Below are 42225 nucleotides of genomic sequence, written 5' to 3'. Positions count from 1 at the left end.
CCATGCAACTGGAACACACTTTTCGCCAGATCGATACCCATGAATGCAATCGCCATCTTCTCCTCCCATGTTGGCCGCATCTCGCGACCAGCGTTGCCGTTGGTGGGAGAGACGTCCATCCCATTAAGTGGCGCGCCAAGTATGGCGTCATGGACGCGTCGATGGTGAGCCAGATGAAGGCGCTGGAGGACGAGAACCGGCGCCTCAAGCGTATGTTCGCGGATCTCGGCATGCAGGCTGATCTGCTGAAGGAGGCTCTGGGAAAAAAATGACTGGGCCAGCTCAGCGCCGGGAGTTGGCAGAGAAAGCGGTGGCGACAAGAGGGGTCAGCATCGCGCTGGCCTGCCGGGCGTTCGGCGTCAGCGAGACCTGTTGCCGCTACAGTCCGAAGCGTGACGAAGAGAACGAGATGATCGCCGACCTGCTGGTCGGGCTGACCAGGGCGCACAAGACCTAGGGGTTCGGATTGTGTTTCCTGCACCTGCGGAACGTGAAGGGGCATGTCTGGAACCACAAACGCGTGCGCCGGATCTATTGCGAGTTGGAGTTGAACCTGCGGATCAAGCCGCGACGTCGGCTGAAACGCGAAAAGCCCGATGAACTCGCCGTGCCGGATGCGCCCAACATGGTCTGGTCGATGGAATTCGCGTGCCGCGGACTTTCGGTTCATGGCCGACCGCCTGGCCGACGGGAGGCAGTTCCGGCTGTTGAACGTTTTGGACGACTTCAACCGCGAGGGCCTGGGTATCGAGACAGACTTCTCGCTGCCCGCCGAGCGTGTTGTTCGAGCCTTGAACCAGATCATCGCGTGGCGTGGCAAACCTCTGGCAATTCGGGTCGACAACGGCCCCGAATACGTCAGCTCCACCCTGATGACCTGGGCTAAGAAGCAGGGCGTCGCCCTGACCTGCATCCAGCCCGGAAAGCCTCAGCAGAACGCCTATGTCGAGCGCTACAACCGGACGGTCCGGCACGAATGGCTGGACCTCTACATCTTTGACACCATCGAGGAGGTGCAGCAGATCGCAACCGAATGGCTATGGGCCTACAATAACGAGCGCCCCAGCATGGGCATCGGCGGGATCACTCCTGCCATGAAGCTGAAAAGGGCCGCGTGAATTCTACGAAACCACCCCGCTAAAATGGGGAGGATTACCACACCACCCAGTTACTACCTTGGATTCACGAGATGAATCCCCCATGCGATTTGTGCAACAGAGCCCGCGGCACGCGTCTTCCAAACGGCTTGCTGCGAAATAAAAAAGGAGTATACTACCTAATATTCCCGACGCCGAGATGCCGGGAATCTGGCTGGAGCGGGAGGATACAGATGGCGGATATGAGCGTGGACTTCTGTGGCGTGAAGTTCAAAAACCCGGTGGTCATCGCGTCGCTGGAGACAACGAACAGCCCGGATCTCATGCGCCAGTGCTTCGATGGGGGCGCCTCCGGTGCGATCATCAAGACGCTGACCGACATCGAGGATATGGCGCGCCTGACGCAAAACTCGAAATACTGCGTGATGAACTCCAAGGGCGATATCATCCGGGGCAAGCCGGCCCGGGATTTCGTCTTCTACAGCCGGTCGGGCTATTCCAGCACCTATTACAAGGACTGGATCCCGGACCTTAAGGAAACACAGAAATACGCGGCCGAGCGCGGCGCCCATCTGATCGGCAGCGCGGGCGCCAAGGACATCAACGGCTGGAAGGACATCTGCCGCACGATCGAGGATTGCGGGCTGCCGATGGTGGAGTTGAACTTCGGCTGCCCGCACCCGGCGATGATGCCGGGCGTGCATGGGGGCTCGATGATCGGGCAGGAGCCAGAGGTGGCCTATGAGGTCACGCGGCAGGTCTGCGAGTCGGTTGATATCCCGGTCATCGTCAAGCTGACGCCGGACCAGTCGAAGCCGCTTGCCATCGCCAAGGCGGTGCGCGAAGCGGGCGCGGCCGGCGTCACCGCCATCAACCGCCATACGGGCTTTGTCGTCGATATCGACACCGGCCAGCCGCGCATCGGCGGCCCGGCCGGGATCGGCGGGACCTGGGTCAAGCCCTTGTCGCTTCGCTGGGTGCACCGCATCCACGAGGAACTCGGCATGCCGATTTCCGGATCGAACGGGATTTTCGACCATCGCGATGTGATCGAATTCATCATGGCCGGATCGACCATCGTGCAGGTCGGCTCGATCCTCATGGTCAAGGGCATCAAGTGGCTGCCCAAGATCATCGAAGGCGTCGAAAGCTTCATGGATGAGCACGGTTACGCGACGGTCGATGAAATGGTCGGCCTCGCGTCGAAGAGATCGGTCAAGGATTATTCGGAGCAGTTCTCGAAGAACCGGATTCATGCGGTGGTCAACGAGGACACCTGCAAGAACCCGACCTGCAACATCTGCGTCCAGGTCTGTTTCTACGAGGCGCTTTCGCAAAACCCCGAAGGCAAGATCGACGTGCATACCGATAACTGCATCGGCTGTGAACTCTGCCTCGACGCCTGTCCGTTCGACTCCATCGAGATGCGGGAGACGACCCCCACACAGCTCGACGCCGGGTTCTTCAACATCCCGGCGGAGGTCTTCGAGCAGGACAAGTTCAAGACCCGGCGCAACAACATGGACACGATCCGCGCCAACAGCCCGAAGTTCAACAAGGAACCCGCCGAGTAAGGAGACGGACATGGCCATAAACAAGGAACACCGCGAATTCTACCAGCTCGATATGGACAGCGGCTGGGAGACCCCGAAGGGTTACCCGTCGGGGATCAAGCAGAAGATCCTGTCGGGACATCTCGACATGGAAAACCGGCAGGGCGGCTGGACCCGGCTTTTGAAGTTCGAGCCAGGCACCTACACCACGGTGCCCTTCGAACATGACTACTGGGAAGAGGTCTTTGTGATCGAAGGCGACATGTGGGTCGGGAATGAGGGCCCGAGCGGGGGGGAGCGTTTCGGTCCTTTCACCTATTGCGTGCGCCCGCCCCATGTCGCGCATGGCCCGTTCCGGACCGAGGAAGGCTGCCTCCTTCTAGAGCAGCACTACTACGATCCGCAGTAATCCGAACCGTCGTCCAGGCCGCCCCGATCGGGGCGGTCTGCGCTTGTGGTGCAGCGAGACATGATCCAGAATCTGACCGACCTATCGCGTAAACTCGACAAGGGCGTCCTGAGAAGCGCCGACCTCGTGCAGGAGGCGCTGTCCCGCATCGCGGCCCCCGGGGGACAGGGCGACGTCGTGTTCCTCCGTACCTATGCCGGGGCGGCGATGGCGCAGGCCGAGTGGATCGACGCGGCCCGCGCCAAGGGGTTATCGCTGCCGCGCTATGCCGGGGTGCCGCTGGCGATCAAGGATCTTTTCGATGTCAGGGGTGAGGTGACGCGCGCCGGGTCGCGCGTTCTGGACGAACAGCCACCCGCAGAAGCCGATGCCACCATCGTCCAACGGCTCCGCGCCGCTGGCTTCGTCATCGTCGGCAAGAACAACATGACCGAGTTCGCCTACTCGGGGCTTGGCATCAACGCGCATTTCGGCACCCCCCGCAATCCGCATGATACGTCGGAACACCGGATACCGGGCGGCTCTTCATCCGGTGCGGCCGTCGCGGTTGCCGAGGAAATGGTTCCCGCCGCCATCGGAACCGATACCGGGGGATCGTGCCGGATACCGGCCGCCTTCTGCGGCGTCGTCGGGTTCAAGCCGACCTCGACCCGCGTACCCAAGGATGGCACGGTGCCGCTTTCGACATCGCTTGACTGCATCGGTCCCTTCGCGACTTCCGTTTCAAGCTGCGCGGTTCTGGATTGCGTGCTGTCGGGGGGCGCGGGCGAGGATGTGGCATCCTTTCCCGAAGGAGGGCTGCGCCTCGCCGTGCTTGAGGGCTATGTGACCGAGCACATGGACGACCAAGTGGGCGCCGCGTTTCAGAAGATGCTGTCACGCCTGTCGGCCCGTGGCGTGCGCCTGATGCCGCTGACGGTCGGGGAGCTCGCGGAGCTGCCAAAGATCAACAGCAAGGGCGGCCTGGTCGGGGCCGAGGCCTATTCCTGGCATAAGCCCTTTCTTGAGACACGCGCGGATTTTTACGACCCTTGGGTGCGGGAGCGGTTCGGCGCCGGTCAATCTCAGACCGCGGATGACTATATCCGCACGCTTGAGGCGCGCGCGCGCATGCGTTCCCTGTTCGCCGAAAGGACGGAGGCGTTCGATGCCGTGATCCTGCCGGCGGTGCAGATCGTCGCGCCGACGCTTGATAGTCTCAAGGACCCGGCGAAATCCGCCGCGACAAATCTTCTTTGCCTCAGGAACACGGCGGTCGGCAATTTCCTCGACCTGCCCGCCATCACCATCCCGTGCCAGGAGAGCGGCGCGCTGCCGGTCGGCGCGATGCTCATGGGCCGGACGGGGGGCGATCGGCATCTTTTGTCCATCGCGCGTGGACTGGAAGGCACCATCCGGGGCCAATAACCGAAAGGGCAATTCATGTCTGCGAAAGTCGAATTCGACGCCACATTCACCTCCCGCTCGGGCCAGACCCGTGACAGGGTCGTCATCGAAAAGGTCATCGTCGGGGGCTGGACGGGCCGCGACAAGGCCGCGCTTCAGCATCATATCGACGAACTTGCGAAGATCGGCGTCAAGCCGCCTGCGAAGACGCCCTTGTTCTATCGTGTTGGCGTGTCCCGGCTTTCTGTTGCCGATGCGATCGAGGTGATCGGGGATGGGTCGAGCGGCGAGGTCGAGTATGTGCTTGTGAACCACAAGGGCCGGATCTGGGTCGGTGCCGGGTCGGACCATACCGACCGAGTGGTCGAACACATGGGGATTACCGTCGCCAAGCAGCTTTGCGACAAGCCGATCGCCACCGAATTCTGGCCTCTGGACGAGGTTGAGGGGCACTGGGACAAGATCCTGATCCGTTCGACCATCCACGAAGACGGCAAGGATGTGGTCTATCAGGATGGCGGTGTGGCCGGGCTTCTGTCTCCGGCGGAGCTTCTTGGCCATCTGAGGGCCGACGGCGGCGAGCTGGGCGAGCGGACATTGATGTTCGGCGGCACTTGCGGCGCCATCGGGGGTGTCAGGTTCAGCCCGCGCTTCTCGCTCGAACTCACGGACCCGGTCCTGAACCGCCGGATTTCGCATAGCTACGACGTCGTGCCGGTGCCGATCCTCGGATAGGGTTTGCACGCTCTAAATTTAAGGAGTATACTTCTTAAAAATGAGAGGTGAATCATGACCTATGTCGTCACCGAGAACTGCATCAACTGCAAGTTCCAGGACTGCGTGACGGTTTGCCCCGTGGACTGCTTCTACGAGGGTGAGAACTTTCTGGTCATCCACCCGGAAGAATGCATCGACTGCGGCGTCTGCGAACCCGAGTGCCCGGCCGATGCGATCCGGGCGGATACCGAAACCGGGCTGGAGGCATGGCTCGCTGTCAATGCAAAATACGCGGAGATCTGGCCGAACATCACCGAGATCGGGACGGTTCCGCCCGACGCCGAGGACTGGAACGGAAAGCCCGGCAAGGCGGGGCTTCTGATCACCGGCGAGGCCCCGGCAGAGCCCCATGCCCAAAAGCCCATCTATGACGCAGGCGACACGGCGCGCGAACCCGTGGGCGAATGCTACGAGATCGATGGCGCGGCCGTTCCCTTCCCCGAGGCGGAGGCAGGGGCAAGTACCGTCACGCTGGAGCCAATCGACAGCGAAGAACCTGCCGGCTTCGAGGTTGACGGTCTGCGTGTGAAGACCTGACCGCTGGACGCACGCCCGCGCCACAAATTCCAGAACAGGAGACTATCCATGAACGTCGCTTCCACGCCGGGCATCGCCCCCGTCCAGCCTATCGCTGACGCCCAGACCGTCCTGAGTGTCCGCCATTGGGATGACCGCCTGTTCTCCTTCCGAGTCACCCGGCCTGCAAGTTTCCGCTTCCGCTCCGGCGAGTTCGTGATGATCGGCCTTCCGGGTGAGAACGGAAAACCGATCCTGCGGGCCTATTCCATCGCATCGCCCTTCTGGGACGAAGAGCTCGAATTCTATTCGATCAAGGTGCAGGACGGGCCGCTGACATCGCGTCTTCAGAGGATCGGGGTCGGAGATCAGGTGATCGTCAAGACCAAGCCGACCGGCACGCTGGTCCTTGATGCGCTGTTGCCGGGCAAGCGGCTCTGGATGATCTCGACCGGAACGGGTGTCGCGCCCTTCGCGAGCCTGATGCGAGAGCCCGAGACCTACGAGAAGTTCGAAAGCGTGATCCTGACCCAGACCTGCCGTCTGAACAGCGAGCTTGCCTATGGCGAGGACCTCGAACGGCGCCTGGCCGAGGACCCGCTGGTCGGCGAGGAGGCGGCGGTCAAGTTCCGGCGCTATGCGACAACCACCCGCGAGCCCTCCGCGAAGATGGGGCGGATCACCGACCTGATGGAGAGCGGGAAGCTGTTCGAGGATCTGGGCGTCCCGCCGCTCGATCCCGCCTGCGACCGGGTGATGATCTGCGGGTCGATGGCTTTGAACCTCGACATGAAGCGCATTCTCGAAGCACGGGGCTTCAACGAGGGGGCGAACAGCAAGCCCGGCGAATATGTGGTCGAACGCGCCTTCGTCGACTAGGGTCGGTGGGGGCGATCCTGATCAGCGCGAGAAACGCGCCTTGAGGACCGCCCAAAGCATCGCGAAGAGGCTGAGCCGTCTGGCGGGTCCGGCTTCGCCGCCCGCGAGAACCGCGTCGCAATTCGCCGCGAACTGCGCCAGGATGTAATCGACGAACCCTGCGACCAGTTCGGGTCGGTTGAACTGTGCCAGCATCCCGTCGATCTCGAAGCGAAGCTCCACCTCCGCCTGGCTCGTCTGAGGGTTCGGTCCTTGGGAAATCGCGTAGCGCAGTTCACCTCGGACCTTCGACTTGCCAAGCTTGTCGTCGCCCTGGCCGCGGATCGTGCCGGCGCGCTTGTCGTCGTCGTTGTCGTAGGTGCCTTGCCCGCCGAACCGCGCCCCGATCGGGCCGAAGCGGATCTCGACCGCGCCGGTGAACGCCTCGGGGCTCAGGCTCTCGATCGATGCACCGGGTATGCAGGGCGCGACCCGCGCCGGGTCCCTGAAAAGTTCCCAGACCCCGTCGGGGCCGTGGCTCAGGGTGAAGCGGCGCTTGACCACGGTCCAGCCCCCATCGGAGGAGACCGACCCGGTCGGCGCCGCCGGGCGCCCCTCGGCGAGATTTGCCTCAACGGGTTCGAACGGCGTGAAAGGCTCGGCGGATCGCGACGGGGCAGGGCGGGCGGCTGTGAAGCCGCCGGCGCCCTTCGCCGCGATCACCTCGCCGATCGCCCCAACGATGCCGACATAGCCGGTGCAGCGGCAGAGGTTTCCGCTTAGTTCATGGCGGATCGTCGCTTCGTCTGCCACATCGAAGCGCGCAACGATATCGCGCGCGGTGGCAAGCATTCCGGGCGTGCAGAACCCGCATTGCAGCGCGTGATGACGTGAAAATGCCGCTCGCAGATGATCCATCACCGGATCGCCGACATGGCCCTCGATCGTGTCGATCACGGCGCCGTCGCACGCGTGGGCAAAGGTGATGCAGGATCGCACAGGCTTGCCGTTCATCATCACCGTGCAGGCGCCGCAGACGCCCTGTTCGCAGCCGATATGGGTGCCCGTCAGGTCAAGGTGGTCGCGCAGGACCTCGGCAAGCTGGGTGCGGGGCGGAACGGTGAGGCTGCAAACCTCGCCATTAACGGTCAGGGTCAGGGTATCAGACATCCGAAAGTGCCCCCGAAACGGCGCGTCTGTGGGCGACGGCGAGCTGGTGGATCTTGACCTCGGACAGATCGAGGCCGCTGTCACGAAGAACCGTCTTCACGGTGGCGAGTGGCGCAGCGCCCCCCGTTGTGGCGATGTGGCGGGCCAGGTCCCGGCAGGCCAGTGGCGCGCCGCCGGTCGAACCGAACACGACGCGGCAGGTGCGCGTTTCCGGGTCAGCGACAAAGGCCGCGATCGCATCGGCGAACTCCCCGACCTTGCGGCAGATCTTGTAGTAGCCCCAACGTGCCCTTGGCGAATAGCGCGGAATGCGCACCGTCGTCAGGAACTCGCCCGCTTCCATCGCGGTGCGATAGGCGCCGAGCATAAAGCCGGACATGGGAATTTCTCTCACCCCACTCGAGCCGCTGCGCACGACCAGGAGCGCCCCAAGGGCGGTCATGGCCGTCACCCAGTCGGCGGCGGGATCGGCATGGCAGAGGCTGCCGCCGATCGTGCCCCGGTTGCGCACCGCGCGGTAGGCGATGCCGGAGGCGACATGGCGCAGCATCCCCGGTATCGGATCAGGCACCTCACCGTCTTCGATGCGGGCATGGGTGACGGCCGCGCCGATCTCGACATGGGTGGCGGTCTGGCGGATCTCCGTCAATTCCGGCAGGCCCGTGATGTCCACCAGCCGTTCAGGCCGCGCAAGCCGCAGGTTCAGCATCGGGCCTAGGGACTGGCCGCCGCTGATGATCTTGGTGTCATGCGAGGCCGCGTGCAGCGTCTGCTGAGCCGCGTCCAGGGCGGCCGGGCGCGCGATTGTGAAGGGCGCGGGTTTCATTCGGCAACCTCCTGCGCGGCGCGGGACCGAAGGATCGCCCCCAGCACCTTATCCGGCGTCGCAGGGATGGTGTTGATCTCGACCGCGAAAGGTCTCAGCGCATCGTTGATCGCGTTGACGATGGCCCCGCCCGGGGCGATGGCCGCGCCCTCGCCGACGCCCTTGATGCCGTGGCGGGTATAGGGCGACAGTGTCTCTGCGTGGCCGAGACGGAAATGCGGCAGCTCCGCCGGACCGGGCAGGACATAATCGGCTAGCGTCGAGGTCAGGGGCTGCCCGTTGGCATCATAGAGGACCTCTTCGAAAAGTGCGGTCCCGATCCCTTGGGCCGCCCCGCCAAAGGCCTGCCCTTCCAGGATCAGGGGGTTCACCCGGCGGCCGCAATCCTCGAAGATGTAGTAATCCTCGATCGCGACCTTGCCTGTATCGGGATCGACCTCCACGATCGCAGCGTGGGTCGCGTAGGTGAAGACGCCCGTGTCGATATCGGGCTTGTAGCCCTCGGTCACTTCGAGACCGGCCGTCTCGACATCGTCGGGAAGCTGGTCGGGGCGCAGGTACCAGGCGCGGGCGATATCGTCGAATCCGACATGCGCCTCCTTGAACCAGGCCTTGCCGTCGGCGAGGCGAACGTCGTCGGGTTTACATTGGAGAAGATGCGCGGCATGGGTCTTGACCCGGCCGGCCAGAACCTCTGCCGCCTTGGATACGGCCCCTCCCGCCATGACCATGCCGCGCGATGCGTAAGCGCCGGTTGAGTAGGGGGTCACGCCTGTGTCGCCCATGGTGACATTGATCCGGCTGACATCGATGGTCAGCCATTCGCTTGCCACCTGCGCGAGCGTGGTTTCCAGGCCCTGCCCGAAACTGTGATTGCCCGAGCGGACCTCGACCGAGCCGGAGGGCGTGATCTTGACCATCGCCTGCTCATACCCAGGCACCAGTGGCAGGCCCCAGGCCGCAAAGACCTTGGTTCCATGCGCCGATTGTTCGGTGAAGGTCGAAAACCCGATGCCGAGGTGGCGGCCCTCGGCCCGCGCCGCCGCCTGGCGGGTGCGGAACTCGGATAGTCCGATGTGTCTTTCCGCCTGCGCGACGCTTTCGGGATAATCGCCGCTGTCGTAGAATTTCTTGGTGACATTGGTGAAGGGCATCTTCGCCGCGGCGACCAGGTTCTCCTTGCGCACCTCCGAGGGCTCCCGCCCCACCGCGCGGGCGATGGCGTCGATGGTCAGCTCCATCGCAAAGCAGACGCCAGGGCGCGCGACCCCGCGATAGGGGGTGAAGGCCGGTTTGTTCGTCGCGACCGACCAGGTCCGGCAACGATAGGTGCCAAAATCATAGGGGCCGGGCAGGTTTCCCCCGGCCTGCGCGGCCTCAAGGCAGGCCGTGAAGGGCCAGACCGAATAGGCCCCGACATCCACGGTGATCTCTGCGTCCATCCCAAGCAGCTTGCCGCGTTCGTCGGCAAAGGCCGTCAGCTTGTAGTGGTGCTGGCGGGTGTTCGCACCGGCGACCAGATGTTCGCGGCGGTCTTCGGTCCAGCGGATCGGTCGCCCCGTTCTTCGCGCGACCCAGGAGACGGAAAGCTCCTCGGGCTGAAGCACGCATTTGTAACCGAACCCGCCGCCGACATCGGGGGCGATGACCCTGACCTGCCCCTGGTCGAGCCCAAGAAACTCCGACACGCCGGTCCGAATCAGATGCGGCACCTGGGTCGAGGTGTAGACGACGAGTTGGCCCGCCCTTTCGTCCCAGTGCGCAAGCGTGCCCTTTCCCTCCATCGGGTTCATGCACTGACGGGCGGTCGAATATTCGCGCTCGATCACGACGGGCGCCGTCTTGCGCAGCGCCTCTATATCGCCGTCGAAGAAGGTCGTCAGGAACAGGTTGTTGCCCCATTCCTCATGCACCAGGGGCGCGCCCGCTTGGCGCGCCTTGAGCGCGTCGATCACGGGGGGCAGGGGCTCTATGTCGATCTCCACCGCTTCGGCAAGATCCTCGGCCTCCGCACGGGTCGGCGCGATACAGAGGGCCACGCATTCGCCCACGAAGCGAACCTTGTCCTTGGCCAGCGGATACTGATCCGACGCGTTGTAGGTCGGAAGGGACGATTCGGCGCGTATCGGGCGAACATCGCACAGATCCGCCGCAACGAAGACCCGATGCTCCTGGCCATCTGGCTTGCGGATCGCCCGGATGCGGCCATGCGCGACCGGACTGCGGACGAAGGCGGCTTCCCATTGCCTCGGCAGCTTGATGTCGCCGACGAATTTCGCCTGACCCGTCAGCAGCCGGCGATCTTCCTTGCGTTCGATGCGGGCGCCAATTCCGGTGGTCAAGTCCTGTTCCCTCCAACGTTGGCCGCGCGGTTCTCCGTGCCACTGAAGTCGAAAGGGTTGCCGGCCCTGTGGCGACTGGACAATAAAAGAAGTATACTGTGTATTATTGTTGATGCAACACTCCAAGTCGCGCCCGGACTTGTCTCGAAAGACCAGAATGGGCAATAAACGTGGGCCGCATGTTCTGGCGCCATCTGCCCGCATCTATCTTTTGCAACATAGCTGTGAACAGGGATATGGAAAATACACCCAAGAAAACGGAGCGACCCGGAAAGGTCAAAAGCCGCACCTACGAAGAGCTTTGGACGCGGCCCGGCTACCTGATCCGCCGCCTTCACCAGATCCATGTGGGCCTGTTCGCGGAAGAATGTGGCAGCGACGATCTTACCCCGGTTCAATCCGCGATCCTGTCCGTCCTCCAGGGCGGAGAGGAGATGGACCAGTTGACCTTGTCCACGTCAGTGGGAATCGACCGGACAAGCGGCGCAGACGTAATCCGGCGCCTGGAGCGGCGCGGGTTCTTGACCCGGATGGCGTCCGAGTTCGATCGGCGCGCGAAAATCGTGAAGATCACCGATGAGGGCAAGAAGTTCATCAAACGGGTCCGGCCAAACATGGTCAGGGCGCAGGACCGGCTGATCGCCCCCCTCGACGACGAGGAGCGCGAGGAGTTCTTTCGTCTGATCAACAAGCTGGTCGATGCCAACAACGAGGCGAGCCGCGCCCCGATGGGAACGATCTGAGGCCAGCTCCACCATCCGTCTCTGTGTCTTGATGCACCGCGACCGCCCGTCCCGGGGTGCCGGGTTCAGGCTAGCGCAAGAAAATCATTGCGTTTGAATTAAAGAGGAGCATACTTCGTATATAGAAACTGATCGCGACCCTCAGGCCGGCCTTGGCTGGACGATGGAACAAGCCGCGACGCCGACAAGTGCCAGCGGGGTGAAGCCGCCGCAGGTGGAAGGGAGCGACGATTGACCTTACTGGCGCAATACGCCCTGACCGGAGTGGTGACCGGTTGCTTTCTGATCCTCGCGACGATTGGGTTTTCGCTGACGCGGCAGGTTGAGGGTTTTCTGAATATCGCGCACGCCGAGATGCTCGGCGTTTCGGCCTTCATCACCTGGGGCCTGAACGCCGTGGCGGGCTGGCCCATCGTTCCCTCGGGCATCGTCGCGATCGTTGCGACCGCATTCATCGGACTTGCGATCGGCCGCATCGTCTACGACCCGATCCGAAAGCTGGGGCCCGCCGTGGTCCTGATCTCTTCGGTCGGGGTGGCCTACGTGATCGCGGGCCTCATGCACGCGGTCATCGGGACAGGGATCCGGACGCTCGATATTCCTCTGGCCACGACCTACAAGGCCTTCGGCCTTCGGATCACCAACTACCAGATGATCGTGGTGGCGCTCGCCGCGCTTACCGGCGTGTCGCTTGCGCTGTTCCTCAATCGCACCAAGACCGGCCTTGCCATCCGGGCGATGTCGACCAACCCCGAGCTTGCGGCCTCACGCGGGATCGACGTGCGGCAGACCTCGCGCGCGACCTGGCTTCTGTCCTCGGGCCTGGCGGGGCTGGCCGGGGTCATGCTGGCGCTGATCGCGACCTTGTCGACGGATATCGCGTTTCACCAGATCCTTCAGATCCTTGCGGTCGCGATCCTTGCGGGGCTGGGCTCGCTCTACAGTGTGATCGTCGCGGGCCTGATCGTCGGGATCGCCATGGATGTCTCCGTCTTCTGGATACCTGCGGGATATCGGCCGCTGATCGCTTTCGCCGTCGTCATCATCGCCCTGCTGGTACGTCCCGAGGGCCTGTCGATGATGAAACGCTCATGAACACCATCGCCCAGATCGCGCTCACCGTCCTGATGTTCGGCAGCCTGTTTTCGGTCCTGACGCTGTCGCTGAACCTGCAATATGCCCGCGGGGGGATGATCAACTTCGGCACGGTCGCCTATTTCGCGGCCGGCGCCTATGCCTACGCGATCGTCACCCAGGAGCCGCCGCACGGCCTTGACCAGTATCTCGTCGGGTTGAATGCGCCGTGGTGGGCCGGCTTCATTGCCGCAGGCTTTGCCGCCATGGCCTTCGCGTTCCTCACCGGATGGCCGACCTTGCGGCTGCGGGGCGAATACCTTGCCCTGACGACTTTTGCCTTTGCCGAGATGCTGAACTCGCTTCTGGTCAACGAGCGCGGGATCGGCAACGGCACCGTCGGGCTTGCCAATGTCGAGCGGCCCGACGCCGCCATCCTTGGCCTGTCCGAAAACCTGGTTTACGCGGGGGCGGCGTTTCTCCTGATGCTGGCGACGGCCTATGCGTTTGGCCGCCTGCTGGCCTCGCCCTACGGTCGCGCGGTCGATGCGATCCGGGACGACGAGGTCGCGGCGGAGGCGATCGGGAAGGATGTCGCCCGCCTGAGGTTCCAGGTCTTCGTCATCTCCTCGATACCGATCGGGTTCGCCGGTGCGCTATATGCGATGATCACCACACTCGTGAACCCGGATCTCTTCTCGGCGGAGGTCACGTTCTTCGTCTGGATCGCGCTGGTCCTTGGCGGGGAGCGCACGATCCTCGGTGCGGTTGTCGGGACGATGGCCCTCGTCGGGTTCCAGGAGGTCATCCGCGCCATTCCGTTCGAGTCCGTGCGCGCGGCCGAAATCGCGGCCGCCGCCGAGGATATCGTGACCGGCGCCCTGTTCATCGTGATCCTGCGTTGGCAACCCTTCGCCGCCCTTGCAAGAAGGAGGCACAGCGCATGAGCCGCGATCTTCTCGTCATCGACAAGGTTACGAAGCGCTTTGGCGGCCTCAAGGCGGTCGGCGGCGATGCCGGGCTGAGCTTTAGCGTGCCCGAAGGCACCTTCCTGGGGCTGATCGGACCGAACGGCGCCGGCAAGTCGACGACGTTCAACCTCATCTCCGGTGTCCTGAAACCCACCTCGGGCGCGGTGATCCTTGACGGCAAGGACCTGTCGACGGCCCGTGCCTCCGAGATCGCCTCCTACGGCCTTGGGCGGACCTTTCAGACCCCGCGCGCCTTCCCCTCCCTGACGGTGCTGGAGAACGTGATGGTGGGTGCCGACAACGAGGGCGAGACACTTCTGTCGGTGTTGCGCGGCGGCTGGAAAGCGCGCGAACGCGCCCTGCGCGACAAGGCCACGGAAGTGCTTCGCCGCGTCGGCCTGACCGAGCGGATCAACGATGTTGTCGCCAATCTCTCGGGCGGGGAGCTTCGGATGCTCGAAGTGGCGCGGCAACTGGTGCGCGATCCCAAGATCCTTCTTCTGGATGAGCCGACCGCCGGGGTCGATCCCAGCCTGCAAGCAAAACTCAGCCGCATCCTCGTGGATCTGCATGCCGAAGGGCGCACCCTCGTGGTGGTCGAGCACAACCTGCACTTCCTCTTGCAGATCGCGGATTCCGTCGTGGTCCTTCAGCACGGAGAGCTGCTTTCCAAGGGGACGCCCAGCGAGATCAAGGCCGACGAGAAGGTCATCGCGGCATACTTGGGGGCCGATCATGCTGCTTGAGGTCAAGGGGCTCAAATCCGGATACGGCAAGGTGCAGATCCTCCACGGGATCGACATGATCGTTCCCCCGGGGGAGATCACGGCGGTGCTTGGCCCGAATGGCGCCGGCAAGAGCACGCTGATGAAAACCATCGCCGGCCATCTGCCGGTGATGGCGGGCGAAATCCATTACCGTGGAAATTCGCTCGCCGGGCACACGGCGCTTTCGGTCTGCAAGGCCGGGATCGGCTATGTGCCGCAGGAAAAGAACGTCTTTGCCGAATTGACGGTCCGCGACAACCTGTCGGCCTCGGCCCTCGCCTTCGAAGGGGCGGAGGAGCGTATCGGCGAGGTGCTTCGGCGCTTCCCGATTCTGGGCGAACGGGCGGGACAGCTTGCCTCCACGCTGTCGGGGGGCGAACGCCAGACCCTCGCCATCGCGATGGCTCTGGTCGCGGGACCGGATGTTCTGATCCTCGATGAGCCCACCGCGGGCCTGGCCCCGATCTTCGTCGATCGCATCGTGTCCTGGGTGCGCGAACTCGCCCAGGACGGCATGGGCGTGATCTGGGTCGTCGAACAGAACCCGGAAAAGATCCTGGCCACTTCGGGCACTGCCTATGTGGTCGATGCCGGCCGTAACTCCGAAACCGTCGAGGCAAGACGACTTCTCGAACCCGGCCGGCTCGAGGAAGTCCTGCTTCAAGTCCACAAATAGAGATCACAGGGAGAACTGAAATGAAGAGTACAGTGTCTATCAAGGGCGTCCTTCTGAAATCCACCCTGCTTGCCGGGGCTCTTGCGGTATCGACGGCTTCGGCGCGGGCCGATGTGACTATCGGGGTCCTCGTCCCCTTGACCGGGGAACTTGGCGAGTTCGGCAAGATCGTCGCCGGCGCGGTCGAGCTTGGCGTGGCCGAGGTCAATGCCGCGGGCGGCACGAAATGCGGCAACCTTCGCACGGTCGTCGCCGACACCGGCGGCAATCCCGAGGTCGGCATTCGCGAAGCAACCAAGATGATCGAGTCCGAAGGGGCGGTCGCCGTCGTCGGCCCGACCTCCGGGGTGATGGTGGCGCTCGTCGATCTCGCCAAGCGGACCAAGACGGTGATCATGTCGCCCTATGCCGGAACCATCACCCTGAACGAACTGGGTGGCGATTACGTTTACCGGACGGTGTCGTCGGACCTTGGCGACGGGGCGGCCTCGGGCCTGTGGCTGACCGACCAGGGCTACAAGCGCGTCGCCTTCATGGTCCAGAACGAGGAGTCCACGATTTCGCCGGCCCAGGTCGCGCGCGACAAGCTTGAAACGTCGGGGATCGAGCTGACCGACTACGTCGTCTACAACCCCGGCCAGCCGTCCTATCAGGCGGAGCTGGTCTCGGTGCTGGCGAACGAGCCCGACGCGATCTACCTGGCGGGCGGTCAGCAGTCCGGCGTGACCGTCATCAAGGAAGCAACGGCCGGCGGCTTCGAGGGAGAGTGGCTTTTCACCGCCGACCTGGCGGTGCCCGAGGTCTTTGATGCCGTGGGCGCGCAATACCTGAACGGGCGCGCCTATGTGGAGTTCGCCGATGCCGACAGCTCGTTGCCGGAGTTCAAGGCCTTCGATGCGCTCTACCAGGAGAAAACGGGCGGCGAGCCGGGGCCGTTCGCGGCCAACTCCTTCGATATGGCAAACCTCATCGCGCTCTCGCTCGAAAGTGCGGAGAGCTGCACCGGCGAGGGGATCAACAGCGTGATCCGCGATGTGGCCGATGGCGGGGAAGCCGTCAGTTCGTTCGCGGCCGGCAAGGAAGCCATCGGCGCCGGCAAGGACATCAACCTAGAGGGCGCATCGGGCCCCCTGGCCTTCGACGCAAGCGGGACCCCCGCCGGGGCGTATTCGATCCAGCAGGCCAAGGACGGCAAGTGGGAGAATGTGAAGTTCTATCCCGCCAGCGCATTCGAGTAAGTTCGACCCCTCACAACGACGGCACCCCCCGTACCCTTCGGCGGGGGGTGTTCAATTCTGGCGCATGCGTAAAAGAGGGGCACCCCGAGATGAGCCCGGCCGCATCGAGTCATGCCGCGATGCTGATCGTCTCGGCCCTGGTTGCCGGATCGTTCAGCCTCGGCGCGATGGCGGCCCCGCATATGGCGCCAATCGCTCTGACTGCGGTGCGCTTTGTCGTCGCGGCGGTGGCGCTTTGGGCCTTCCTGCGCGTCAGGCGCGAAGAAGCGCCAGCCCGGGCTTACCGGGCCGTCTGGCGATATGTGGTGCTGGGCGGTCTTTTCTCGCTTTACTTCGTCCTGATGTTCGAAGGGTTGAGGACCGCGGCGCCTGTTTCTGCCTCGGCGGTCTATGCGACGACCCCGCTCGTCACCGCCGGGTTCGGGCTGCTGCTGCTCCGGCAGCGGCCGACGCCGCGGAGTTTCGTCGCGATGTCGATCGCCGCACTCGGTGCGCTCTGGGTTGTCTTCCGTGCCGACATTGCCGCCTTGCTCGCGTTTAGGCTTGGCCGGGGGGAGGCCGTCTACTTCCTCGGCTGTGTCGCGCATTCTCTCTATATCCCCCTGATCCGGATGCTCAATCGCGGTGAAACCGCCCTGGTCTTCACACTGGGGACCGTCATGGGCGCGACGTTGGCGCTGATTGCGGCGGGCCTGCCTGCGTTGATTGCGACCAATTGGGCCGCGTTGCCTCCGATCGTCTGGGTCACGATCGTCTACACCGCGCTCTTCGCGACCGCGACAAGCTTTGCCCTGACACAGTTCGCCAGCCTCCGGATCCCGGCCGCAAACGTCATGGCCTACACTTACCTCGTTCCGGTTTGGGTCATCGCGTGGGAGTTCGCGCTTGGGGCGGGGGGGGCGCCAGCCATGATCCTGCCCGGCATCGGCCTCATCGTCATCGCGCTTCTCGCCATGCTGGGGGAGGATGACCGTGAGCCTCAGGGCCGGGGCATCCGGGGCCGGCAGGGCAAGCGCGCTCAGTAAACCGCGTTCGGCAGCCAGAGCGCGATCTGCGGCAGCGCCATCAGAAGCAAGATCATCGTCATGAGCGCGAGGACGAAGGGCAACGCGCCATAGATCACGTCGCCCACCTGCCCGCGGCCTCTGACGCCCTGAATAACGTAGAGGTTCAGGCCGACGGGCGGTGTGATCAAAGCGGTTTCGATCAGCAGCATGAGGATGATCCCGAACCAGACCGGATCATAGCCAAGCGAAAACACCACCGGCGCGATGATCGGGATGGTCGTGATCATCAATGTCAGCGTTTCCAGGAACAGCCCGAGAACGACGTAGAGCCCGACGATCATCAGCAGTGTGACGGTCGGGGAATAGTCGAGCTCGGTCACAAAGGCGCTGACGGCCTGCGGTAGCCCGATGGCCGACAGGACCAGGTTCAGGAAGAAGGCCGCGACGATGATCAGCATGATCATCGCCGTGGTTTGCATCGCCCCTTCGATCGAGGCCTTCAGCATGGCCAGAGAAAGCCTGCGGTAGGCGGCCGCGAGGATCAGCGAACTTACGACGCCAAGCGCGGCCGACTCGGTCGGCGTGGCCAACCCGGCATAGATCGAGCCTATGACGATCACGAAGATGATCGCGGGCGGCACAAGATCCACAAGCGATCGGAACCGTTCGCCCCAGCTGTGGCTTTCGCGCTCGCCACCAAGGGCGGGACGAATGAGGCAGGCGATGACGACGGTCAGGGAGAAAAGCGCCGCAAGGATGAGGCCGGGCAAGATGCCTGCAAGGTAGAGCTCAGGGATCGAGGTGTCGGTCAGCGCGCCGTAGATGATGATGTTGATCGAAGGCGGGATCAGGATGCCAAGCGTGCCGCCCGATGCCAGCGTCCCCAGAAACAGGCGCGTGCCGTATTTGCGCTTTTCCATCTGGGGGATTGCGACGGTGCCGATCGTTGCGGCGGTCGCCACGGTCGAGCCCGAGATCGCCGCAAAGGCGGTGCAGGCGGCGATATTGGCATGCATGATGCCGCCCGGCAGCCAGGTGATCCAGGCCGAGACCGCGCGATAGACACGATCGGCGATGCCGGAACGCAGCAGGATCTCGCCCATCAGCACGAAAAGAGGGATCGCGACCAGAAGGAAGTCGGTGGAGGCCGACCATGCGATATCGCCGATCGCGCGATACAGTGGCATCACCGTGAAGAGCTGATCGAGCGAAAGCCCGAGCAGACCCAGTGCGGCGGCCACCGGAATGGACAGCCCGATCAGCGCGAATAGAAGCACCAGTGCGAATGTCAGCATCGCTCGCCCCCGTTTGCCGGTGGCTGCCCGCCATCCTCGGACAGCTCTTCCTCCGCCGTCCGGCTTCCGACGAGGTGCCTCACGCGTTCGGCCTTGCCCGCAAGCAGGGCGAGAACCGCGTGGAAGGACAAGATGAGGCCGAGCGCGCTGAAGATAAGGAACCCGGTGATCCAGAGCCCCTGGGGAAGCCAGAGCGGGATCGAGAGCGTCGTCGTCGATCTGGCGCCGAGCGTGATCGATTCCTGCAGCACACCGGCGCAGAACCACGTCAGGACCAGCGCGAACCCTGTCATCGCCAGGATTGCGAGGCAATCGAGCCAGGCGCGCGGCGTGGCCGAGAACTGCCCGTAGAGCGCATCGACCCGGACATGCGCGCGGCGTAACAGTGCAAAGCCCATCGACCAACTCGACCCGACGGCAAGCGCATAGCCCGAAAGCTCATCCGCGCCCCCCGTCGATATGTTGGCGATCTTCCTGAGAAGGACCTCCGCGGTGATCAATCCGGCGGTCAGGACGATCATCAGACCGCCGATCCAGACGGCGATACGGCTGATGCGTTCGCCGAGTGCCAGAAAGCGCGGCCGCGGAGCGTCCATCACTGCCCCTATTCAGTCGGCGCGGTCAGGTTAAGCTCTTTCCCGATCGTCTCGTTCCAGCGCGCGGCGCACTCGCTGCCGCAGCGCTCGGCCCAGCGGGGCACGACGACCGAAGCCAGCAGGTCGCGCAACTTCGCGTAGTCGGCGTCGTTCACGGGGATCAGCGTCATGTCCGAGACATGCCCGTCCACGCAGGCGCCGCCGGTGTTGCAGGACGTGCCGTCCGCCGTCTCGGAGCGGCCCGATTCCCAGGCGAGGTCTTCCCAGGCGCTCATCTGTTCCTCAAGGAAGGTCTGCACCGCGGGGTCGAGTTTTGCCCAGAAGTCATTTCCGGCCGCGACGAATGTCGTCGCCCAGCTGATGGGCAGCGGGTAAAGATGCGTCGTCGCCTGGTCCCATTTGGCCAAGTTGCCGCTGAGCGCGCCGGTGATGCCGCAATCGATGACCCCCTTTTCGAGGGCGGGGACAACCTCGCCGAAGGCCATGCCGACCGGCGTGCCGCCAAGCGCTTCGATCAGATCGCCTTGCGAGCGGCCGGAGGACCGGATCTTGAGACCCTTGAAATCATCAAGGCCGGTGATCGGTTGGCGGCAATAGGCGATCTGCGCGTGGTAGGGAATGATGGCCAGCAGCTTGACCCCGTATTGCTTTTCAAAGACCTCGGCCAGGACCGGCTTGTAGGCATCGGTCATGCGGTGCGCCTCGTCGATGTCGCGCGTGATGCCGGCCAGATCGACGGCCTCGGCCTCGGGGATATCGCCGCCGATATAGGACAGAAGCGTCGCGCTCATGTCGAGCACGCCGCTGCGCAGCAGCCGCAGAATTTCGGTCCCCTTCAGGCCCATTTCAGTGAAGGGCTGTACCGTGACGGTGATGGCGCCACCGGACTGCTCCGGGATCGTCTGTTCGAAGAAGGGCTTTTCCACCTTGTTGTACAGCGAAAGGTTGCCCCAGGTGCCGACATAGTTGAAGGACGTCTTTGGCAATTCCTGAGCGATCGCGCCCTGGGCGAAGCCGATGGCTGCGCAAGCGGTTGCAAGGCGCAAGATCTTCGTGACCGTTCCTGACATTTCACTCTTCCCCCTTTGGGCGCTCGGTCAGGGCCGCATGCCGGGCCTGATCCGGGAATATAGGGAGTATGCGTCTCGTTATCGCGGCTGTCAAATCATATGCCGCCCGCCGATGATGCGCCCCTCGGTTTCAGGCACATCGGTAATCAGCATCGCGCCGGGCTTGTGGGTGATAGCAAAGGGGACCCGCGCGGCGGCCAGGGCCATCTGTGTCGTCACTCCGCAGGCCCAGAAGGCGCAAACTTCGCCCTCGCGAATGTCCGAAGGGTCGCCCCAGTCGGGTTGGCCGACATCCCGGATGCCGATTTCCGACGGGTCGCCGACATGAACCGGGGCGCCGTGCGCAAAGGGGTAGCGGTCGCAGATTGCCCGCACATCCGCCAGCCGTTCCTTCGCGATGGGTCTCATGCTGACAACGAGATCCGAGCCGAAGACGGCGTTGGGGACGGTGGAAACATTGGTGCGGAACATGGGAACCGTCGTCCCGGCTTCGATGTGGCGCATTGGAATGCCGGTGGCAATCAAGGCGTTCTCGAACGTGAAAGAACACCCAAGTGCGAAGGTCACGAAATTCGGTTGCCAAAGCGCCCGGATGTCCGTGTGTTCCTCGATCGCCACACCGTCTCGGTGGACGACGTATCGCGACACGTCCGTGCGGATGTCCAGATCGTCCCCGAGGTCCCGAAGATAGGGATCGCCGGCATCGCCAAGGCCAACAAGAGGGCAGGGGCGCGGGTTGGCGAGGCAGTAGTTCAGAAAATCCTCGGCCAGGTCCCGAGGCAGGATCACGATATTGGCCTGAAGCCGCCCTGGGCAAAGCCCCGAGGTTGGCCCGGAATAGCTTCCGGAGCGGATCTTCTCACGGACGATTTCACAGCGTTCCAAGATGTCACCTTCCTATGGCTTGCATCTGAAGGTCTCGCGCGTGCGGCCGGAATGCAAGACCTTGCAAGAGGCGTGTAGGTGCCGAGACCTCGTACCCGGCAGCTGACTGCCGCGCTCTGTCAGAAGAACATGGCTTGAGATCAAAAAAACAGGCGGCGGCTGGCATCTGGTCATGACGAATACTGGAGCGGTTGACCTGAGCCCCGTATCTTTCTTCAGGTTGAGGTAGAGTCCGCCCCAACCAGGAGACGGACAATGAAGCGATCAAGGTTCACGGAAGAACAGATCATCGGGATGCTGAAGGAGCGGGAGGCCGGGATGTCCACGGCCGACGTTTGCCGGAAGCCTGGGGTCAGCGCGGCGACGGTCTGCAAATACAAGGCCCGGTTCGGCGGGCTTGAGGTGTCTGATGCCCGACGTCTCAAGGCGCTTGAGGACGAGAACAGCCGGCTGAAGAAGCTGCTGGCCGAAGCGATTCTCGACAACGCGATCCTGAAGGATGTCGCCTCGCGAAAGTGGTAACGCCCGGCGTGATGCGGGAAGCGGTGGCCCCTGTCGTGGCGGTCCGCGGGGTGAGCCAGCGAGGGGCGTGCAAGGCGCTGGCGGCGGATCGGTTGGGCGTACGCTATCGCAGCGAGCGGCCAGATGATGTCGAGGCGAGCGCAGCGATGAAGGCTGTGGCGGCCGAGAGGCGGCGGTTTGGCTACCGGTGCATCCACGTGATGCTGGAACGGCAGGGGATCATGATGAACCTGAAGAAGCTCAGGCGGCTCGATCGCGAGGAGAAGCTGTGCCGCCGGGGCGGCCGGAAGCGGGCCTTGGGAGCACGTAGGCCAATGCTGGTGCCGGATGCGCCGAACCAGCGTTGGAGCCTGGACTTCGTGAGCGATGCGCTCACGGATGGGAATAACCGGACATAGCGGGCGTCTTGCATGTTCAGGGTGAGCCACTTGTCGGTCATCGGCTCTCCTTCTCCGGCACTACTTTCGGGAGTGCAGCCGCTGCGCCCCTCCTTGAACCGCCATGCTTCCGATCGACCAGCTGGCGCGACATCCGGAAGCCACGCGTTGCAGGTTGGTAGATGCGAGGCGCCGGGCTACCTTGGTTGTCTTCGTCCTGTTCAAGGAACGAAAGCGAGGAGCGCACCCTTGGGAGAGGCACTCGCCTACATCGCCAAATACCGCGACGGCCTTGGCCGCTTCGCCACCGATGGACGCATCGAGATCGACAACATCGCCGTCGAACGCACCATCCGCCCCATCGCCCTGAACCGTACGAACGCCCTCTTCGCCGGCCACGATGCCGGTGCCGAAAACTGGGCCGTTGTCGCCTCGCTGATCGAGATCTGCAAAATGAACGGCGTCGATCCCCACGCATGGCTGACAGCAACACTCACCGCGATCGCCCGGGACCATAGGAGGAGCCAGGTCGACGACCTGCTCCCGTGGAATTACACCGTCACGGTGTCATCGGGACACCGCTTACGGTCTTCTTCGCCGTCGTCAGCCCAAGGAGCAGGTCGGCGATCTGCTCGTTCTCGCCGTCCAGCTTGGGGCTGTCCCGGTAGGATGCCGCGCTGACAGCGAAGGCCCGGCATGCCAGCGCTATGCTGACACCCATCATCGCCACCGCTCTCACAGCCAACTCCCGGCGTTGAGCTGGCCGAGTCATTTTTTTCCGAGCGCTTCCCTGCGCAAGTCGTTCTGCACGCTGGCGTCGGCGTACAGACGCTTCAGCCCGCGGTTCTCCCCGGCCATTGCTTTCATCTCGCTGATGAGACTCGCATCCATGCCGCCATACTTTGCCCGCCATTTGTACAGCGTCGCACCGCTCATCCCGTGCGCGCGGCACGGCTCGGTCGCAGGCACACCGACCTCCATCTGGCGCAGCACACCCATGATCTGGACCTCGGTGAAACGTGGCGTCTTCATCGGAACCTCCTCGTTCATCCGGCCGAGAAAATCCTACCGCCGCATCCCCCTAACATCGGGGGGGATTGCCCGCGCCGCGTAGGCCCAGAAATCAAACTGCGGACTCTCCGCTAAGTCGGACGAGAGCCGGGTCTCGAGGCACTCTGGCGCGAGTTGCCGAACAACGCCAGCATCCGGGGGCCGCACGGAATCCCGGGCTCGATGGCCGTCCATGCGGGCGCCATGATGTCGAACGGGGCCGACCCACGCATGTCGCTCCTGCGCGCATTCATGTCGGAATGACGGTATTGGCTGTTGGTGTGGTTGCATGATATTGCGACACTGCCTAAGGTGGGAAGAACTTCGGCGAAGACCGAAGTATCATGATACGGGGAGCACGATTTGACCAATCAGGGTGCCGGGGACGCGTTTGTCCTTTTTGAGAGGGTCCAGAAAAGCTACGACGGCGAAACGCTCGTGGTGAAGGATCTGAACCTGTCCATTGGCAAGGGTGAGTTCCTCACGATGCTGGGGCCGTCCGGATCGGGCAAGACCACCTGTCTGATGATGCTGGCGGGCTTCGAAACGGCCACGCATGGCGAGATCAAACTGGCCGGGCGCCCGATCAACAATATCCCGCCGCACAAGCGCGGCATCGGGATGGTGTTCCAGAACTACGCGCTGTTCCCGCACATGACGATCGCGGAAAACCTCGCCTTCCCGCTGGAAGTCCGCAACATGGGCAAATCCGAGCGCGAAGAGAAGGTGAAGCGCGCGCTCGACATGGTGCAGATGGGCACCTTCGGCGGCCGCCGCCCGGCGCAGCTTTCGGGCGGTCAGCAGCAGCGCGTCGCGCTGGCCCGGGCGCTGGTGTTCGAGCCTGAGCTGGTGCTGATGGACGAGCCGCTTGGTGCGCTCGACAAGCAGCTTCGCGAGCACATGCAGTTCGAGATCAAGCGCATCGCCGACGGGCTGGGGATCACGGTTGTCTACGTGACGCACGACCAGACCGAGGCGCTGACCATGTCGGACCGTGTCGCCGTCTTCAACGACGGCAAGATCCAGCAGCTCGCCCCGCCCGATGTCCTCTACGAGGAGCCGGAAAACAGCTTCGTCGCCCAGTTTATCGGTGAGAACAATACGCTCGAAGGCGTGGTGAAAGAGATCAACAATGGCGTCGCGCTGGTCGAGCTGGACGATGGCGAGCTGATCGACTGCAAGCCCGTGAACGTCTCCAAGCCCGGTGAGCGTACCCGCGTTTCCATCCGTCCCGAGCGGGTCGAGATGAACAAGGCGCGCCTGCAGCCAGGGGCGCATACGCTCAAGGCCGAGGTGCTGGAGTTCATCTATATGGGTGACATCTTCCGCACACGGCTTCGCGTCGCAGGGAACGAGGAATTCGTCGTCAAGACCCGCAACGCGCCCGACCAGCGGCGCATGCAGCCGGGCGAGCAGATCGAGATCGGCTGGCTGCCGACCGACTGCCGCGCGCTTGACGCCTGACCCATTGGCCGAGGCTTTTCCCGGAGCCTCGGCTCAGCACTATGATTTCGGGAACCAATAGGGAGAAACCAATGAAAACAACTCATCTTCTTCTCGCTGCCAGCGCGCTTGCGATGTCGGCGGGCGCGGCTTCCGCGCTCGACCTCACGCTGGTGTCCTGGGGCGGCGCTTACCAGCAGTCGCAGCTGAAGGCCTATGCGGAGCCGTACATGGCGATGCACCCCGATGTTAACATCATCTGGGACGAAAGCTCGGCCGAAGCGGTGGCGAAGCTGCGCGCGATGAACGAAGCCGGCAACCTGACCTGGGATCTCGTCGACGTGACCGTGTCCGACTCGATGCGCCTGTGCGACGAAGGCCTCGCGCGTCCGATCGACGGCGCGACCGAGCTTGCCCCGGCGCCGGATGGCACCTCGGCCGACGACGACTTCGGCGCGACCCGCGTGAACGAGTGCTTCGTTCCGCAGATCGTCTATTCGACCACCTTCGGCTACCGCACCGACCTCGTCGGCGACACGCCGCCGACCTCCGTTTGCGACGTCTTCGACCTGGCGAAGTACCCCGGCAAGCGCTCGCTGCAGAAGCGTCCGATCGACAACGTCGAATGGGCCCTCTACTGCGATGGCGTCGCCAATGACGACATCTACGATGTGCTGTCGACCGACGAAGGCGTCGCGCGCGCGTTCGCCAAGCTCGACACCATCAAGGACCAGGTCGTGTGGTGGACCGCCGGCGCCGAAACGCCGCAGCTGCTGGCCGACGGCGAAGTCGTGATGGGCTCGACCTTCAACGGCCGTCTGTTCTCGGCGATCGCCGAACAGAACCAGCCGATCGCGATGCTCTGGGACCGTCAGTCCTTCGACATCGACGGCTGGATCGTTCCGGCGGGCCTCTCGGCCGAGAAGGAAGCCGCCGTCATGGATTTCCTGATGTTCGCGACCGACACGCAGCGCCTTGCCGACCAGGCGAAGTACATCTCCTACGGCCCGGCCCGCGCCTCCTCGGCGCCGCTCGTCGGCAAGCACGAAGTGCTCGGCATCGACATGGCTCCGCACATGCCGACCGACCCGGCGAACGCCACCAACGTCCAGATCTACGACTACGGCTGGTGGGCTGACCATCGCGACGACATCGACGCGAAGTTCCAGGCCTGGCTCGCCCAGTGATTTGATCGACGGGACGGGGCCAGCGGCCCCGTCCCACATTCGTTTGTCGCTTTTCAACGAAAAAAATGAATGGGGAGAAGATGAGCGAGACAACCCACTCCGGCCCTATGCTCGCTGCCGATGGAATGCCGCTCAAGCGGTCATTGGCGCGTGCCTTGCGCCGGCAGAAGCTGCGGGCGCTTGCGCTGGTCGCGCCGCTTCTGATCTTCGTCCTCCTGACTTTCGTGACCCCGATCGTCTCGATGCTGTGGCGGTCGGTCGAAAACCAGATCGTGCCGGAGACGCTGCCGAACACGATCGTCGCGCTTCAGAACTGGGACCCCACGGCGGGCGAACTGCCCGGTGAGGACGTGTATGCGGCCTTTGCGACCGACCTGGTCGCGGCGGTCGATGCCAAGATCCACACCAAGCTCGGCACGCGCCTGAACTATGAGATGCCCGGTATCTCCTCGCTGTTCCGCTCGACCGGGCGGGACGTGAAGAAGTGGAACCTCGAAACCGATGGCCCCTTCAAGGAGAAGTTCATCGAGTCCGACAAGGACTGGGGTGACATCGATGTCTGGAAAACCTTCAAGCGCTACAGCGGCAATTACACGAGCGGGTATTTCCTGAACGCCGTGGACATGGAGAATACGGCGACGGGCGTCCAGCTCCGCCCTGAGGATCAGCGGATCTATGCGACGCTGTTCATCCGTACCATGTGGATGTCGCTTCTGATCACCGGATCGTGCCTGCTGCTTGGCTATCCCGTCGCGTGGATCCTGGCCAACCTGCGCGCCTCCACCGCCAACGTGCTGATGATCCTGGTGCTGCTGCCGTTCTGGACGTCGCTTCTGGTACGGACCTCGGCCTGGAAGGTCCTGCTGCAACAGCAAGGCGTCATCAACGACCTGCTCGTCTGGGTCGGGCTGGTCGATGACGGCAATCGCCTCGTCATGATCAACAACCAGTTCGGCACGATCATCGCGATGACGCATATCCTGCTGCCCTTCATGATCCTGCCGCTCTACTCGGTGATGAAGACGGTTCCGCCCAGCTACCTGCGGGCCGCAAAATCGCTCGGGGCGACGAACTGGACTGCCTTCTGGCGCGTCTACTTCCCGCAATCGGTGCCGGGTATCGGCGCGGGGTCGATCCTCGTCTTCATCCTCGCCATCGGCTACTACATCACGCCGGAACTGGTCGGCGGGACGCAGGGTGTCTTCATCTCGAACCGGATCGCCTTCCACATCTCGACCTCGCTGAACTGGGGTCTGGCGGCGGCGCTTGGCACGATCCTGCTCGCGGCGGTGCTTCTGCTCTACTACGTCTACGACAAGATCGTGGGCATCGATAACGTGAAGCTGGGGTGACCGGAATGAGCATCAAGACCGTCAATATTCCGACGCCCAGCCTGACCGGCTTCACGCTGCCCATCAACGCGGCCGCCGGTGCGCTCTTGGGCTATCTCGTGGGAACGGCGAAGCACAACCCGCTGCCGGGCGTCGTGCTGGGGGCGCTATTCGCCGCGGCACTCGCCTTCGTGCTGATCCGCTTCGCGCCGTCCCGTGCCGCGGGACGGATCGCGGGCGCCGTCATCACCGGGGTGCTGGGCGCCGTTCTGTCCGGCGTCGCGGGGCTGGTCTTCGGCGGCATCGTCGGGCTGGTGCTGAGCTGGCTCGCCTACTGGCTGCATTCGAGCGATTACCGCGCCAGCGTTCCGGTCTACGCGACCAAGGGCGATGTGCTGTGGCACAATACCTTCCGCCTGATCTGCGGGCTGATCTTCTTCTTCCTGATCGCGCCGATCGTGGTCGTGATTCCGCTCAGCTTCAACGCCGAGGATTTCTTCACCTTCACGCCGGCGATGCTCGCGCTCGACCCCGAAGGCTATTCGCTGAAGCACTACCAGGACTTCCTGACCAACCCCGACTGGCTGCGCCCGCTGAAGAACTCCTTCATCATCGCGCCCTTTGCCACGATCATTTCGGTCTCGCTGGGTACGCTCGCGGCGATCGGCCTGTCGCAAAGCCATGTGCCCGGGCGCCGGGCGATCATGGCGGTGCTGATCTCTCCGATGATCGTGCCGCTGATCATTTCGGCCACGGGCATGTTCTTCTTCTACTCGCGTCTAGGGGTCTTCCTGGAGGATACGCTGCATTTCTCCAAAGACCTGTCGGGCTATATCAAGGTCATCCTGGCGCATGCCGTCCTGGGCATTCCCTTCGTGATCATCACGGTGACCGCGACGCTCGTCGGCTTCGACCGTTCGCTGACCCGCGCGGCCGCCAACATGGGCGCGGGACCGGTGCGCACCTTCTTCAAGGTCCAGATGCCGCTGATCCTGCCGGGCGTGATTTCGGGCGGTCTCTTTGCCTTCATCACCTCCTTCGACGAGGTGGTCGTGGTGCTCTTCGTCGGCTCCGCGGTGCAGAAGACCCTGCCGTGGCAGATGTTCATCGGCCTGCGCGAACAGATCTCGCCCACGATCCTCGCGGTGGCCACGATCCTGGTCGCGATCTCGATCGCGCTTCTCGCGACGCTTGAGATGTTGCGCCGCCGGTCGGAACGCCTGCGCGGCATGTCCCCGACCTGACCGCGCCCTATCGGCGGGGTGTCTTGGGCGGCGCCGGAAGGCGCCGCCTATTTCGTTCCGTGGCTGCGGTCGTAGGCGTTCACGGCAGGCGAGGACCAGCCTGCGATGGCGCCGTCAGCCGGGCGAAACACCTCGACAAGAAGCGGGTAGCAGGCGGCGGCATCGCTCGAATGTTCGGCCGAACAGTCGCCGCCGGGGCAGGCGGAAAGGGCGCCAAGAAGGTCGATCTCGGCGAAAAACTCCAAATAATCTCCGGGACGGACCGGGCTTGCCTTCATGAAGTACTGCCCGGTGTCCGCCGTGAATCCCGTGCACATGAAGACGTTGAGGACATCGTGCACGCGCATTTCGGCCTCGCCCACCGCCTGCCCGGTTTCCTCGGCGAGCGCGCGCGTCAGGTTCGAGTGGCAGCAGTGGTGGTAGGTGCCGCCCGAGAGCAACTGATGCGTATACGGATCGCAGCGCGTGCCGATCACGTCGTGGACACGTCCGCCGTAGGCATCGGTGCCGTACCAGCCCAGCGTATCCTCGACGACCGTCGCCATGGGGCGAAGGAAGGGAAGGCAGGACCAAAGCCTGTCGCCGACGGTCACGTGAGTTCCATGCAGCGCGCGGGTCTTCCCGGAAAAGAACTTCTCCTCAAGGTTGGCCGCGTTCCAAAGGTTAAGATCGCCGACCTGCGGCCCCTCGACCGAGGAAATACGAAAGAAATGCCCAGCCGGAACGTGGAAGGCGCGCGCGTCGCGCGGCGGCACGGTGACTTCCGCCACCTTCGCAGCGCCGGGGCGCGCTGCGCGATAACGTCCGAGGTCGACGGCGGGAAGGCCGTCATCAGGATAGCAAATGACCGGACGGATCGCGCGCCGAGCTTCGGCATCTTCCGGTATTCCGTCATGGTTCGACATGTTGCGCTCCGCCTGCGATGTTCGACGCGTCAACCTAGACCCTGTTCCGCCGCATGGTCAATCGGGCCGGGACCCGCCGCTATTGCACGATGAATTCCGCGTGAAGCGCGCCCGCGGCATGGATGCTTTTCAGGATGTCGATCATGTCGCGGGGGGGGACACCCAGCGCGTTCAATCCGGCCACGACTTCGGACAGCGAAGCACCCGCCGCAACCTCTGCCAACCCGGACCCGCCATCCCCCTCGATCGCGGCCCGGGTCCGCGGGACGACAATTGTATCGCCCTCCGAAAACGGATTGGGCTGCACGGCGACAGGTGCTTCCTCGACGCGGAGTGTCAGCCCGCCCTGGCTGACCGCGACGCGGCTGATCCGCACATCCTGACCCATCACGATCGTTCCGGAGCGTTGGTCAACCACGACCCGCGCCCGCTGGACCGGCTCCACCAGCAGGTTCTCGATTCGCCCAAGGGCATGCGCGGTCGAACGGACGCCTGTGGCCGCGATATCGACCGCGACCGTTCCGGGGTCCGTCATTCGCGCCACCGGCCTGCCGAAGTCACCGTTTATCGCTTCCTCGATCCGCCCGGCCGTCGTGAAATCCGGCGAGCGGAGCGCGATGCGGACGGAGGAGAGCGATCCCAGTTCGAACGCGACCTCCCGTTCCACCCGCGCGCCCAAGGGAATGATCCCGGCGGTCGGCACGCCCTGGATCACCTTGGCCCCATCGCCCTCGACGGAGGCGCCGCCCGCGACGATGGCCCCTTGGGCGACGGCATAGATCTGGCCGTCGGCGGCGTTCAGCGGGGTCATCACCAGCGTGCCCCCAAGAAGGCTCTTGGCGTCGCCGATCGCCGAAACCGCGATGTCGATCCGGCTGCCCGCGCGGGCGAAGGCCGGCAGCGTCGCGGTCACGAAGACGGCGGCGACGTTCCTGGGGCGAAACTGCTCGCCCGTGACGTTAACGCCCAGCCGCTCCAGCAGGTTTGACATGATCTCCTCGGTGAACGGGGCGTTGCGAATCCCGTCCCCGGTTCCGTTCAAGCCGACGACGAGGCCGTAGCCCACCAGATCGTTGCCGCGCACGCCCTCGAATTCGGCAAGATCCTTGATCCGGATCGGCGCCGCCAAAGCGGACAAGGGCAGGAGGATCAAGGCGAGCGCCGCCAGAAGCCTCATCGCAGATACTCCATCAGGGACAGGTGCGAGAGCCGCGCAGTCAGGGCATAGAGCATTTCCAACTGGTTGCGCGTCTCTTCAAGCCCCGAGGCGGTCTCGTAGGGATCAGCGGCGGCGATCCCTTCGCGCGCGATTTCCAGGGCGGATGTCTCGGCCGCCTGGCGCGCCCTGGCGCCCTCGATCTTGGCCTCGATCGCGCCGATGCGGCCACGCAGTTCGACCACACCCGCGGCAGCCCCCAGCAGTGTCTCACCGGCGACGGAGAGCACCTGCGCACAGGCGGCACTGTCACCGCTGAGCGTACCTGCGTCGATCAAGGCGCCGAGGGCCAGCCCCTCCATGGTGTGTCGAAGAACGGGGTCGGCCGCCGACACGTCGAAACGGGCGGATTCGCTTATCGCAATCGGCATGGGCCCCGCCGCGCCATCGCTTCCGCCGTAGGCCAGGTCCAGAAAGCCACCGCCCCCGCGCGGGGCGTCGAACCAGCCGCGCACAGCGTCAAGCACAGCCTCTGCCGTCGGCAATCCCGAGGTGACGGTCGCCAGTGCTGAAAGGATCGGCTCGCCACCCGGCAGCGCGGGCCGGTCGGTGTCCGCGCCGGAAAAGAGGTAGCGGTCTCCGACATTGGCATTGAGCGCTGACACCGCCGCATCGAGTTGAAGGCGCGCCGAGGCAGCCGTCATGCGAACGGCCACCGCCCCGCCGTTCGAGGCGGCGGACGTGAAGGCGATTCCGCTGTCCTCCGCCAGACCCTGAACAGTATCGAGCGCGCCTTGCATCGCTTGCCCGACCAGCGCGGCCTCATCTGCCGTCGCCGAGAAGCTTCTGAGCAAGCCAAGAGAGCGCTCGATGCCAGCCAGAAGCTTGAAGTCGCCCCCGGTTGCGCGGGCGAGGTCCTGCCTTCGCCCGCTCGCCAGTTCGTCTGCCAACTGCGTCAGCCGCCCCTCGGTCGCGCGGCTCGACCGCCTGAGGAGCTGCGCCTGCGCCAGATCACCGTAGGAAACACTGGTCATGGTCAAAGTCCGATCAATTGCTGGATAAGCTCGTCGAGGGTTCGGATCACGCGCGCGTTGGCGGAGAAAGCCTGTTCCACCAACAGCAGGGTTTGCATCTCGGCGTCGGTGTCGACGCCGTCCGCAAGCTCCAGATCGCTGAGGGCCGATTGGCGGGCGGCGGCATGCGCCCCAGCGGCCTCCGCCGAGAGCCTCGCGCCGGACATTTGCGACAGCACATCCGCCGCGAGTCCCGCTGCCGCGCGCGCGGCGCCGATGAACGTGCCAGAGGCCGGAACGCGCTCATCTGCCAGACGATCGGCCAGCGCCAAAAGGCCGGACGCGTTCCCGACGGGGCCAGGCGCGGCAGCCCCCAATCCGTCCCTAAGCCGCCAGAGCGCGCCGCCGCTTGCCGGGTCCGCCGCGGCGTTCACCGTAATTCGTCCCGCAAGCCCAGCCTCATTCATCGCGTCAACCGGGCCGCCCGCATCCGTGAACAGGCCGGGCGCGCCTGCGGGAAGCGTGGGGTCGCCCAAAAAGCGCTCGACCAGATCGCGGGCGAGGGCGTCGAACTGCGATTGCGCGCCGGTCGCAATCTGGTCGCGCACCGTGAACAGCGCGGCCAGCGTTCCACCGCGCAGCGGCCCCGCCTCGCCTGCGCCGATCGTTATGCCGTTGATCGAAAGGCCGGAAAGGGCGCCGGAGTCCCGGGTCATCTCAGGGGTGATGACCCCGACGGTCGAAAATCCAATCTCTGCCGGGTTGCCGTCGAGCAGGATCGCGCCGCCTGTCGTGAAAAGCGCGATCTGGTCATGATCCCGCGCTACTTCACGGACCGGAACGATGGACGCAATCCGGTCAACGAGCACTTGGCGCTGGTCCATCAGCGCGGTCGCATCGCGCCCGGCACTGCGTTGGGCGAGGATGTTGGTGTTCAGCGCATCGATCTGGCGCAGCGTGGTGTTCAGCGTCTCGACCTGCTGCCCGATTTCCTGATCGGCATCCATCCGGATGTCCTGGAGTTCACGCGTCAGGTCTTGCAGCGCCCTTGCCAGACCCGTAGCGCGTTCCCCCACCGACTGCAGTCGCGCCTCGCTGTCAGGCCGCCCGGCCGCCTGAACCAGCGCCTGCTCAAGGCCGACGATCCGCGCAGAAAGGGAATAGGGCTCGCTCGGTTCGCCGATCGCTCCCTCGATCCGCGCGAGGGTCTGGGCCCGCTGCGTGGCGTTGCCGGCGTCTGCGTCAGCCAGCCGCCGGTCGCCGATCACGGTCAGGTTGACGCTGCGAGTGATGCCATCGACCCGGACCCCCGCACCCTTTCCCCCCAGCGATATCGCGGAAAGCTGAACCTCCCGCCTGCCATAGCCGGGCGTCAGGGCATTCGCGACATTGGCGGAAACGACCTCGGCACGGCGCGAGGCCGCAGTCAGGCCGCTCAAGGCGTTCGACAGCGCGGAGGAGATGCTCATTTCGGACCCTGTCCCTGTGCGTCAGCGCTTGATGTTCGTGGTTTCCTGCAACATGTCGTCCACCGTCTGGATGACCTTGGCGTTGGAGGAATAGGCCCGCTGCGTCTGGATCAGCGCGGTCAGTTCCGCCGCGACATCGGTGGTGGAGCCCTCGCGCGCGTAGCCGACGATGGCGCCCGTCGGACCGTCGCCCGCATCCCACAGGAAGAACGCGCCGGAGTCCGGCGAGACCCGATAGGCCTGGTTATCCAGCGCGACCAGCCCGTTGGGGTTGGGGACGCCCACCACCGGGATCTGGTAGATGCGGCGTGTGAAGCCGGAGTCGTAGCTCGCGGTGATGTAGCCGTGCTCGTCCACCTCGACCGCGGTCAGGTTGCCGACCGGTGAGCCGTTCTTGGTGATGGCGGTCGGGGCGAAACTGTCGGAAAGCTGTGTAAGCCCCTTGGGATCACCGAGCTTGCCGATGGTGAGGCTCATGGGGCCGCCCGCGACGGTCAGGTCCAGCGTTCCGGTCGCGCCGTCATACCCCCCGCCAGAGAGCGTCGTGACCGAGGACAGCGTGCCCCCGTTCGCGCGCGTATCGTCGAAGACCAGCGAATAGAGCCCGATCACGGCGCCGCCCTGGGCGGAATCGCGGACCTCCATCGTCCAGGTGTTGGACAAACCGGTACCCGGCACGCTGGGCGTGAAGCTTATGTCGAGCGATTCAGAGGTCCCGAGATTACCGAAATACTCCAGCGAAAGCGGCAGCGAGGTGCCATTTGCACCTGCCGCCGTCTCGGTCGCGGGCAGGTTCACGCCGAGGGTGATCTGGGTCGTCGGGTCGCCCGCCGTCTGGTTGGCGGTGATCACGACCGGCTGAAGACCCGCGAGCGTGTCGCGCGGCAGGACCGGGATCGTGCCGTCCGCATTCGCCGGCCAACCCAGCAGCACAAGCCCCGAGTCAGTCCGCAAGACCCCATCCGCATCGGCGCGGAAGGCCCCGGTCGTGGTCATCATCAGGGGCTGCTCGCCGATTGCCGAACCCGCTGAGACGGAGGCCGTCACCGGCAACATTCCGCGCCCCGCAACAGCAAGGTCGAGCGCGTGCGAGGTCGGGACCAGCGCCCCCTGCTCCTCCACCAGGCGGGCGGTGGAGGCGCGTACCCCCCCGGCCGAATAGGTGCCGGACCCCGAGGCCTGCTGGATCACGAAACTGTCGAAATCGGCCGTCGCGCGCTTGTAGCCGTAGGTGCCGGAGTTCGCGATATTGTCGGAGATCGTGGCAAGCCGGGTGGCATTTGCGTTGAGCCCGGCGACCCCGGCATTGAGCGAAGACGAAATCGACATTGTGCCGCCTTTCTGCTGCTGCGTATCAAGTGCCGACACCTTCGCGCGCGCCGCTTAATTTCCGGCTAACGGGCGTAGTGGCCTGATTTCATTGGTCCGATCGGATCAGAATCACCTCGATCCGGTTGTTGCGAACCGCCATGGGGTTTCGGTAACCGGGCTTGCGATCGGCGTATCCCGTGACCCTCAGGCTGCGGTCGCCGGAAAGGCCGCCCGCCTCCAGGAGCAGCCGTGCGCGCATCGCCCGGCTGGCGGAAAGGTCCCAGGTCGGGTTCTCGATCAGCACCTCGGGCTGGGCTGCCATATGGCCGTTGATCGCGACCGGGTTGTCGACCACCGCGAAGACCTCCGCCACCAGGGCGATCAGGGCGCGGGCGATGTCGGTCGGCTCATCCGTGCGCCCGGAGAACAGCGGCTCGTCCTCCAGGTCCGAAAGCTCGACCACCAGCCCCTCATCGGTCAGCCGCGTCTGCACATGGCGCAAGAGGTTGTCGATCACCGCGCTTTCGCCGCCCAGACCCATCAGCGCCTCCTCGATCTTTCGCGCGCGCTCGGCGAACGTCCCGGCCTCGGCCTCCTCCTGCGCGGCGGTGCCGGTCTGGCCAAGGGCCTGCCGTTCCTCAGACGGCTTGGCGCTTGATGCGCCGGTGCCGTTCTGGGCAATCTGGTCCTCTGAAAAGACGCTTTCCCCGCCGAAGGACCCGTCGCCCCCGCCCGAGATCCGGCTGAGCGGGATCGTTGGGCTGAAATAGTCCGCGATCCCCTTTCTTTGCTTCTCCGTCGTTGCGTTGAGCAGCCACATCAGCATGAAGAAGGCCATCATGGCGGTGACGAAATCGGCATAGGCGACCTTCCACGCCCCGCCGTGGTGCCCGCCGCCGTTGACGACCTTCTTGCGCTTGATGATGACCGGCGCCGCATCGTTGCGCCCTGCCATCCCACCAGTTCCTTTCCTTCACCCCAGGGCCGAACCTAGCGGCAAAGCCCTAACGCGGGGCTAACCGCGCCGGGTTTACTCTGTGCTGCCGGGTGCTATGTCTTGGGCGGGTCAGTAGCGGAGGGTGACGATGGCGATGGGGGGCGGATATCCGGCGATCCGCACGCTGGGCCTCGGCGGCCTTTTGGTCAGCTTTGCCGACCGCCTGTCGGAGCCCGCGAACCGGGCCGCGCTTGCCTTTCGCGCGGCGGTCGAGCGCGAGACCTGGCCGGGGGTGGAGGAAACCTCGACCTCGCTCGCCTCGGTGTTTCTGCGGTTCGATCCGCTGTCGGTCGCGCCCGCCGATCTGCGCGCGCGCCTTGCGGCCCTGCTCGAACGCCAGGACTGGTATGGTGCGGCGCTGCCCGCCAACCGGCGCCGCTGGCGCATTCCGACCGTCTACGGCACCGATCTTGCCCCGCAACTGGAGGAGGCCGCCGCCGCGGCAGGCATGTCCGTGGCCGATGCGGTGGCGGAACTGTCGCAGGCGACCGTTCGGGTGCTGACCATCGGTTTCGCGCCGGGCCAGCCCTATCTGGGGGAACTGCCCCCGGCTTGGGACATTCCCCGGCAGGTCGCCCTGACCCGCCGCGTGCCGGAGGGGGCGCTGGTGGTGGCGATCCGGCAATTCGTGCTGTTCTCGGCCGCGACGCCAACCGGCTGGCGCCATATCGGCCAGACCGCCTTCCGCGCCTTCCGGCCCGAAAGCGAGGAGCCCTTTCCGCTGAGGCCGGGGGATGAACTGGTCTTCCCCGCCGTCAGCCGCGAGGCGTTCGAGGCGATTCGCGCCGCCGACGCCAGTGGCGATGGCGGTGCCGTGGTGGAGGCCATCGGATGAGGGAGCTCATCGTCAGCCGCGCGGGTCCCGCGGTCACGGTGCAGGATACCGGCCGCCCGGGGATGCTGATGCAGGGGCTGTCGCGGGGGGGTGCTGCCGATCCCGTCGCGCTGGCCGAGGGTGCGGCGCTCCTGGGCCAGGCGGGGGATCTGGCCGCCCTGGAAATGGCGGGCTTCGGCGGGGCGTTCGCGGTCACGGAACCGGCGCGCTTCGCCCTGACCGGCGCGCCGATGCGCGCCGATATCGACGGCAAGGCGATCGCCTGGAGTGCCTCCCACCTGATCGTGCCGGGACAAGTTCTGACCGTCGGCGGCGCCGAGCGTGGGGCCTACGGATACCTGCACCTGGGCGGTGGCATCGCGACGGAGCCGGTCCTGGGGTCGCGGGCGGCGCATCTGGTGGCGGGGATCGGGGCGCCCGTTCAGGCAGGCGCGCGCCTGCCGCTTGGGCCCGATCCCCGCACCGAGGCCGGCCTGATCCTTGATGTCGAAGACCGCTTTTCGGGCGGCATGATCCGGATCGTCCACAGCGCACAGACCGCGCTTTTCGCGCCCGAGGAACGCGAGCGGTTCGAGGCGACAGAGTTCACCCGCGACGACCGCGCCAACCGGATGGGCGTGCGCCTGACGATGGCGGGCGCGGGGTTCGCCGCCGACCGGCAGCTTTCGATCCTGTCGGAGGTCATCGTGCCCGGCGACATCCAGGTGACCGGCGATGGCACGCCCTTCGTTCTCTTGCCGGAATGCCAGACGACGGGCGGTTATCCCCGCCTTGGCACCGTCATACCGGCGGACCTTCCCGCGATGGCCCAGGCAGGCCCCGGCGCGCGGCTGCGCTTTCGCTTCGTCGGCTTTGACGAGGCGCTGGAGGCCGAGCGGCGCCACCGCATGATGCTGCGGGACCTGCCCCGCCGCCCGCGCCCCGCCATCCGCGACCCGCGCGAGATCCCCGACCTTCTGTCCTACCGTCTGATCGACGGCATGATTTCGGCACACGACACCTGAGGAGGAGCCCCGATGACACGGTCCGTCGATCTGAACGCCGACATGGGCGAAAGCTTCGGCCCCTGGAAGATGGGGGAGGATGAGACGCTTCTCGACATCGTCTCATCGGCCAATATCGCCTGCGGCTTTCACGCGGGCGACCCAGATGTGATGGCCGCGACCATGCGGATCGCGGTGAAGCGGGGCGTGGGGGTCGGCGCGCATCCGGGCTTTGCCGATCTTCAGGGTTTCGGACGCCGGCGGATGCATCTGCCCAAGGAGACGCTGCGCAACCTCGTGCGCTACCAGCTTGGCGCCGCGCAGGCGATGGCAAAGGCCGCGGGTGGCGAGGTGCGGCACCTGAAGCTTCACGGCGCGATGGCCAACATGGCGGCGGAGGACCCCGCCATGGCCCGCGCCTGCTACGAGGCGGCGCTGGACATCGCCCCCGACATCATCGTCATGGTGCTGGCCGCCACCGCTCAGCAAGAGGCGGTGCGCGAACTGGGCTGCTACTGGGCGGGGGAGATCTTTGCCGACCGCGCCTATAACGACGACGCGACGCTGGTTGACCGCAGCCTGCCGGGCGCGGTCATCCATGATCCGGACGTCGCCGGGCCACGGATCGCCGCCATGGTGAAGGCGGGCGCGATCATCACCGAGAGCGGCAAGCACATCCCCACTCGCATCGACACGATCTGCCTGCACGGGGACGGGGCGACGGCCGTTCGGATCGCACGGTCGGTGCGGGAAAACCTGCTCTCCGAGGGGATCGAAGTCAGGCCCTTCGCCGCTACGCGATGACGCGCTCAGACCGCGTTGACGCGATTGGAAGCCCGCTCTAACGTGGCCAGGCAGAGCTTCCCGGCTCTTGTCATGGTGCCATGGAGCGGCCTGCGCGGCGCTCGCACTTTGCGAGGGGAACCGGGACCAACAGGAAGAGAGCGATCTTATGCAATATGTGGCTGCGAAAACGGCGGATGAGGCCGTTGCGCTTCTTGCCGGTCATTCCGGCACGGCGCGCGTTCTGGCCGGTGGCACGGACCTTCTGGTCCAGATGAAGTCCGGCATGGTCGAGCCCGACCTCGTCGTCGATATCAAGCGCATTGCCGGAATGCGGGACATCACGCCCGAGGCCGGGGGCTTCCGCGTCGGCGCCGCGGTTTCGGGCGCCGAACTGGGCGAACATGCGGGCGTCTGCGCCATGTGGCCGGGCGTGGTCGAGGGGTTCAACCTGATCGGCTCCACCCAGGTGCAGGGCCGCGCCACGATGGCGGGCAACCTCTGCAACGCCTCGCCTGCGGGCGATGCGGTGCCCTCGCTCGTCGCGGCGGCGGCGGTTGCGCGCGTTCAGGGCCCGAACGGGACCCGCGACGTGCCGATCCGCGACATTCCCGCCGGGCCCGGCCGCACGACGCTGTCCAAGGGAGAGATCGTGACCTCGATCTTCCTGCCCGCGCGTCCCGCGCGCGCCGCCGACGCCTATCTGCGCTTCATCCCGCGGACCGAGATGGACATCGCCGTGGCCTCCGCCGGGGTCAGCCTCGTGCTGGCGGCGGACGGCACGGTCGAAAGCGCCCGCGTGGCGCTGGGCGCCGTGGCCCCGACCGTCCTTCTGGCCGAAGAGGCCGGGAAGGTGATCACCGGTACCCGGCTCGACGACGAAACGCTTGCCCGCATGGCCGCCGCCTGCGAGGCGATCTGCAAACCCATCGATGACAAGCGCGGAACCATCGAGTTCCGTACCAGGACGGCGGGCGTCATGGCCAAGCGCGCCGCCCGCATCGCCTATGACCGCGCGGGAGCGAAAGCATGAAGACGATCCAGGTTTCCACGACCATCAATGGCGATCCTGCCGAGTTCATCTGCACCCCGGATGAGACGCTTCTGGACGTGCTGCGCAACCGCCTGGGCCTGACCGGCTCCAAGGAGGGCTGCGGCACGGGCGACTGCGGCGCCTGTTCGGTGACGGTGAACGGGCGGCTCGTCTGTTCCTGCCTCGTGCTGGGGGCCGAGGCCGAGGGGGCCGAGATCTCCACCATCGAGGGCATGGCGGAGGGTGAGACGCTTCATCCCCTGCAGCGCGCCTTCATCGAACACGCTGCCCTGCAATGCGGCGTCTGCACGCCCGGCATTCTGGTTGCGGCCAAGTCGCTTCTGGAAAAGAACCCCGATCCCACGGACGAGGAACTGCGCTACTGGCTGGCCGGCAATCTTTGCCGCTGCACGGGCTATGACAAGATCATCCGGGCCGTACAGGTGGCCGCGGCAGAGATGAGGGGGGCTTGAGATGGCTCTGGACGCCTATCAGAAACGTGAGTTCAAGCAGGTCGGCACCCGGCCCAACCGCCCCGACGGGGTAGACAAGGTCACTGGCCGCGCGATGTACGGGGCGGACGCGACCGCGCCGGGGATGCTGCACGCCAAGGTGCTGCGCAGCCCCCATGCCCATGCGCGTATCGTCGCGATCGACACCTCGGCCGCCGAGGCGCTGCCTGGCGTCAAGGCCATCGTGACGGCCGCCGATTTCGGCGTGCCGGAGGATGCCTTCCTCCTCGACGTGCAGGATCACTGCATGGCGCGCGAAAAGGCGCTTTATGACGGCCACGCCGTCGCCGCCGTCGCCGCCACCAGCCTCGCCGCCGCCAAGGCCGCGCTGAACCTGATCAAGGTCGATTACGAGGTCCTGCCCCACGTCACCGATGTCGATGAGGCGATGAAGCCCGGCGCGCCGGTCGTCCAAGCTGGCCGCGCCTTCGAGAACGTGCCCGCCGGCATGTCGGAGAACGTGACCCATCACTGCGAGTTCGGGCACGGCGACCTCGACGCCGGTTTCGCTAAGGCCGACCACATCATCGAACGCAGCTTCAGGACGGCTGCGACCCATCAGGGCTATATCGAGCCGAACGCCTGCCTGGCCTCGGTGACTTCGGACGGACGCGCCGATCTTTGGGTCTGCACCCAGGGCCAGTTCTTCTACCGAACGCTCTGCGCCGCGATCCTGGGGATGGAGGCCAGCCAGCTGCGCGTGACCGCCTCCGAGATCGGCGGCGGCTTCGGCGGCAAGACCATGGTCTACATGGAGCCCGTCGCGCTGGCGCTCTCGAAAAAGGCCGGACGTCCGGTGAAGCTCGTCCTGACCCGTGATGAGGTCTTCCGGGCGACGGGGCCGACCGTCTCGTCCTCGATGGACGTGAAGATCGGCATGACCAAGGATGGCCGCATCACCGCCGCGCAGGCGCGCCTGCGCTATTCCGGCGGCGCCTTCCACTGCGGCACGGTCGACTTCGGCGCCCAGGCGGCGTTTGCGGCCTATGACCTGGAGGCCGTCCAGACGCTTGGCTGGAACGCGATGACCAACCGCCCGAAGGAAAGCGCCTATCGCGCACCGGGGGCACCCTTGTCGATCTACGCCGTCGAAAGCGTGGTGGATGAGCTTTGCCAGCACTTCGGCCTCGATCCCCTGGCGGTGCGGTTGAAGAACGCTGCCGACAAGGGCACGAAATCGTCCTACGGTCCGACCTTCGACCAGATCGGCCTGAAGGCGACGCTGGAAGCCGCGAAGGCGCACCCGCATTACGCGGCACCGCTTGGGCCGAACCAGGGGCGGGGCCTGTCCTGCGGTTTCTGGTTCAACTTCGGCGGCAATACCTGCGTCAGCCTCTCGGTCAATACCGACGGCACCGTGGGCGTGACCGAGGGCAACCCGGACATCGGCGGCTCGCGCGCCTCGATCAGCCTGATGGCGGCCGAGGAACTGGGCATTCCCTATGACAAGATCCGCACCATCGTCGCGGATACGTCCTCGCTCGGCTACAACGACGTGACCGATGGCAGCCGCGTGACCTTCGCGGTGGGGCTTGCCACGATCAAGGCCGCGCGCGACGCCGTCCAGAAGATGTGTTCCCGGGCCGCGAAGATCTGGGGCATCGACGAGGACGCGGTGGAATGGGTCGATGGTGCCGCCGTGCCCGCCGGCCCCAATGCCGGGAAGTTCCCGCCGATGACGCTCGCCGAGATCGCGGCCGTGTCGGCGGAAACCGGCGGCCCGATCTGCGGACACCACGAGGTCAACGCCGATGGCGCGGGCGTCAGCTTCGGCGTGCACCTTTGCGATATCGAGGTCGACCCGGAAACCGGTGCGACCAAGGTGCTGCGCTACACGGTCTTCCAGGACGCGGGCAAGGCCGTGCATCCTTCCTACGTCGAGGGTCAGATGCAGGGCGGCGCGGTGCAGGGCATCGGCTGGGCGCTGAACGAGGAATATATCTACGGCGCCGACGGCAAGCTTCAGAACCCCGGCTTCCTCGACTACCGCATCCCGGTCGCCTCGGACCTGCCGATGATCGACACGGTGATCCTGGAGATCCCGAACCCCGGGCACCCCTACGGCGTGCGCGGTGTCGGTGAAACCGGGATCGTGCCGCCGCTCGCGGCCATCTCGAACGCGGTATCGCGGGCGGTGGGCGTGCGGATGACGGAACTGCCGATGTCGCCGCCCAAGCTCCTCAAGGCGATCGAAGCGAAGGGCTGAGCCATGGTGAAGGTCCTGCTTTGGGGCACGCTGCGATCGGCGGCCGACGGGCAGGCAGAGGTGGAAGTGGCGGCGCGGACGTTCAAGGAGCTTCTGGACGAACTCGCCGCCCGCTACCCCGGGCTGGAACCGCAGATCAAGCGCGGGGTGTCGCTCGCGCTTGATGGCAAGATCTACCGCGAGGCCTGGTTCACCGAGATCGGCCCGGACAGCGAAGTGGTATTGATGCCCTACATGACGGGGGGCTGAATGGCGGGCCGAAACGGGCACTGTTCCGTTTTGCCCGCGAATCCCATATAAGGGCGGACCTCGAAACCCCCGGGACCGCCATGAACGAAGCCACCGCCCCCGTCACGCAGGATGTCGTGACCCTTCCCCGCAAGCTGCCCGAGGGCGGTCGTGTCAACCTTGTCGGTCTGACGCGCGACCAGTTGCGCGACGCGCTGATCGCGGCTGGAACCCCGGAAAAGCAGGCGAAGATGCGGGTGGGGCAGATCTGGCAATGGATCTACCACTGGGGCGTGCGCGACTTTGCCGGCATGACCAACCTTGCCAAGGACTACCGCGCCCTTCTGGCCGAGAAGTTCGAGATCGCGCTGCCGGAGGTCGTGA

37 protein-coding genes and 5 pseudogenes (1 of these 42 only partly in view) are annotated in these 42225 nt (G+C 65.0%); 28 read left to right on the top strand and 14 right to left on the bottom strand.

What is annotated here, in order from left to right:
- Window positions 1-125 precede the first annotated feature (125 nt).
- The 7 genes and pseudogenes from OE647_RS16460 to OE647_RS16430 all read left to right on the top strand — a co-directional run.
- A pseudogene (locus tag OE647_RS16460) lies at window positions 126-1118 on the top strand (IS3 family transposase); the annotation flags it as partial.
- A 212-nt stretch (window positions 1119-1330) separates the two neighbouring features.
- Entirely contained in the window at window positions 1331-2671 is a 1341-nt protein-coding gene (locus tag OE647_RS16455; protein WP_263722847.1) for a 4Fe-4S dicluster-binding protein, read from the top strand.
- A 10-nt stretch (window positions 2672-2681) separates the two neighbouring features.
- The gene (locus tag OE647_RS16450) at window positions 2682-3059 is read left to right on the top strand and encodes a cupin domain-containing protein (RefSeq protein WP_263722845.1); all 378 of its coding nucleotides are present in this window, start codon (window positions 2682-2684) and stop codon (window positions 3057-3059) included.
- A gap of 60 nt (window positions 3060-3119) precedes the next feature.
- Window positions 3120-4466, top strand: coding sequence for an amidase (locus OE647_RS16445; RefSeq protein ID WP_263722844.1), 1347 nt, complete (start codon window positions 3120-3122; stop codon window positions 4464-4466).
- A 15-nt stretch (window positions 4467-4481) separates the two neighbouring features.
- Window positions 4482-5180, top strand: a complete 699-nt coding sequence (locus OE647_RS16440; RefSeq protein WP_263722843.1) for a DUF2848 domain-containing protein — start codon at window positions 4482-4484, stop codon at window positions 5178-5180.
- A gap of 54 nt (window positions 5181-5234) precedes the next feature.
- Window positions 5235-5531 (top strand): annotated as a pseudogene (gene fdxA, locus OE647_RS16435) (ferredoxin FdxA); the annotation flags it as partial.
- 276 nt (window positions 5532-5807) lie between these two features.
- On the top strand, window positions 5808-6617 hold the full coding sequence (locus tag OE647_RS16430) for a ferredoxin--NADP reductase (RefSeq protein ID WP_318527960.1): 810 nt from the start codon (window positions 5808-5810) through the stop codon (window positions 6615-6617).
- A 21-nt stretch (window positions 6618-6638) separates the two neighbouring features.
- Here OE647_RS16430 and OE647_RS16425 read toward each other — a convergent pair whose 3' ends face one another.
- From OE647_RS16425 to OE647_RS16415, 3 genes are read right to left on the bottom strand one after another with little or no spacing between them, the layout of a single operon-like run.
- The gene (locus OE647_RS16425) at window positions 6639-7766 is read right to left on the bottom strand and encodes a 2Fe-2S iron-sulfur cluster-binding protein (protein ID WP_263722842.1); all 1128 of its coding nucleotides are present in this window, start codon (window positions 7764-7766) and stop codon (window positions 6639-6641) included.
- Window positions 7759-8592, bottom strand: coding sequence for an FAD binding domain-containing protein (locus OE647_RS16420; RefSeq protein WP_263722841.1), 834 nt, complete (start codon window positions 8590-8592; stop codon window positions 7759-7761). The genes OE647_RS16425 and OE647_RS16420 overlap by 8 nt, the downstream gene beginning before the upstream one ends.
- The gene (locus tag OE647_RS16415; protein ID WP_263722840.1) at window positions 8589-10934 is read right to left on the bottom strand and encodes a xanthine dehydrogenase family protein molybdopterin-binding subunit; all 2346 of its coding nucleotides are present in this window, start codon (window positions 10932-10934) and stop codon (window positions 8589-8591) included. The genes OE647_RS16420 and OE647_RS16415 overlap by 4 nt, the downstream gene beginning before the upstream one ends.
- Before the next feature lie 236 nt (window positions 10935-11170).
- On the opposite strand from OE647_RS16415, the gene OE647_RS16410 reads away from it, so the two are divergent.
- The 7 genes from OE647_RS16410 (at window position 11171) to OE647_RS16380 (ending at window position 17428) form a co-directional block, all read left to right on the top strand.
- Complete coding sequence (locus OE647_RS16410) at window positions 11171-11677, top strand: MarR family winged helix-turn-helix transcriptional regulator (protein WP_263722839.1); 507 nt, start codon at window positions 11171-11173, stop codon at window positions 11675-11677.
- A 231-nt stretch (window positions 11678-11908) separates the two neighbouring features.
- Complete coding sequence (locus OE647_RS16405) at window positions 11909-12772, top strand: branched-chain amino acid ABC transporter permease (protein ID WP_263722838.1); 864 nt, start codon at window positions 11909-11911, stop codon at window positions 12770-12772.
- Window positions 12769-13698, top strand: a complete 930-nt coding sequence (locus tag OE647_RS16400; RefSeq protein ID WP_263722837.1) for a branched-chain amino acid ABC transporter permease — start codon at window positions 12769-12771, stop codon at window positions 13696-13698. The genes OE647_RS16405 and OE647_RS16400 overlap by 4 nt, the downstream gene beginning before the upstream one ends.
- Complete coding sequence (locus OE647_RS16395) at window positions 13695-14468, top strand: ABC transporter ATP-binding protein (RefSeq protein WP_263722836.1); 774 nt, start codon at window positions 13695-13697, stop codon at window positions 14466-14468. Before OE647_RS16400 ends, OE647_RS16395 begins: the two co-directional genes overlap by 4 nt.
- Window positions 14458-15165 carry an ABC transporter ATP-binding protein gene (locus OE647_RS16390; RefSeq protein ID WP_263722835.1) on the top strand — a complete coding sequence of 236 codons (708 nt, stop codon included), beginning with the start codon at window positions 14458-14460 and terminating at the stop codon, window positions 15163-15165. The genes OE647_RS16395 and OE647_RS16390 overlap by 11 nt, the downstream gene beginning before the upstream one ends.
- A 20-nt stretch (window positions 15166-15185) precedes the next feature.
- The gene (locus tag OE647_RS16385; protein WP_263722833.1) at window positions 15186-16403 is read left to right on the top strand and encodes an ABC transporter substrate-binding protein; all 1218 of its coding nucleotides are present in this window, start codon (window positions 15186-15188) and stop codon (window positions 16401-16403) included.
- Between the two features lie 89 nt (window positions 16404-16492).
- The gene (locus tag OE647_RS16380) at window positions 16493-17428 is read left to right on the top strand and encodes a DMT family transporter (RefSeq protein ID WP_263722832.1); all 936 of its coding nucleotides are present in this window, start codon (window positions 16493-16495) and stop codon (window positions 17426-17428) included.
- Here OE647_RS16380 and OE647_RS16375 read toward each other — a convergent pair.
- The 4 genes from OE647_RS16375 to OE647_RS16360 form a co-directional block, all read right to left on the bottom strand.
- Window positions 17422-18705: a TRAP transporter large permease gene (locus tag OE647_RS16375; RefSeq protein ID WP_263722831.1), complete on the bottom strand. Its 1284-nt coding sequence runs from the start codon at window positions 18703-18705 to the stop codon at window positions 17422-17424. The genes OE647_RS16380 and OE647_RS16375 overlap by 7 nt on opposite strands.
- On the bottom strand, window positions 18699-19301 hold the full coding sequence (locus OE647_RS16370; protein WP_263722830.1) for a TRAP transporter small permease subunit: 603 nt from the start codon (window positions 19299-19301) through the stop codon (window positions 18699-18701). Before OE647_RS16370 ends, OE647_RS16375 begins: the two co-directional genes overlap by 7 nt.
- An 8-nt stretch (window positions 19302-19309) precedes the next feature.
- Window positions 19310-20371 carry a TRAP transporter substrate-binding protein gene (locus OE647_RS16365; protein WP_263722828.1) on the bottom strand — a complete coding sequence of 354 codons (1062 nt, stop codon included), beginning with the start codon at window positions 20369-20371 and terminating at the stop codon, window positions 19310-19312.
- 90 nt (window positions 20372-20461) lie between these two features.
- Window positions 20462-21256 (bottom strand): putative hydro-lyase, encoded by a 795-nt coding sequence (locus OE647_RS16360; RefSeq protein ID WP_263722827.1) that lies wholly within the window; start codon window positions 21254-21256, stop codon window positions 20462-20464.
- A gap of 255 nt (window positions 21257-21511) precedes the next feature.
- Here OE647_RS16360 and OE647_RS16355 point away from each other — a divergent pair.
- Both OE647_RS16355 and OE647_RS16350 read left to right on the top strand, forming a co-directional pair.
- Window positions 21512-22161: pseudogene (locus OE647_RS16355) on the top strand (transposase); the annotation flags it as partial.
- 228 nt (window positions 22162-22389) lie between these two features.
- Window positions 22390-22722: pseudogene (locus tag OE647_RS16350) on the top strand (transposase domain-containing protein); the annotation flags it as partial.
- 19 nt (window positions 22723-22741) lie between these two features.
- Here the strand turns inward: OE647_RS16350 and OE647_RS16345 are convergent.
- Window positions 22742-23187, bottom strand: a pseudogene (locus OE647_RS16345) (transposase); the annotation flags it as partial.
- A gap of 381 nt (window positions 23188-23568) precedes the next feature.
- On the opposite strand from OE647_RS16345, the gene OE647_RS16340 reads away from it, so the two are divergent.
- The 4 genes from OE647_RS16340 (at window position 23569) to OE647_RS16325 (ending at window position 28410) form a co-directional block, all read left to right on the top strand.
- Entirely contained in the window at window positions 23569-24669 is a 1101-nt protein-coding gene (locus tag OE647_RS16340; RefSeq protein ID WP_263722826.1) for an ABC transporter ATP-binding protein, read from the top strand.
- 71 nt (window positions 24670-24740) lie between these two features.
- Window positions 24741-25835 (top strand): extracellular solute-binding protein, encoded by a 1095-nt coding sequence (locus OE647_RS16335; RefSeq protein ID WP_263722825.1) that lies wholly within the window; start codon window positions 24741-24743, stop codon window positions 25833-25835.
- An 80-nt stretch (window positions 25836-25915) separates the two neighbouring features.
- Window positions 25916-27187 (top strand): ABC transporter permease, encoded by a 1272-nt coding sequence (locus tag OE647_RS16330; protein ID WP_263722824.1) that lies wholly within the window; start codon window positions 25916-25918, stop codon window positions 27185-27187.
- Between the two features lie 5 nt (window positions 27188-27192).
- Complete coding sequence (locus tag OE647_RS16325; RefSeq protein WP_263722823.1) at window positions 27193-28410, top strand: ABC transporter permease; 1218 nt, start codon at window positions 27193-27195, stop codon at window positions 28408-28410.
- A gap of 47 nt (window positions 28411-28457) precedes the next feature.
- Here OE647_RS16325 and OE647_RS16320 read toward each other — a convergent pair whose 3' ends face one another.
- The 6 genes from OE647_RS16320 to OE647_RS16295 all read right to left on the bottom strand — a co-directional run bounded on the left by OE647_RS16320 (window position 28458) and on the right by OE647_RS16295 (window position 35219).
- Window positions 28458-29315, bottom strand: a complete 858-nt coding sequence (locus OE647_RS16320; RefSeq protein WP_263722822.1) for an urea carboxylase-associated family protein — start codon at window positions 29313-29315, stop codon at window positions 28458-28460.
- Between the two features lie 79 nt (window positions 29316-29394).
- Entirely contained in the window at window positions 29395-30492 is a 1098-nt protein-coding gene (locus OE647_RS16315; protein ID WP_263722821.1) for a flagellar basal body P-ring protein FlgI, read from the bottom strand.
- Window positions 30489-31505, bottom strand: a complete 1017-nt coding sequence (locus tag OE647_RS16310; RefSeq protein ID WP_263722820.1) for a flagellin — start codon at window positions 31503-31505, stop codon at window positions 30489-30491. Before OE647_RS16310 ends, OE647_RS16315 begins: the two co-directional genes overlap by 4 nt.
- 2 nt (window positions 31506-31507) lie before the next feature.
- The gene (gene flgK, locus OE647_RS16305) at window positions 31508-32953 is read right to left on the bottom strand and encodes a flagellar hook-associated protein FlgK (RefSeq protein WP_263722819.1); all 1446 of its coding nucleotides are present in this window, start codon (window positions 32951-32953) and stop codon (window positions 31508-31510) included.
- Between the two features lie 21 nt (window positions 32954-32974).
- Window positions 32975-34282, bottom strand: coding sequence for a flagellar hook protein FlgE (locus OE647_RS16300; RefSeq protein WP_263722818.1), 1308 nt, complete (start codon window positions 34280-34282; stop codon window positions 32975-32977).
- An 88-nt stretch (window positions 34283-34370) separates the two neighbouring features.
- Window positions 34371-35219 carry a flagellar motor protein MotB gene (locus tag OE647_RS16295; protein ID WP_263722817.1) on the bottom strand — a complete coding sequence of 283 codons (849 nt, stop codon included), beginning with the start codon at window positions 35217-35219 and terminating at the stop codon, window positions 34371-34373.
- Window positions 35220-35349: 130 nt separating this feature from the next.
- On the opposite strand from OE647_RS16295, the gene OE647_RS16290 reads away from it, so the two are divergent.
- The 8 genes from OE647_RS16290 to rlmN all read left to right on the top strand — a co-directional run.
- The gene (locus OE647_RS16290; protein ID WP_412174968.1) at window positions 35350-36096 is read left to right on the top strand and encodes a 5-oxoprolinase subunit B family protein; all 747 of its coding nucleotides are present in this window, start codon (window positions 35350-35352) and stop codon (window positions 36094-36096) included.
- Entirely contained in the window at window positions 36093-37100 is a 1008-nt protein-coding gene (locus tag OE647_RS16285; RefSeq protein WP_263722816.1) for a 5-oxoprolinase subunit C family protein, read from the top strand. Before OE647_RS16290 ends, OE647_RS16285 begins: the two co-directional genes overlap by 4 nt.
- A 12-nt stretch (window positions 37101-37112) precedes the next feature.
- Entirely contained in the window at window positions 37113-37883 is a 771-nt protein-coding gene (locus tag OE647_RS16280; RefSeq protein ID WP_263722815.1) for a LamB/YcsF family protein, read from the top strand.
- Window positions 37884-38031: 148 nt separating this feature from the next.
- Window positions 38032-38895 (top strand): FAD binding domain-containing protein, encoded by an 864-nt coding sequence (locus OE647_RS16275; protein WP_263722814.1) that lies wholly within the window; start codon window positions 38032-38034, stop codon window positions 38893-38895.
- Window positions 38892-39368 carry a (2Fe-2S)-binding protein gene (locus OE647_RS16270; RefSeq protein ID WP_263722813.1) on the top strand — a complete coding sequence of 159 codons (477 nt, stop codon included), beginning with the start codon at window positions 38892-38894 and terminating at the stop codon, window positions 39366-39368. Before OE647_RS16275 ends, OE647_RS16270 begins: the two co-directional genes overlap by 4 nt.
- A 1-nt stretch (window position 39369) precedes the next feature.
- Window positions 39370-41613: a xanthine dehydrogenase family protein molybdopterin-binding subunit gene (locus tag OE647_RS16265; RefSeq protein WP_263722812.1), complete on the top strand. Its 2244-nt coding sequence runs from the start codon at window positions 39370-39372 to the stop codon at window positions 41611-41613.
- Window positions 41614-41616: 3 nt separating this feature from the next.
- The gene (locus tag OE647_RS16260; RefSeq protein ID WP_263722811.1) at window positions 41617-41862 is read left to right on the top strand and encodes a MoaD/ThiS family protein; all 246 of its coding nucleotides are present in this window, start codon (window positions 41617-41619) and stop codon (window positions 41860-41862) included.
- An 80-nt stretch (window positions 41863-41942) separates the two neighbouring features.
- Window positions 41943-42225, top strand: the 5' portion of a protein-coding gene (gene rlmN / locus OE647_RS16255; protein WP_263722810.1) for a dual-specificity RNA methyltransferase RlmN. It continues 920 nt past the right edge of the window; the window shows 283 of its 1203 coding nt (coding positions 1-283); it begins with the start codon at window positions 41943-41945; its stop codon lies off the right edge, out of view.

It is taken from the genome of Albidovulum sediminicola (assembly GCF_025751575.1).
Classification (GTDB): domain Bacteria; phylum Pseudomonadota; class Alphaproteobacteria; order Rhodobacterales; family Rhodobacteraceae; genus Albidovulum; species Albidovulum sediminicola.
The sequence above is the reverse complement of the archived record's forward strand: the minus strand, read 5'-3'. Positions and strand labels throughout refer to the sequence as shown.

Bases quoted from the DNA above. Each gene is read 5' to 3' on its own strand.
- OE647_RS16450 (WP_263722845.1), top strand. From the start codon at position 2,682: ATGGCCATAAACAAGGAACACCGCGAATTCTACCAGCTCGATATGGAC.
- OE647_RS16390 (WP_263722835.1), top strand. From the start codon at position 14,458: ATGCTGCTTGAGGTCAAGGGGCTCAAATCCGGATACGGCAAGGTGCAG.
- OE647_RS16420 (WP_263722841.1), bottom strand. From the start codon at position 8,592: ATGAAACCCGCGCCCTTCACAATCGCGCGCCCGGCCGCCCTGGACGCG.
- OE647_RS16375 (WP_263722831.1), bottom strand. From the start codon at position 18,705: ATGCTGACATTCGCACTGGTGCTTCTATTCGCGCTGATCGGGCTGTCC.
- OE647_RS16290 (WP_412174968.1), top strand. From the start codon at position 35,350: ATGGCGATGGGGGGCGGATATCCGGCGATCCGCACGCTGGGCCTCGGC.
- OE647_RS16300 (WP_263722818.1), bottom strand. From the start codon at position 34,282: ATGTCGATTTCGTCTTCGCTCAATGCCGGGGTCGCCGGGCTCAACGCA.
- OE647_RS16280 (WP_263722815.1), top strand. From the start codon at position 37,113: ATGACACGGTCCGTCGATCTGAACGCCGACATGGGCGAAAGCTTCGGC.
- OE647_RS16320 (WP_263722822.1), bottom strand. From the start codon at position 29,315: ATGTCGAACCATGACGGAATACCGGAAGATGCCGAAGCTCGGCGCGCG.
- OE647_RS16260 (WP_263722811.1), top strand. From the start codon at position 41,617: ATGGTGAAGGTCCTGCTTTGGGGCACGCTGCGATCGGCGGCCGACGGG.
- OE647_RS16275 (WP_263722814.1), top strand. From the start codon at position 38,032: ATGCAATATGTGGCTGCGAAAACGGCGGATGAGGCCGTTGCGCTTCTT.
- OE647_RS16330 (WP_263722824.1), top strand. From the start codon at position 25,916: ATGAGCGAGACAACCCACTCCGGCCCTATGCTCGCTGCCGATGGAATG.
- OE647_RS16400 (WP_263722837.1), top strand. From the start codon at position 12,769: ATGAACACCATCGCCCAGATCGCGCTCACCGTCCTGATGTTCGGCAGC.
- flgK (WP_263722819.1), bottom strand. From the start codon at position 32,953: ATGAGCATCTCCTCCGCGCTGTCGAACGCCTTGAGCGGCCTGACTGCG.
- OE647_RS16365 (WP_263722828.1), bottom strand. From the start codon at position 20,371: ATGTCAGGAACGGTCACGAAGATCTTGCGCCTTGCAACCGCTTGCGCA.
- OE647_RS16310 (WP_263722820.1), bottom strand. From the start codon at position 31,505: ATGACCAGTGTTTCCTACGGTGATCTGGCGCAGGCGCAGCTCCTCAGG.
- OE647_RS16325 (WP_263722823.1), top strand. From the start codon at position 27,193: ATGAGCATCAAGACCGTCAATATTCCGACGCCCAGCCTGACCGGCTTC.
- OE647_RS16270 (WP_263722813.1), top strand. From the start codon at position 38,892: ATGAAGACGATCCAGGTTTCCACGACCATCAATGGCGATCCTGCCGAG.
- OE647_RS16335 (WP_263722825.1), top strand. From the start codon at position 24,741: ATGAAAACAACTCATCTTCTTCTCGCTGCCAGCGCGCTTGCGATGTCG.
- OE647_RS16455 (WP_263722847.1), top strand. From the start codon at position 1,331: ATGGCGGATATGAGCGTGGACTTCTGTGGCGTGAAGTTCAAAAACCCG.
- OE647_RS16285 (WP_263722816.1), top strand. From the start codon at position 36,093: ATGAGGGAGCTCATCGTCAGCCGCGCGGGTCCCGCGGTCACGGTGCAG.
- OE647_RS16410 (WP_263722839.1), top strand. From the start codon at position 11,171: ATGGAAAATACACCCAAGAAAACGGAGCGACCCGGAAAGGTCAAAAGC.
- OE647_RS16265 (WP_263722812.1), top strand. From the start codon at position 39,370: ATGGCTCTGGACGCCTATCAGAAACGTGAGTTCAAGCAGGTCGGCACC.
- OE647_RS16385 (WP_263722833.1), top strand. From the start codon at position 15,186: ATGAAGAGTACAGTGTCTATCAAGGGCGTCCTTCTGAAATCCACCCTG.
- OE647_RS16430 (WP_318527960.1), top strand. From the start codon at position 5,808: ATGAACGTCGCTTCCACGCCGGGCATCGCCCCCGTCCAGCCTATCGCT.
- OE647_RS16425 (WP_263722842.1), bottom strand. From the start codon at position 7,766: ATGTCTGATACCCTGACCCTGACCGTTAATGGCGAGGTTTGCAGCCTC.
- OE647_RS16380 (WP_263722832.1), top strand. From the start codon at position 16,493: ATGAGCCCGGCCGCATCGAGTCATGCCGCGATGCTGATCGTCTCGGCC.
- OE647_RS16370 (WP_263722830.1), bottom strand. From the start codon at position 19,301: ATGGACGCTCCGCGGCCGCGCTTTCTGGCACTCGGCGAACGCATCAGC.
- OE647_RS16295 (WP_263722817.1), bottom strand. From the start codon at position 35,219: ATGGCAGGGCGCAACGATGCGGCGCCGGTCATCATCAAGCGCAAGAAG.
- OE647_RS16395 (WP_263722836.1), top strand. From the start codon at position 13,695: ATGAGCCGCGATCTTCTCGTCATCGACAAGGTTACGAAGCGCTTTGGC.
- OE647_RS16445 (WP_263722844.1), top strand. From the start codon at position 3,120: ATGATCCAGAATCTGACCGACCTATCGCGTAAACTCGACAAGGGCGTC.
- OE647_RS16315 (WP_263722821.1), bottom strand. From the start codon at position 30,492: ATGAGGCTTCTGGCGGCGCTCGCCTTGATCCTCCTGCCCTTGTCCGCT.
- OE647_RS16440 (WP_263722843.1), top strand. From the start codon at position 4,482: ATGTCTGCGAAAGTCGAATTCGACGCCACATTCACCTCCCGCTCGGGC.